The sequence below is a fragment of the Nonomuraea sp. NPDC047529 genome (genome assembly GCF_040642995.1).
Lineage (GTDB): Bacteria > Actinomycetota > Actinomycetes > Streptosporangiales > Streptosporangiaceae > Nonomuraea.
On record NZ_JBEYTJ010000053.1, the window covers coordinates 16,346 to 61,855 of the forward strand.

At 70.5% G+C, this 45,510-nt stretch carries 46 protein-coding genes and 3 pseudogenes; 24 read left to right on the plus strand and 25 right to left on the minus strand.

The window, feature by feature from the left end; translation table 11 throughout:
- Positions 1 to 88 (minus strand): NAD-binding protein (locus tag ABZ815_RS46910; RefSeq protein ID WP_357708422.1); only part of this gene is annotated, 88 nt, incomplete at its 3' end.
- A gap of 58 nt (positions 89 to 146) precedes the next feature.
- Between ABZ815_RS46910 and ABZ815_RS46915 the strand changes: the two genes are divergently transcribed.
- On the plus strand, positions 147 to 2,768 hold the full coding sequence (locus ABZ815_RS46915) for a S8 family serine peptidase (RefSeq protein WP_357708361.1): 2,622 nt from the start codon (positions 147 to 149) through the stop codon (positions 2,766 to 2,768).
- A 96-nt stretch (positions 2,769 to 2,864) separates the two neighbouring features.
- On the opposite strand, the gene ABZ815_RS46920 is transcribed toward ABZ815_RS46915, so the two are convergent.
- Both ABZ815_RS46920 and ABZ815_RS46925 read right to left on the minus strand, forming a co-directional pair.
- A complete protein-coding gene (locus ABZ815_RS46920; protein ID WP_357708363.1) occupies positions 2,865 to 3,020 on the minus strand; it encodes a hypothetical protein in 156 nt (51 codons plus the stop codon).
- Between the two features lie 188 nt (positions 3,021 to 3,208).
- Positions 3,209 to 3,526 carry a serine hydrolase domain-containing protein gene (locus ABZ815_RS46925; protein ID WP_357708364.1) on the minus strand — a complete coding sequence of 106 codons (318 nt, stop codon included), beginning with the start codon at positions 3,524 to 3,526 and terminating at the stop codon, positions 3,209 to 3,211.
- 321 nt (positions 3,527 to 3,847) lie between these two features.
- Here ABZ815_RS46925 and ABZ815_RS46930 point away from each other — a divergent pair, with 321 nt between their 5' ends.
- Both ABZ815_RS46930 and ABZ815_RS46935 read left to right on the plus strand, forming a co-directional pair.
- Entirely contained in the window at positions 3,848 to 4,507 is a 660-nt protein-coding gene (locus ABZ815_RS46930; RefSeq protein ID WP_357708365.1) for a hypothetical protein, read from the plus strand.
- A 313-nt stretch (positions 4,508 to 4,820) separates the two neighbouring features.
- Complete coding sequence (locus ABZ815_RS46935; RefSeq protein ID WP_357708366.1) at positions 4,821 to 5,648, plus strand: hypothetical protein; 828 nt, start codon at positions 4,821 to 4,823, stop codon at positions 5,646 to 5,648.
- 56 nt (positions 5,649 to 5,704) lie between these two features.
- Here the strand turns inward: ABZ815_RS46935 and ABZ815_RS46940 are convergent, their stop codons facing one another.
- Positions 5,705 to 7,033: a serine/threonine-protein kinase gene (locus ABZ815_RS46940; RefSeq protein WP_357708368.1), complete on the minus strand. Its 1,329-nt coding sequence runs from the start codon at positions 7,031 to 7,033 to the stop codon at positions 5,705 to 5,707.
- Between the two features lie 172 nt (positions 7,034 to 7,205).
- Between ABZ815_RS46940 and ABZ815_RS46945 the strand changes: the two genes are divergently transcribed.
- The 4 genes from ABZ815_RS46945 (at position 7,206) to ABZ815_RS46960 (ending at position 10,242) form a co-directional block, all read left to right on the plus strand.
- A complete protein-coding gene (locus ABZ815_RS46945; protein ID WP_357708370.1) occupies positions 7,206 to 7,625 on the plus strand; it encodes a DUF1330 domain-containing protein in 420 nt (139 codons plus the stop codon).
- 78 nt (positions 7,626 to 7,703) lie between these two features.
- The gene (locus tag ABZ815_RS46950) at positions 7,704 to 8,204 is read left to right on the plus strand and encodes a WGR domain-containing protein (RefSeq protein WP_357708371.1); all 501 of its coding nucleotides are present in this window, start codon (positions 7,704 to 7,706) and stop codon (positions 8,202 to 8,204) included.
- Positions 8,197 to 8,721, plus strand: coding sequence for a phage minor capsid protein (locus ABZ815_RS46955; protein ID WP_357708373.1), 525 nt, complete (start codon positions 8,197 to 8,199; stop codon positions 8,719 to 8,721). Before ABZ815_RS46950 ends, ABZ815_RS46955 begins: the two co-directional genes overlap by 8 nt.
- A 912-nt stretch (positions 8,722 to 9,633) precedes the next feature.
- Positions 9,634 to 10,242, plus strand: a complete 609-nt coding sequence (locus tag ABZ815_RS46960) for an FAD-dependent monooxygenase (protein WP_357708375.1) — start codon at positions 9,634 to 9,636, stop codon at positions 10,240 to 10,242.
- A 74-nt stretch (positions 10,243 to 10,316) separates the two neighbouring features.
- Here the strand turns inward: ABZ815_RS46960 and ABZ815_RS46965 are convergent, their stop codons facing one another.
- Positions 10,317 to 10,664 (minus strand): hypothetical protein, encoded by a 348-nt coding sequence (locus ABZ815_RS46965; protein ID WP_357708376.1) that lies wholly within the window; start codon positions 10,662 to 10,664, stop codon positions 10,317 to 10,319.
- A gap of 191 nt (positions 10,665 to 10,855) precedes the next feature.
- The gene (locus ABZ815_RS46970; protein WP_357708377.1) at positions 10,856 to 11,260 is read right to left on the minus strand and encodes a hypothetical protein; all 405 of its coding nucleotides are present in this window, start codon (positions 11,258 to 11,260) and stop codon (positions 10,856 to 10,858) included.
- Between ABZ815_RS46970 and ABZ815_RS46975 the strand changes: the two genes are divergently transcribed.
- Positions 11,247 to 11,489, plus strand: coding sequence for a hypothetical protein (locus tag ABZ815_RS46975; protein WP_357708378.1), 243 nt, complete (start codon positions 11,247 to 11,249; stop codon positions 11,487 to 11,489). The two genes, ABZ815_RS46970 and ABZ815_RS46975, sit on opposite strands and share 14 nt — an antisense overlap.
- Positions 11,490 to 11,621: 132 nt before the next feature.
- Here the strand turns inward: ABZ815_RS46975 and ABZ815_RS46980 are convergent, their stop codons facing one another.
- Positions 11,622 to 12,524: a LysR family transcriptional regulator gene (locus ABZ815_RS46980; protein ID WP_357708379.1), complete on the minus strand. Its 903-nt coding sequence runs from the start codon at positions 12,522 to 12,524 to the stop codon at positions 11,622 to 11,624.
- 188 nt (positions 12,525 to 12,712) lie between these two features.
- Between ABZ815_RS46980 and ABZ815_RS46985 the strand changes: the two genes are divergently transcribed.
- Complete coding sequence (locus ABZ815_RS46985; RefSeq protein ID WP_357708380.1) at positions 12,713 to 13,018, plus strand: DUF1330 domain-containing protein; 306 nt, start codon at positions 12,713 to 12,715, stop codon at positions 13,016 to 13,018.
- Between the two features lie 133 nt (positions 13,019 to 13,151).
- Here the strand turns inward: ABZ815_RS46985 and ABZ815_RS46990 are convergent, their stop codons facing one another.
- Entirely contained in the window at positions 13,152 to 17,111 is a 3,960-nt protein-coding gene (locus ABZ815_RS46990) for a S8 family serine peptidase (RefSeq protein WP_357708381.1), read from the minus strand.
- A gap of 176 nt (positions 17,112 to 17,287) precedes the next feature.
- Between ABZ815_RS46990 and ABZ815_RS46995 the strand changes: the two genes are divergently transcribed.
- On the plus strand, positions 17,288 to 18,262 hold the full coding sequence (locus ABZ815_RS46995) for a helix-turn-helix domain-containing protein (RefSeq protein WP_357708382.1): 975 nt from the start codon (positions 17,288 to 17,290) through the stop codon (positions 18,260 to 18,262).
- A gap of 69 nt (positions 18,263 to 18,331) precedes the next feature.
- Here ABZ815_RS46995 and ABZ815_RS47000 read toward each other — a convergent pair.
- From ABZ815_RS47000 to ABZ815_RS47010, 3 genes and pseudogenes are all read right to left on the minus strand, one after another.
- A pseudogene (locus ABZ815_RS47000) lies at positions 18,332 to 18,475 on the minus strand (IMP dehydrogenase); the annotation flags it as partial.
- 246 nt (positions 18,476 to 18,721) lie between these two features.
- Positions 18,722 to 19,027: a hypothetical protein gene (locus ABZ815_RS47005; RefSeq protein ID WP_357708383.1), complete on the minus strand. Its 306-nt coding sequence runs from the start codon at positions 19,025 to 19,027 to the stop codon at positions 18,722 to 18,724.
- Positions 18,955 to 19,476 (minus strand): hypothetical protein, encoded by a 522-nt coding sequence (locus tag ABZ815_RS47010; RefSeq protein ID WP_357708384.1) that lies wholly within the window; start codon positions 19,474 to 19,476, stop codon positions 18,955 to 18,957. The genes ABZ815_RS47005 and ABZ815_RS47010 overlap by 73 nt, the downstream gene beginning before the upstream one ends.
- 380 nt (positions 19,477 to 19,856) lie before the next feature.
- Between ABZ815_RS47010 and ABZ815_RS47015 the strand changes: the two genes are divergently transcribed.
- On the plus strand, positions 19,857 to 20,303 hold the full coding sequence (locus ABZ815_RS47015) for a hypothetical protein (RefSeq protein ID WP_357708386.1): 447 nt from the start codon (positions 19,857 to 19,859) through the stop codon (positions 20,301 to 20,303).
- 190 nt (positions 20,304 to 20,493) lie between these two features.
- Here ABZ815_RS47015 and ABZ815_RS47020 read toward each other — a convergent pair.
- Positions 20,494 to 20,658, minus strand: a pseudogene (locus ABZ815_RS47020) (helix-turn-helix domain-containing protein); the annotation flags it as partial.
- 76 nt (positions 20,659 to 20,734) lie between these two features.
- Between ABZ815_RS47020 and ABZ815_RS47025 the strand changes: the two are divergent.
- On the plus strand, positions 20,735 to 21,442 hold the full coding sequence (locus ABZ815_RS47025; protein WP_357708387.1) for an MBL fold metallo-hydrolase: 708 nt from the start codon (positions 20,735 to 20,737) through the stop codon (positions 21,440 to 21,442).
- Positions 21,439 to 22,440: a zinc-binding dehydrogenase gene (locus tag ABZ815_RS47030; RefSeq protein ID WP_357708388.1), complete on the plus strand. Its 1,002-nt coding sequence runs from the start codon at positions 21,439 to 21,441 to the stop codon at positions 22,438 to 22,440. Before ABZ815_RS47025 ends, ABZ815_RS47030 begins: the two co-directional genes overlap by 4 nt.
- 326 nt (positions 22,441 to 22,766) lie before the next feature.
- Here ABZ815_RS47030 and ABZ815_RS47035 read toward each other — a convergent pair whose 3' ends face one another.
- Positions 22,767 to 22,928 (minus strand): hypothetical protein, encoded by a 162-nt coding sequence (locus tag ABZ815_RS47035; RefSeq protein ID WP_357708389.1) that lies wholly within the window; start codon positions 22,926 to 22,928, stop codon positions 22,767 to 22,769.
- Positions 22,929 to 22,964: 36 nt separating this feature from the next.
- Here ABZ815_RS47035 and ABZ815_RS47040 point away from each other — a divergent pair, with 36 nt between their 5' ends.
- Positions 22,965 to 23,501, plus strand: a complete 537-nt coding sequence (locus ABZ815_RS47040; RefSeq protein WP_357708390.1) for a TetR/AcrR family transcriptional regulator — start codon at positions 22,965 to 22,967, stop codon at positions 23,499 to 23,501.
- Positions 23,502 to 23,560: 59 nt separating this feature from the next.
- On the opposite strand, the gene ABZ815_RS47045 is transcribed toward ABZ815_RS47040, so the two are convergent.
- The 3 genes from ABZ815_RS47045 to ABZ815_RS47055 all read right to left on the minus strand — a co-directional run bounded on the left by ABZ815_RS47045 (position 23,561) and on the right by ABZ815_RS47055 (position 25,735).
- Positions 23,561 to 23,983 carry a DUF4267 domain-containing protein gene (locus tag ABZ815_RS47045; RefSeq protein WP_357708391.1) on the minus strand — a complete coding sequence of 141 codons (423 nt, stop codon included), beginning with the start codon at positions 23,981 to 23,983 and terminating at the stop codon, positions 23,561 to 23,563.
- Positions 23,984 to 24,011: 28 nt separating this feature from the next.
- Complete coding sequence (locus tag ABZ815_RS47050; protein ID WP_357708392.1) at positions 24,012 to 24,494, minus strand: cupin domain-containing protein; 483 nt, start codon at positions 24,492 to 24,494, stop codon at positions 24,012 to 24,014.
- Positions 24,495 to 24,565: 71 nt separating this feature from the next.
- Positions 24,566 to 25,735 (minus strand): FAD-dependent monooxygenase, encoded by a 1,170-nt coding sequence (locus ABZ815_RS47055; RefSeq protein WP_357708394.1) that lies wholly within the window; start codon positions 25,733 to 25,735, stop codon positions 24,566 to 24,568.
- Between the two features lie 59 nt (positions 25,736 to 25,794).
- Between ABZ815_RS47055 and ABZ815_RS47060 the strand changes: the two genes are divergently transcribed.
- Positions 25,795 to 26,337, plus strand: a complete 543-nt coding sequence (locus tag ABZ815_RS47060; RefSeq protein WP_357708395.1) for a TetR/AcrR family transcriptional regulator — start codon at positions 25,795 to 25,797, stop codon at positions 26,335 to 26,337.
- A 311-nt stretch (positions 26,338 to 26,648) separates the two neighbouring features.
- On the opposite strand, the gene ABZ815_RS47065 is transcribed toward ABZ815_RS47060, so the two are convergent.
- Complete coding sequence (locus tag ABZ815_RS47065) at positions 26,649 to 27,332, minus strand: GNAT family N-acetyltransferase (RefSeq protein ID WP_357708397.1); 684 nt, start codon at positions 27,330 to 27,332, stop codon at positions 26,649 to 26,651.
- Between the two features lie 97 nt (positions 27,333 to 27,429).
- Here ABZ815_RS47065 and ABZ815_RS47070 point away from each other — a divergent pair, with 97 nt between their 5' ends.
- On the plus strand, positions 27,430 to 28,164 hold the full coding sequence (locus ABZ815_RS47070) for a TetR/AcrR family transcriptional regulator (protein ID WP_357708398.1): 735 nt from the start codon (positions 27,430 to 27,432) through the stop codon (positions 28,162 to 28,164).
- A gap of 59 nt (positions 28,165 to 28,223) precedes the next feature.
- Here ABZ815_RS47070 and ABZ815_RS47075 read toward each other — a convergent pair whose 3' ends face one another.
- Together ABZ815_RS47075 and ABZ815_RS47080 are read right to left on the minus strand one after the other, a co-directional pair.
- On the minus strand, positions 28,224 to 29,279 hold the full coding sequence (locus ABZ815_RS47075; protein WP_357708399.1) for an LLM class flavin-dependent oxidoreductase: 1,056 nt from the start codon (positions 29,277 to 29,279) through the stop codon (positions 28,224 to 28,226).
- A gap of 93 nt (positions 29,280 to 29,372) precedes the next feature.
- Positions 29,373 to 29,978: an XRE family transcriptional regulator gene (locus tag ABZ815_RS47080; RefSeq protein ID WP_357708401.1), complete on the minus strand. Its 606-nt coding sequence runs from the start codon at positions 29,976 to 29,978 to the stop codon at positions 29,373 to 29,375.
- A 115-nt stretch (positions 29,979 to 30,093) separates the two neighbouring features.
- Here ABZ815_RS47080 and ABZ815_RS47085 point away from each other — a divergent pair, with 115 nt between their 5' ends.
- Positions 30,094 to 30,912 (plus strand): MBL fold metallo-hydrolase, encoded by an 819-nt coding sequence (locus tag ABZ815_RS47085; RefSeq protein WP_357708402.1) that lies wholly within the window; start codon positions 30,094 to 30,096, stop codon positions 30,910 to 30,912.
- Between the two features lie 751 nt (positions 30,913 to 31,663).
- Here ABZ815_RS47085 and ABZ815_RS47090 read toward each other — a convergent pair.
- From ABZ815_RS47090 to ABZ815_RS47105, 4 genes and pseudogenes are all read right to left on the minus strand, one after another.
- Positions 31,664 to 32,890: a hypothetical protein gene (locus ABZ815_RS47090; protein WP_357708403.1), complete on the minus strand. Its 1,227-nt coding sequence runs from the start codon at positions 32,888 to 32,890 to the stop codon at positions 31,664 to 31,666.
- 7 nt (positions 32,891 to 32,897) lie between these two features.
- Positions 32,898 to 33,194 (minus strand): hypothetical protein, encoded by a 297-nt coding sequence (locus tag ABZ815_RS47095; protein WP_357708424.1) that lies wholly within the window; start codon positions 33,192 to 33,194, stop codon positions 32,898 to 32,900.
- 343 nt (positions 33,195 to 33,537) lie between these two features.
- Positions 33,538 to 34,005, minus strand: a pseudogene (locus tag ABZ815_RS47100) (M23 family metallopeptidase); the annotation flags it as partial.
- A 260-nt stretch (positions 34,006 to 34,265) separates the two neighbouring features.
- Positions 34,266 to 34,643, minus strand: a complete 378-nt coding sequence (locus ABZ815_RS47105) for a peptidase inhibitor family I36 protein (protein ID WP_357708405.1) — start codon at positions 34,641 to 34,643, stop codon at positions 34,266 to 34,268.
- 142 nt (positions 34,644 to 34,785) lie between these two features.
- Between ABZ815_RS47105 and ABZ815_RS47110 the strand changes: the two genes are divergently transcribed.
- The 6 genes from ABZ815_RS47110 to ABZ815_RS47135 all read left to right on the plus strand — a co-directional run bounded on the left by ABZ815_RS47110 (position 34,786) and on the right by ABZ815_RS47135 (position 41,596).
- On the plus strand, positions 34,786 to 35,937 hold the full coding sequence (locus tag ABZ815_RS47110) for a sensor histidine kinase (protein WP_357708406.1): 1,152 nt from the start codon (positions 34,786 to 34,788) through the stop codon (positions 35,935 to 35,937).
- Positions 35,934 to 36,590, plus strand: a complete 657-nt coding sequence (locus tag ABZ815_RS47115; protein ID WP_357708407.1) for a response regulator transcription factor — start codon at positions 35,934 to 35,936, stop codon at positions 36,588 to 36,590. Before ABZ815_RS47110 ends, ABZ815_RS47115 begins: the two co-directional genes overlap by 4 nt.
- Before the next feature lie 269 nt (positions 36,591 to 36,859).
- Positions 36,860 to 37,474 (plus strand): TetR/AcrR family transcriptional regulator, encoded by a 615-nt coding sequence (locus ABZ815_RS47120; RefSeq protein WP_357708409.1) that lies wholly within the window; start codon positions 36,860 to 36,862, stop codon positions 37,472 to 37,474.
- 160 nt (positions 37,475 to 37,634) lie between these two features.
- Complete coding sequence (locus tag ABZ815_RS47125; RefSeq protein WP_357708410.1) at positions 37,635 to 38,498, plus strand: alpha/beta hydrolase; 864 nt, start codon at positions 37,635 to 37,637, stop codon at positions 38,496 to 38,498.
- A gap of 430 nt (positions 38,499 to 38,928) precedes the next feature.
- On the plus strand, positions 38,929 to 40,686 hold the full coding sequence (locus ABZ815_RS47130) for a hypothetical protein (RefSeq protein ID WP_357708412.1): 1,758 nt from the start codon (positions 38,929 to 38,931) through the stop codon (positions 40,684 to 40,686).
- 151 nt (positions 40,687 to 40,837) lie between these two features.
- Positions 40,838 to 41,596, plus strand: coding sequence for a hypothetical protein (locus ABZ815_RS47135; RefSeq protein WP_357708414.1), 759 nt, complete (start codon positions 40,838 to 40,840; stop codon positions 41,594 to 41,596).
- 41 nt (positions 41,597 to 41,637) lie between these two features.
- Here the strand turns inward: ABZ815_RS47135 and ABZ815_RS47140 are convergent, their stop codons facing one another.
- Positions 41,638 to 42,723: a DUF5937 family protein gene (locus ABZ815_RS47140; RefSeq protein ID WP_357708416.1), complete on the minus strand. Its 1,086-nt coding sequence runs from the start codon at positions 42,721 to 42,723 to the stop codon at positions 41,638 to 41,640.
- A gap of 100 nt (positions 42,724 to 42,823) precedes the next feature.
- Here ABZ815_RS47140 and ABZ815_RS47145 point away from each other — a divergent pair, with 100 nt between their 5' ends.
- Positions 42,824 to 44,092, plus strand: a complete 1,269-nt coding sequence (locus ABZ815_RS47145) for an MFS transporter (RefSeq protein WP_357708418.1) — start codon at positions 42,824 to 42,826, stop codon at positions 44,090 to 44,092.
- On the opposite strand, the gene ABZ815_RS47150 is transcribed toward ABZ815_RS47145, so the two are convergent.
- Positions 43,998 to 45,510, minus strand: a 1,513-nt coding sequence (locus tag ABZ815_RS47150; RefSeq protein ID WP_357708419.1) for a LuxR C-terminal-related transcriptional regulator, incomplete at its 5' end; no start/stop codon positions are given. The genes ABZ815_RS47145 and ABZ815_RS47150 overlap by 95 nt on opposite strands.

Consider the following 45,510-nt stretch of genomic DNA (forward strand, 5'->3'; position numbering starts at 1 on the left):
GGCTCATCTCGACGATGTGCGTCCGCAGACCGAGCGTCCGCAGCGCGTCGGCCGCCGCCAGGCCGAGCAGGCCGCCGCCGAGCACCACGCCCTCGGCCGCGGCGGCGGCCGCCGCGCCGGCTGATCCGCGTCCGCTGGGCGGGGAGGTGCTCGCGGCCTACGCCGCCAAGGACCGCACCGACCTGTGGGTGCTGCTGTCCGACAAGGCCGACACCAAGAGCGCCGAGCGGGCCAGGACCCGCACCGCGCGCGGCGAGCAGGTCGTGCGCGCCCTGCGCGACACGGCCGACCGCTCGCAGGCCCCGCTGCGCAAGCTGCTGAAGGCCGAGGGCCGCAAGAGCGAGACGTTCTGGGCGGCCAACGCCGTGTACGTCCGCGATGTGCCCCTGAAGCTGGCCGAAAAGCTGGCGAAGATGGACGGGGTGAGCGAGGTCCGGGCGCCCAGAACCTACCCGGTGGCCCTGCCGGTGGAGACCAAGGGCGCCGCCGCGACGGCCGCCGCCGTGGAGTGGGGCATCGCCAACATCAAGGCCGACCAGGTGTGGCAGCAGTACGGCGTGCGCGGCGAGGACATCGTCGTGGCCAACGTCGACACCGGCGTGGAGTACACCCACCCGGCGCTGATCGGCTCCTACCGGGGCAACAACGGCGACGGCACCTTCACCCACGACTACAACTGGTACGACGCGGCCGGGAACTGCGACGAGCCCGGCCCGTGCGACGGCCACAACCACGGCTCGCACACCATGGGCACCATGGTGGGCGACGACGGCAAGGGCAACCAGATCGGCGTCGCGCCCAAGGCCAAGTGGATCGCCGCCAGCGGCTGCCAGGCCGGCGGCTGCAGCGACCTGGACCTGATGCGGGCCAGCCAGTGGATGCTGGCGCCCACCGACGCGGCCGGGCAGAACCCCGACCCGGCCAAGCGCCCGCACATCGTCAACAACTCCTGGGGCAGCGACCTGCCCTCCAACGAGCCGATGTTCGAGGAGATCCAGGAGGCCTGGGCGGCGTCCGGCATCTTCGGCATGTGGGCCAACGGCAACGAAGGGGCCGAGTGCCGGACCTCGGGCACCCCGGGCAGCCGCACGATCAACTACTCCGTGGGTGCCTACGACAGGAACAACAAGATCGCCGACTTCTCCAGCCGGGGAGACGGCCAGGACGGGCAGATCAAGCCCGACATCTCGGCTCCCGGCGTGGACGTCCGCTCCTCCGTCAAGGGCGGAGGCTACCTCTTGATGTCGGGCACCTCGATGGCCACGCCGCACGCGTCGGGCGCGGTGGCCCTGCTCTGGTCGGCCAACCCGTCGCTGGCCCGCGACATCGAGGGCACCCGCACGCTGCTGGACCTGACCGCCATCGACACCGCCGACCCGCAGTGCGGCGGCGACGCGGCCAACAACAACGTCTACGGCGAGGGCCGCCTGGACGCGCTGGCGCTGGTGCAGGCGGGTGCCCAGGGCCTGGGCACGCTTTCGGGCACCGTCACCGACGCCGCCACCGGCGAGCCGCTCAAGGACGCCACCGTGTCGCTGAACGGGCAGCTCAACCGCCAGTCCGCCTCCGGCGAGGACGGCACGTACACCTTCAAGCTGCTGGCCGGTGACTACCAGCTCAAGGTGAGCGCCTACGGCTACCAGGACGCCACCGTGGCGATCAAGGTGACCAAGGACGGCTCGATCAAGCAGGACGTCCCGCTCACCCCGACCCAGCGCAAGACCCTGTCCGGCACGCTCACCGACGGCTCCGGCCACGGCTGGCCGCTGGGCGCCAAGGTGACCGCCGACGACGGCAAGGGCCACACGTGGGACGCCACCGCCGACGCGATCACCGGCCACTACTCCCTGTCCCTGCTGCCCGCCACCGACTACACGCTGCGCATCACCCCGGGCGCACCCGGCTACGACCCGGTCAGCAGGAAGGTCAGTCTGGGGGCGGAGAACCAGACCGTGGACGCCGCCCTGCCCGCCGCCCTCGCGTGCGTGGCCCCCGGCTACCTGGCGAGCAGGGCGGGCACGCCCGAGCCGTTCAGCTCGGGCAAGCCCACCGGGTGGCAGGTCACCAATGTCGATCCCGGCTTCCCCGGGTTCGACCACCAGCCGGGCTGGGTCTTCGACAATCCCGGCGCCCGGGAGAACCGGACCGGCGGGAGCGGCAGGTTCGCCATCGTCGACTCCGACCACTCCGGCAAGGGGCATGTCCAGGACACCTACCTGACCAGCCCGGTGCTGAACCTGGCCAAGCACACCAGCCCGGTGCTGGAGTTCGCGGGCGACCTCAAGCCCGGCGTGAACGCCATCGCCTGGGCCGACCTCAGCCTGGACGGCGGGCGTACCTGGACGACGGTGTGGACCCGTAAGGGCTTCCCCGGCGCTTCCGGCCCGGCCGCGCAGGTGGTGGCGATGCCGCAGGCGGCGGGCAAGACCAAGGCCCAGGTCCGCTTCCACTACCGGGGCAACCGCTCGGGCTGGTGGGCGATCGACGACGTCTACGTCGGTGACCGCACCTGCCAGAAGGTCCAGGGCGGCCTGGTGACCGGCACGGTCACCGATGCCGCCACCGGCAAGCCCGTGCAGGGGGCGGCGGTCGCCTCCGACGGGCGCACGGCCACCACCGACGCCTCCGGCGCCTACTGGCTGTTCTCCGCCCAGACCGGTGATCAGGAGGTGACGGTCACCAAGAGCGGCTACGCCGCCACGACCGCCACCGCCGCCGTCGCCGTCGACCGGATCACCGGGCTCGATGTGAAGCTCGCGTCATCCTGATCCCCGCGCCCCCGGCAGCCCTCTGCCGGGGGCGCGGCACGTCTGCGCCGCCCGTTCCAAGGGTCTCCGTGCTGGGGGCCTACCCGGCGTCGTCCGTCAGCCAGCCGCGGCGGCGACGCGGTCGATGGCCGAGGCGTAGGCGCGGTGGCTGTCGGGGTTGACCGTGCGCGGCGTGGCGAGAAAGGCGTCGGCGGCTACGGCGAGGCTGACGCCTTCACCGCGCAGGGCGGTGATCTTCGGCGCGGCGCTCATGCCGGCCGCCGCGCGACCTCGGCGACGATGTACCGGATAACGTGCCGGAGTCGCGCACCGTCCCGGCGGACGGTTCTCCTGGTCGCCGCGCGGACGTGATCGCTCATGTACGTGAAATCAGGCCAGTATCACGTAGATGATTACGAGTTGAACGCCGGTGGTCGAGATCATGTCACCGGCGCCGGCCGTCATGGAGGGGTTCTGGCGGGCGACGTCGACCACCTTCCACTGGCCGGCGTCCTGGTAGCGGTAGGAGCCGTGGGCGTGCGGGTGGGGGAGATCCGTGGATCCGGCACCACGGTGCCTCGCAGCTTGAGCGGCCGCAGGATCCGTCGCTTCATCTCCTCGGCGAGCGAGTGGCCGGTGACCTTCTCGATCAGCAGCTGGGCCAGTGTGTAGTTGGTGTTGGAGTAGCTCCAGCCCTTTCCCGGCTCGAACCGCGCCGGCCTGGACATCGCGAAGCGCACCAGCTCCTCCGGCTGGTAGGTCTTGAACCGGTTGTCCACCCACTCCTTGCCCGCTGCGGGGATCCCCGGCTCGACCGAACCGTACCGAAGCCGAGCCGCGTCGCCCCGGACTTGTTCGCCAGTAGCGCGAACGCGCGATTCGTACCAGAGCGCCTTGGTGGCGGCTGTGTCGATGTTTCTCGGCTCCGGTCGAGAGGACGGCACTCATAATCGGCATATCGGAAAATTCCTCTTTGCTCATAATTGCGTCCGCCCATTCTCGTCGGCCTTTCTTGGCCATTGCCTAACGTGTCCGCGTGTGATGAGATTATGATTCGATTTACCCATTCCGGCCGGGATGTAAGGCGGCAGAATTGCGACATGGATAGACATGTCCTTTTCGGCGGCCACAGGATCGATATTTCGAACAATCGACGGAGGAAGATCGCCATGTTCAAAAAACTGCTGCGTTTCCTTCCCGCCGGCCTCGCGGTCGGCTCGCTGCTGGCCACCGTGGCCCTGCCCGCTCCGGCATCGGCGTCAGCCTCCCTGACCGGAATGCGACAGAATGTCGTCACCGTACTCGGCTACAACAGCACCGACTGGAAATACCTCCAGGTGCCGCCCGGGACCAATGCCCCGCGTTTCTACGATCCGAACTTCGATGACAGTGACTGGGCGAGCGGACAAGAAGGCTTCGGCACCACCAACGGCACCTGCGCCTGGAACAACTCCACCAACGTCAAGACGTCCTGGGCGGTGAACACCGACATCCTGGTACGCCATTGGGTGCACATCCCGCGCGACGCACAGCAGGTCCGCATCCAAGGAACGATCGACAACGACGCGCGGGTCTACTTCAACGGCCGCCTCGTTCAGACCGTCAGGAGCGGCGGCTGCGCCGCGGGCGCGATCAACGTCGTCATACCCGTCAGACACCTGGAGCGCTGCAACCTCCTGGCCATCCGCGGCCATGACTACGGCGTCGCGACCTACCTGAACGTCGAGGTCAGCTACGTGAAGCAGACCCCCACCGCCTGAACAGGCACCCCCGCGAGCCCCCGGTCCCCATGAACTGTGAGAGGGCCGGGGGCTCTCTCCGCGCGGCGCTCTCTCGCCAGGACGGGAGATCCCTGGATGCCCGCGGACGTGGGCTCCATGTGTGGACGGATGACCGCCATGACCGAGCGGTGACCGAGTTTGGGTGGCACCCCGACGCTGCCTGGCAGAATCGACCCAAAAATTTTCGACCGGGGTTGTCGTATCTGGGCCGCGGCGTTCGTAGCCAAGGTGAACGGCCGCCCACAAGGGCGCTGTCACGACCAGCCGTCACGACGAAGAGAGATGCCGACCGATGCAGCAGCACCCACAGGCCAAGATCCGCCACATGGCCGAGCTCGTCGAGCCGATCGCCACCGCGACCTTCTCCGAGGTGGCGAACGAGGCGTTCCTGGCCGTCGGCATGCGCAACTACTGGGACGGATACTTCGCGGGCCGGGCCGCACCCCTGGGGACGGCACCGTCCGAGGTCGTGCACGCGGTCTTCTACAACTTCGCCGACGGCGAGGTGGCACGCCACATCCCGTGGGTGTGGGGAAAGATCACCCCGCAGGAGGCGATCACCGTGCGCGAACGGGGCAGCGCCGCCGCCCTACGGCAGATGATCGGGGAGCTGGCCGATTCGCCGGGTCTGGTGCGGGCCACCGACCTCGCCATCCGAGCGGCGTTCAGCGCGCCGACCGAGGGCCGGCCACTGTACGCCGGGCTGCGCGCGCTCGACGTGCCCGAAGAGCCGGTGGCCAGGCTCTGGCACGTGGCGACGCTGCTGCGGGAACACCGAGGGGACGGCCACAACGCCGCCCTTCTCGCCCACGGCATCGGCGGCACCGAGGCCCACGTCCTCATGGCCCTCTCCCTCGGAATGAGGGCGGAGGAGTTCGGCCGCGTCCACCACCTGCCCAAGGCTCAGCTGGCCGCCGTGGTCGACGGGCTGCGCGACCGCGGCCTCGTGGACGCCGCCGGCGGATTCGCCCCCGCCGGCCGGGAGACCAAGCAGCGGATCGAGGCGCTCACCGACGACCTGGCCGCCCCCGCGTACGACGTGCTCAGCGCGGACGAGCTCGACGAGCTGGCCGCGGGGCTCCAGCCGATCGCCGCCGCGGCATGGGCCTTCGACAACTGAGCGAGTGCCCATGCGGGCGAGTGGCGCGACGGCGTGACGTACGGCAGTGCGGGCGATCAGGATCGTGTTCGACCTCTGATCCCTCCGCGTCGATCGGTGCGATGCGAGGTCCAGGCCGCCCCCGCAGCGACGAGGACGACGATGCTGATCAGGGCCAGCGACACCGTCGCGGCATCTCGTCCGGGCAACTGCATCATGTTCCGGAGGGTTTCGCCGGCGCCGTGGAAGGCGAAAGCGGTCGCGCCACAGCCGAAGACGAGCCCGGCGGCACCGGCGACAGCGGTCACGGTCCTGCCGGCGTTCTTCGGCAGGAACCGCGCGAGACTGGCGCACAGCAAGCCGGTGATGACGACATCGGCAACGGCGACGATCAGTGCGGTGTCGTCCCTGAAGCGCTCGAAGTGCTCCCACGTGCCTCCGGCATCGGGGAGTCCTGCGACGCCGAGCGCCGTCAGGCCCACCACCGCTGTCATGGCCACGATCAGCGCGGCGACGCCTGAGCGTCCCCCCTCCTTCGTCCGGACTGGGAGGATCTTGGTGTCGCGCCGCACGCGGACCGTGGTCGCGGACTGTGCACCTGCCATGGCCAGCGCCTCGTCGACCGTCGGCCTGCGGCCCGGGTCCTTGTCCAGCAGCCGGGTGATGAGCCGCGTGAGCGGTCCGGTGCGTTGCGGTGCCGGGGCCTCGTCCAGCAGTACCGCGGCCAAAGTCGCTTCCTGGGTGTCGCGGCGGAACGGTGAGACGCCCTCCACCGCCTGGTAGAGGGTCACACCGAGGGAGAACAGATCCCCGGCGGGAAGGTCGTCACTGCCGCGCAACCGCTCGGGCGCCATGTACTCCGCCGAACCGATGAACATCCCGGTGGCGGTCAGTGCGGAATCGGTGTGGTGGATCGCCGTCCCGAAGTCCGTGAGCAGGACTTTTCCGTTCTTGGCGAGCATCACGTTGGCCGGTTTGATGTCGCGGTGCACGACGCCTTCCCGGTGTGCTGCTCCGATCGACGTCAGCAGTGCCCCGGCGACTTCGACGGCCCTGTCCATCGGAAGAGGTCCGTGCTCCTCGACGTACTCGCTCAGCGAGCAACCCTCGATCAGTTCCATGACGATCCAGGGAAGGCCGTCCTCGATGACGACGTCGTGGATCGCGACGATGCCGTCGTGCTGGCGCAACCGGGCGGCGTTGCGTGCCTCGCGTGTGGCGCGCGCCAGCCGCTCGGCCCGTTCGGTTTCCGGCATCCACGGCGGCAGCCGCAGTTCCTTGATCGCGACGTCCACGTCGAGGGTCTCGTCGCGAGCCCGCCAGACCCGCCCGAAACCACCGGACCCCAGTTCGTCCGCAAGCCGGTAGCGCCCGCCGACCACGTAACCGGCCGGCCTCGAAGTCATGCCCCGTCTCCTGCCATCGCCCTGGCGCGAACAGATGATCAGCGTACAAGCCACCGCCATCGGTGCATGCCCGTTTGCTTCACCTGATCGCCTACCTGTCAGGTAATCGCCCTGCCTACGAGATGCGTGTCAGGATCGGCAGCACCGAACACGGCTGCACCAGGAGGACGCCATGCCCGCCTACGTCATCGCCCATCTGCAGGAGGCGGCCCCGCATCCGGAGATCGCCGAGTACATGGAACGGCTCCCCACCACCTTCGAGCCGTACGGCGGCCGCTACCTCGTCCATGCCACCCAGCACGAGGTGAAGGAAGGCACCTGGCCCGGCCATGTCGTGATGCTCGGGTTCCCGGGCATCGCCGAGGCACGGGCATGGTGGGACTCTCCCGCGTACCGGGAGATCGCGCCGCTGCGCTCGCGGCACATCGAGGGCGACATCATCATGGTCGACGGTCTGCCCGACGACTACCTCCCCACGGCGGCCGTCACCGCCATACGGGAGACGGCGGCCCTGCCCGAACAGGTCGTCGGGAACGACCATGGCCTGCGTGCCGAGCGCGAGACCACCGCCGCCGAGAGCCTCCCCGTCTGATCTTCCGCGCGACTTTGTCGGTCGTTCTCGCCATACTCGCCGCTGTCGATCAAGAGCAGGCAGGGTGGAGGTATCGGCATGAGCATGGAGCGCACGCTGGCGTTCGTCGGCGGGGGTTCGGCCAAGTTCTGGGAGGTGCGCCAGGACGGCGCGGAGCTGCACATCCGGTATGGACGGATGGGCGCGGCCGGTCAGACGCAGGTCAAGTCGTTCGGCTCGGCCGCCGCCACGGCTGCCGCGGACAAGCTGGTGGCGGAGAAGTTACGCAAGGGCTACACGGAGGACGAAACGGCCCCCTTACCGCAGGAGGCTTCGCCCGCGGCCGCCGGCGGCGTCGAGGACGAGGACCGGCTGACGTTGCCGCCCACCTGGTTGCGCGCTCTCCACCCCCGGCGGGGCGGAGCGAAGGTCTCGGTGAGGCGGCCGGATGCGAGCGCGCCGGAGAAGCTGACCGCCGAGCTGGACAAACGCGGGAAGATGCTCGCCGACATGGTGGCGAAGTGCCCGGATCCGGCGCTCGCCTTGGCGGGGGCGGCGGCGTCGCTGCCCCCGGGCCGGTCGGCTGGAACGCTTGTCTGAACGGCTGGTGACGAAGGTGGCCCGCCGGGGCATCACCGGGTTCACCGACTCCTCCGGCCGCGTCTGGTCGGTGACCGCGTACGCCGAAGCGGCGGTGCGGGCCGCGATGGCGCAGGCCGCGACGGACGGCCACCTGGCCACGCTCGCCGAGAACGGCATCGACCTCGTGATCGTGTCTCGGCTGCCGTTCACGTGCCCGCGGTGCGCCCTCTGGGAGGGGAAGATCCTGTCGCAGGACGGGCCGATCGGCTTCCGGCAGGTTGAGTCCGCCGTGTCCGACGACATGATGGACGTGCTCGTGGAGGGCACCGTCGCCCAGGCCCGCGCCGCCGGTCTGCTGCATCCCGGCTGCGGGCACACGCTCAGCGGCTACCTGCCGAAACGGCAGGCGGTGGTAGCGCTCGACACGGAGCACCGGCGCAAGGCCGGTGCTCGTGTTGCCGCTCTGGAAAATCGGCTGACTCAGCTCAGCCACGACGCTGGCATGCCTCGGAGAGGTGATCGCGAGCGGATCTAGCGATCATGTGCGGGCGCTGGCCCTGCACCCATGCCGTGATCACGGAGAAGCCGACCACTCTGCCGCATCTGCGTGGTAAAGGCATTCGTTCTCGTAGTGGAACGAACCCTCGTTCTTCCAGAGCCACCCGCTGTCGGCCCAGAACGCCCAGGAACAGTGTGTGATCAGCCGGACATGCCCGGCTGCTCCACTGCAATTGAGCATTCCTCGTCTGCCGCCGTCTACTCCGGCCGTACACCAGGGAAGCTCCCCGGCCAAGGCTGGAGTTGGGGCGACGAGCGCGATGGGGGCGGCGATAGTTGCTGCCGCGAGGGCGAGCTTGAGCGCTCGCGTTGGTATGCGCACGCTGGCCTGCCTTTCCAAGAGAAAGTTGCTGACAGTTCTTCATTAAACGAGGAAGTCCCCGTGTGTGTCAGTCCCCGAATACACCACACCCGATCAGTGAATTCTCCAGGTGTGTCCCGAACCAATGTCCCCATAAACGGCGACTTGACATTATGGACAAGCAAGCGACCAGGGTTGATGTGCTGTTCGACCTGGCGATTTACGCGGCTTGCTGCCAATTGGCCTCGCCTGCTTGATGCGGCGCTGTGTCATGCCACCTCTAGCAGGATCGAATTATTCCGGTCCGCCTGGCGCGGCCCCTTTCTCATGTCCGGCTCCGGGAGGGCCTGCGATGTTCGATCACTCGATGTTGCCGACGACGCCTGGCGCGATCACCGGCTACCGCAAGAACGGCCAGCCGATCCGGCTCATCGCCGGAGGAGCGCCCGAGGGAGAGGGGAGGGGCGAAGGTCAGCCGCAGGGCGAGCCCGCAACAGGGCGGCGCTCCCGACTCGGCCGAGGCCACGCAGCCCGACCAGCAGCCCTCTGGTAGTACTGCTCCAGCAATGGCAGATAGTTGTTGCCGTGATGCGCCGAGATCGTCTCATGGGCCCCGGTCAGCGCCTCCACGCCGCCGGCCCGCTCCAGCGTCTTCAGCACCAGGTGCCCGGCCCGTTCGGCGACCTCGAGCGTCAGCAGAAGTTCTGGGCGAGCAGGTTCCGCGACGCGGGCTGGCAGACCGAGCGCTTCATCGACGACATGCGGACGAGCCCGTTCTTCTACTCCCAGGAGATCGTCCAGGTCCGGACCGGCACCTGGTCCGAGGGCCGCGTGGTCCTGGCCGGCGACGCCGCCCACTGCGTCTCCCCTTACAGCGGCATGGGCGTCTCCGGTGGTCTGGTGAGCGCCTATGTCCTGGCCGGCGAGATCAACCGGCATCCGGGCGACCTGCCGACCGCACTGGCGAACTACGACAGCGTGCTTCGGCCCTTCGTCGACGAGATCCAGGGCGAGGTGAATCCGCGTCTCCTGCGCCTGGGCATGCCGATGACCCAGCGTGCGATCGACGCCTTCCAGGCCGCCACCGCACTGGCCTGCTTCCTGCACCTTCCCGATCTCGTCGCACGCCCTTCGAAGGAGGACCGCGGCGGCAACTGGCGGCTCCCCGAGAACCCGGCGCCGATCAGCACCGTCTGAGCTGGGAGGAAGGTCAGCAGCCGCCGCAGAGGTCCTCACGGCTGATGCGGTCCATCACCATCGTCCCCCGGAGCTCACAGGGTGGCTGCGGCGCCCGCGCGGGCCTGCAGCGTGTCCAGCACGTCGACGTGCTCGGGCGGCACCGACACGTCCAGGGTCAGGCCGCCGTCGGCGATGGTCAGGGTGAAGGTGAAGAAGGAGCAGCAGCCGTTCTCGCGAGCCGTCAGTTCGGCGGTCCGGGCGGCGGAGCCCGGGCCGAAGACGAGATCGAGACGCAGCCGGGTGCTCTCCGGCCGCGTCAGGCCCTGCACCGCGTCGGCGAACAAGGCGTCGAACTCGGCCACGCGCAGCGGCTGCTCGGCGGTGGGCAGGGTGCAGGCGGAGGGAGCCCATCCCTGGTCAAGGGTGATGTCTTGCGTCATGCCTCGACGGTAAGCCTGTACCTGGGTACCGAATGCAAGCCTCTTTCGGCACGGCGCCACAACGACGCTCGCCTGCCCGCTGTTGTCCGGCACCGAACATGCGGCATCCGCCAAACGGCACCTGACCGCAGCGCACATCAAGAGGGTGGGCTTCGGCCGCCTGTCTTTGGGGCGGTGAGCGTTCCGACCGGTCAGCGCGCTGACGCGCACCGGCGGGTCCGGCCGTGGTCGATCGCGAACGCGATCACCGCGATGACCACGGAAACCGCGCCGATGACTGTGCCCAGGACCGCCATGGAGTTCAGCGCGTCGATCTCGGGGATCGCCGCGACCCCCGATTCCGCCTTGTTCTGAGCGACGTGGCTGAACACCGCACCGAGCCCGGCGATGCCCGTGGCCATGCCGATCTGCCGCAGGGTGCCGAACGTGGCACTGGACATGCCGGCGTTCTCCTGCGAGGCGAAGGTCAGCGATGCGGCCTGGTTGACTGCTGTGAGTGAGCCGAGCCCGACCCCATCGATGATCATGCCTGGCAGGAAACGGGTCCAGTTGTCGTCGTGGCCGAAGGTCCCGACGACGTACATGCCCGCCGTCACCAGCACCATGGTGGCCGGCAGCGAGACTCCGATCGGCACGCGCCTGGCGAACGTCGCGGTCACGGGCGCGTTCCGCCCGGTGGACCCGCAGGTCGCGGCCACGATCCTGTTCACCGTCCTGCACAGCGCCGCAGACGCGATCGCCACCGGAGAGCAGTCACAACGCTGGCTGGTGGTCGTCCACGACCTCACCCGCCACTGGCTCGCACCACCATCGAGGGAGCAGTGACACGGGCACTTCTCGTGGATCCGTGTTGATCGTTGCGGCCCGGAACCGAACACAACCGGCGGGTTCGCGCCGGTCCGGGCACCGCCGGCCTCGCCGGCGCAGGCGTCCGTCTCTCGCTTGACCTCTTGCGCGTCAGTCCGGCAGCCAGTGCAGCTCGTGCGCCAGGGTTTTGGCGACGGCACGGATGCGGCGGTGCAGCGGCGACGGCTCGCGTGGGAGGACCAGGTGGATCGTCAGGCTGGGCGCGCCCCGCAGCGGTCGCCAGGTGAGACCGGCCGGTTGTGTCATGACCGCGGCTTCTCCGGCCGGGGCGAGGGTGACCCCGTCGCGCAGGTCGCGCTGAGACATGTCGAAAGAGACTGCGGGCGTGTGGAATCGGGGGTGTGGCCGGGCGTCTCGGAACAGTGCGGACAGCTGATCGTGGATCACGGGGTTGGCCGCACGGTCCGGGAGTCGCAGCGGATACGCGGCCGCGTCGGCGATCTCGATCTCCGGGTGTTCGGCCAGCGGATGGTGCTGCGCCAGCTGGACCCCGACGCGCTGACGCCGCAGCAGGAACCGGCGCACGCCATGGCCCGGCTGTTCACCGCGGGTGATCCCGGCATCGATGCGGCCGTCGGCGACCGCGGGGGAGATCTCCGGTGTCGCCATCGGGACCGCGCCGACCGCGAGTCCGCTGTTGCCGCGCATCAGCCTGTCCACCAGGGCCGGTGCCGTCTCGGCCCCGGTGCTGAGGCTGTATCCGATGCGCAGCGTGCCCAGTTCACCGGCCGCCGCGCTCCGGGCGGTGTCCCATGCCCGGTCCAGCGCCGCCAGCGCGGGTGGCGCGGACTCCGCCAAAGCCGCACCGGCCCTGGTCAAGACGACGGTACGGGTGTTGCGGACCAGCAGGGCCGTACCGAGTTCCGCCTCCAATCGGCGCATCCGGGCACTGAGTGCGGGCTGTGCGATACCGATCCGTGCGGCCGCGCGGGTGAAGTTCAACTCCTGCGCCAGCACCAGGAAGTACCGCAGGCTCACCGTATCCGGCGCCACGTGCCCTCCCTGCCGATTGATAACGATCCGTTCTGAGTCTAGCCCGAACCGGTCTTTCCCTCGATCGCCTGTCGAGCCCTAACCTGCGCATATGACGATTCAGCCGACCGCATTACCCGTCGCCGGGATAGATCGATCTGAGTGTCAATTCGCAGTCGGACGTGTCCGGTCGAACATAGGAGGCTTCCATGGCCAAGGGCTACTGGGTCAGTGTCTACCCCGTCATTTCCGACCTTGAGCGGCTGGCTGCCTACGACAAGCTGGCCGGTCCCGCTGTCCAGGCCGGGGGCGGGCGCAACCTGGCCCTCCTCCCGTCCCTTGGCGGTCGAGTCGTCGCCCACGAGGCCGGGATCACGCAGCGCGTCGTTCTGATCGAGTTCGACAGTTTTGAACAGGCCGTCGCGGCATACGAGAGCGAGGCATACCAAAAGGCGCTGGTGGTCTTCCCCGACGGCGTCGAGCGCGACTTCCGCATCATCGAAGGCAACGACTGACCGGCGGGCCCAGCCGTCGCTGAGCATCCGTCACCTGATACGCACACCGTCAACGGCGTCCATGGCCGCCGCCATACCCTGAGCGCCTCCGGGCCGTAGCGGGGGCAGAGTGTTTCTGCCCCCGCTATCGCGGTTACTTCACGGAGTAGGCGTCGGCGAGGACCTGCTGGACGGAGTTGCCGTCCTTGTCCTTCGCCTCGACCTTGATCGAGATGCTGCCCGGCCCGCCGGGGTTCTGCACGAGCACCTTCTCGCCGGCCACCGCCGTGGCAGCCGTCCAGTGCGCGCCCTTGTCGGCGGAGATCCAGACTCCTCGCAGCGACGGCGACCTGCCGCCTTGCGGCTTGACGGTGAAGGTGAACGGCTTGCCCGCCTGGACGGTGTCGTTCTCCGGCAGCCCGAGCCCGTACGCGAGGTGGATCAGCGGCGCCTGGGCGCAGGGCTGCTTGTCACCCCACAGCACCGTGTCCAGGCAGGGCTGCGGGGCGCTGTCGCCCGTCGGACGGGCGGACCGGAACGTCCAGGTGGTCTCGACGCCGGTGCCGGAGTGCTTGCCGGCGAACCCGTCCTTCCACGAGTCCGTGAGCCGGTACGCGCCCGACCCGGCGGGGACGGTGTAGTAGGGCAGGCCCATGTCGTCGTACTGCGGCTTGACCTCGGTGGCGCCGCTGAACAGGTGGATCTCCTCGGTCCCCGGAGCGCCCTGGTACATGTGGCCCGGGTTGGAGGCGTCGGAGTAGTAGCCGTAACCGAGCGAGGTGAGCGCGCGCAGCCGCAGCCGGTCGCCCTGGCGGCAACCGTCGCAGTAGACGGCCGAGGTGACCCAGTCCGGCAGGTCGGGGCCGGTGGTGAACTGGGAGGGGACGATGGATTCGTTCCAGTCCTCCCGTTCCTTGGCGGCGCCGGCGAAGCCGCGCAGGGAGCTGGCGACGCGAGCCTCGCCCGAGGTGGTGAGGTCGAAGAAGGCGTAGTCACGCCCCCACAGCACGTCCCGGCCGGCCGCGTTGTAGTACTCGGTCCTGGTCGTGGGCCCGGTGAAACTGTGCGAGCCGCGGATGCTGAAGCGCTGCTCGGGGGAGTAGGTGTGGTCGGCCTCGATGAAGTTCGCGTCCGGCCCCCACGTGCCCGCCGGCGGCGGGAACTGCGCGTGGTAGGTGGTCGCGACCTCGGTGAGGTCGCGGGCCTTCGGGGCGAAGTTCAGGCGGCCCGCTGTGGTCCCCTTCATGTAATAGGCCAGTTTGTACTCGAACGGGGTGGTGGGCGTGACGTGCAGGCCGGCGCTCGGGTACGGCTTGCGAGCCAGGGCCTTGCCGAGCTGGTCGGCCTCGCCGCTGTCGATCCACAACAGCGGGATCCTGTTCTGCGCCGCGTAGGCGGGGTCATGGAGGATCCACGCGAACCGGTCGCTGGTGACCACGCCCGCGGCCCCCGCCTTAATGGCCAGGTCCAGGTCGGCCAGGAAGGGGTCGAGCGCGTCCCTGGCCGGGAGGAAGACGAGTTTGCCGCGCGCGTCCGCGCCGCCGCGCATGTCGTCGCCCGTGGTCAGGCTCAGCCGCCGGTCGGCGGCGAACTTCGGCACCAGCGCGTCGTGCTCGCTGATGTAGTGGGGGCTGAGCCGGAGCCCCGGCACGGCCAGCTCGACCTCGGGAGCGCGGCGGATCTGGTCGAAGAGCACCGTGGACGTGCCCACCGTGGGCGCCTTCCGCACCCGCGTGACCCAGTACTTGCCCCTGTTGAGCACCTGGTAGCTCAGCAGCGAGGCGCTCGCGTACATCTGCCCCGAGGCGGTCGTGCGGGCGGCCATCACGTTCGTGAACACCGGCTCTGACGGGCGCGGCGTGCTCACCTGGATGGGCTCGACGTCGGTCGCGTCGAGGGTCACCGTGGTGTCGCCGTCGAGCTTGATCTCGGGAGCGAGCAGCACGGAGTACTGCATCTGCCGGTCCGGCTTGGTGAACCACGAAGGCGTGGCGCTGAGGGAGTAGACGCCGCCGTGAGCGAGTTTGAGCTCGGTCTCCAGCGTGCCCGGCGTGTCGGTGGTCCGCCAGTCCAGAACGTCCGTGGTCATCGGCTCCCCTTCGAGGAGCGGGTCGGTGTCGCTGACGCGCACGGCGGACAGGACGTTCTGGAGCACCGTCCACTCCGGCCGGCCGACGAACCTGACGCGCACAGTGTCCGTCCTGGCGCCCTTGCGGAACGCGATCGGCGCCGTCAGGCGGGTCGTGCCCGCCGTGGCCGTCAGGCGCCCCTCGTACCAGCCCGGGTCGCCGAGCGTGGGCTCGATGGTGAGGTCCGCGCCCGCGGACCCGCCCGCGGGGACGGTCAGCGACGACGGGCTGAGCGTGGCCATCCCGGAGGGCGGCTGGGCGTCGCCGTGCTTCAGCGTCATGGACAGGTTCAGCGTGACCGGTTCCTTGCCGGTGTTGCGGAAGGTCACCTTCCTGGTCAGCGTCTGGCCGGTGTACGGGTCGCTGAAGCCGGCGTAGACCGTCGCCAGGTCGTCGAAGACCTGCTGGGTGACGGCCTGCCCGATGTCCAGCCGCCCGGAGCCCTGGTCGTAGAGCGGGTCGTCGCCCGGCTTCGCGGTGGCCGTCAGAGCGGTCTTGAGCTGCTCGGACGTCCAGTCGGGGTGCTGCGCGGCGAGGATGGCGGCGGCGGCCGCGACGTGCGGCGCGGCCATCGAGGTGCCGGACGCCGCGGTGTAGTTGTCGTCGATCGGGCCGCCGCCCGGGATGCTGCTGCCCGAGCCCAGCGAGGTGCCCGCCGCGCGCGCCGCGATGATGTTCACGCCGGGTGCGGTGATCTCCGGCTTGATCGCGAAGTCGTCGCTCAGGCGGGGACCGCGGCTGGAGAACGAGGCGACCTTGTCGGCCGGGTCCACCGCGCCGACGGTGAGCGCCGAGGTCGCCGCGCCGGGAGCGCCGACGGTGTACCGGCCGGGGCCCGAGTTGCCCGCCGCGACCACGAACAGCGTGCCGTACTGGGCGGTGAGCTCGTTGGCCGCCTGGCTCAGCGGGTCGGTGCCGTCGGTCGGGTTCGAGCTGCCCAGACTCATGTTGACCACCCGGACGTGCTCGCCGGCCGCCTGCCACTGCATCGCCGCGATGATCTCGGAGTCGTTGCCGCTCCCGTTGTCGCTCAGCGCCTTGGCGATGACCAGTTTGGCGCCGGGGGCGACGCCCTTGTACTTGCCGTTCGAGGCGGCGCCGCTGCCCGCGACGATGGAGGCCACGTGGGTGCCGTGGCCGAACCGGTCGGTGACCTCGTCAGGGTTGCCGCCGCCCGGGCTGCCTTCGGGGACGAAGTTGCGCGCCGCGGCGATCATGCCCTGCAGGTCGGGATGCGCGGTGTCGATCCCGGTGTCGATGATGCCCACCTTCGCGCCCGTGCCGTCGTAGCCGGCCGCCCAGGCGGTGGGTGCGCCTATCTGCGTGTTGCTGACGTCGTCGAACGCCTTGACCTTGCCGTCGAGCCACACCTTGCGCAGGCCGCCCGCCGCGGACCTGGCGCTGCCGAGGCCCTGGTCCCGTCCGAGGGACTGCCAGAACGTGGTGGCCTGCTTCTTGTCCACCTTGATCGCGGCGCCGTCGATGCTGTCCAGCACCATCGGCTCCGCGCCGCCCTTCAGCGACCTCGCCTTGCCCGCCAGGTCGCCGGCCTTGGTCTGCGGCGGGTACTGGACGATGAGGGGGATCTGTGCGGACTTGGCGTCCCCGTACCCGTTGGCCGCCAGGTAGTCGATGTTGAACAGTTCCTTGTCAAGGATTCCCTTGGTGACGTAAGGCCCGGCGTCAGCGGGGATCACGTAGTAGCCGTGATCGTCCTGCTGCGCCTGGAACGTCCGAGCCTCCCGGCCGTCGCCGGGCTCCAGTGTCGCCGACGCGCGGCCCTTGCCGTCCTTGGTGTAGGTGACGGTGTCCCCGGTGATCAGCGTGATCTTGACCGGTGGCGTGCCGGTCACCCGCGCGTCCGTCTTGGCGGCCAGGGGTGTCGCGGTCGTCGCGGTGGCCGCTTCCGGCACCGCGACGAGCGGCACGGCGAGTGCGGCTGCGAGTAAGGCCACGAGTCTGCGGCGCCGAGGGGTGGACAGCATGCGCACAACTCTCTCCAGACTGAAAGATCGTCCATCGTCGCCCATGCGCGATGGAGATCGTTTCCTCGCTGACCTAATCTGGGATTCAGTCAGGACACAAGAGCGCAGAACGGGCCAAAACCCGCCAGGTGGCGGTAACCCGCCGCCTCTGTCGCCGGGAGAAGAGGGAGCCGTCGATGCTCGAAGCGATCGGCCTCTCACCGGCCGAGAGCCGTCTGTACGCGACGCTCGTCGAGAACCCGCGATCGTCCGCCGACGAGCTCGCCACGCAGTGCGGGATCTCGCCGCTGCTCGCGGGCCGCACGCTGGCGGCCTTCGCGCGGCGCGGCCTCGCCAGCAGGCTGCCGGGCCGCCGCGCCCGTTATGTCGCCGTCGCTCCCGACATCGCCATCAGGCCGCTGCTCGCCCGTCACGAGGAGGAGCTTCACCAGGTACGTACGGCCATCAGTGAGCTGACCAGCTCGTTCAACCTGGCCTCCCGCTACGCGACGCATCCGGCCGAGCAGGTGGAGGTCATCACGGGGACCGACAACATCGTCAACAGGGCGTACGCGCTGCAGGACAGCGCCCAGGTCATGTTCCGCAACATCGACAAGCCCCCGTACGCCATGCGCGGTCACGGCGACAACGTCGCGCGCGAGCGGCACATGCTCAAGTCGGGCATCGACTACCGCACCGTGTACGACCGGGAGGCCCTGGAGGTCCCCGGCAAGTTACGCCTCATCCAGGAGTCCATCGCCCACGGGGAGAAGGCCCGCGTGGTGGCCGAGGCGGCGGCCAAGATCTGGATCGCCGACGACGCGCTCGCGCTGATCCCCATCCGCAACAGGTCCAACTCCATCGACGCGGCGTTCATCCTGCACCAGTCGGCCCTGCTCGACGCGCTGATCGCGCTGTTCGAACGGGAGTGGCAGCGGGCGTTGCCCTTACGCGCCGCCCCCCGACCCGCCGCGCACACCGATGAGCTCGACGAGCTGACCAGGGAACTGCTCGGGCTGCTCGCGGGCGGCCTGACGGACGAGGCCATCGCGCGGGCACTGGGGCTCGGGCTGCGTACCGTACAGCGCCGCATCCACGCCGTCATGCGCGACCTGAACGCCGTGACCCGCTTCCAGGCCGGCCTGGAAGCCCGGGAGCGCGGCTGGATCTAGCTGTCGACCGGGTCGGCGCGTGGGCTCCGGCCCTGCTGGGCGAGGACGGGGACCTCGCCAGGCGTTCGTGATCCCGCGGTAGGGCCACAGGTCCGAGCCGCACACGCACGCCGCGGTCACGCGGATGATCGCGTCGGTGGGTTGGACGATCGCCGGGTCCGTCCGCTCGTCGACACGGACGTCACCGGGGGCATGCAGGACTACGCCACGCATATGAATTTCCTTCGAAAGTCGTTGAAACCGGGCCAGGAGCGCGTCGAGCACCGGGCGGTCCCACTGATCCTGTTTCCGGACCTGGGCCCGACCAGCTCCGTCCTCGGAGAAGCCAGGGCATCCGCAGGGCCTTCCTTTGCCACGGCCCCTGCCCGAACTGCCGTCCAACCAGGGCGCCCCGTCCTGCCGGTCGGCCTGACCGAAGGGACGGAACGGGGATGGCCGGCGGCCGTCCCCGGCCCTTTGCTAGATCGCGGCCCTGTCCAGAAGGGCGGCCACCTCATCGGCCCTGAACACGAACCCCGCATGTGACGTGTCCAGGGTGTGCACGTCGTACGGGTTACCGGGTGTCAGGGCGTCCGCTTCGGCGATCAGCCTGTCCTGCATGGCCACCGGCAGTGAGCGGTCGCCGGTCAGGCGGATGTAGGCGCGGGCGATGGTGCCCCAGGTGCCGGCGTCGACGCGGGCGTCGGCCGTCATCACCGCGATGGACTCGTCCGGCTGCAGGATGTTGAGGAAGGCACGGAACTGCTCGTCGCTGACGTCCGCCATGGTGGCGGCCTTGAGCGCGTTGAGCAGTTCCGGGTTCGCGGTGCGGTGGTTGGCCGGCCGACGCCGAGCCGGGCGGGGTCGCCGACGTTGAACGCGGCCAGTGGGGCCATCAGGTTGCCGGCGAACTCGGGCTCCTGCATGTACTCGATCGGGTTGGCGCACCGCACGCACGACCAGGCGGAGATGTAGACGAGCCGATCCACCAGGTCGGGGATGACGTTGCCCGCACCGCTGATGGTCAGGCCGCCGAGGCCGGCCGCCACCAGCACCACGGGCCCGTGCTCCGCCACGCGCCGGACCACGTCGACGACCGCGTCCACGTTGTCTCGCAGGGTGACGTCGGCCAGCGTGGACGGCTCGGTCGCCCACGCGTCGAGGTCCTGGGGCCTGGTAGGCGAGCGTTTGCCGGGAACGGCGTGCGGCTGCCGGGTGAGAACGCGACAGGACAAGCCGTGGGACAAGGCCGGCGGTCGGCTGCGGGCGGAACCCATGTGGTGCGCGGCTTGTGCCACCGCACCTGTCCGCGGGGTCGCCTCAGATCGCGCCGGTCGTCGAACGACCGGCGGGCAGACCGCTTCAGCTACGGCGAAGACGGATGAACTTCTCGATCACGCCTGAGAGCGGAGTCGGCGCCGCGCATGCGTCTGGGATGAACTGACGCCGCTGTTTCGGCAGCACGTCCAGCCCTACGGCGAGGTACGGCTGGACGCGTTCGGAGCTCATGGCACGCGCCGTTCGCCGTGCCCGAACCTGGTTGGGCCGCTGAAAGTGCGTTGCAGGCGGTCTGCTCCTCAATGGTGGTCAAGTCCCCATACAAGAGGAGGATCCGATGAACCGCAGCTTGCGTACCCTGTTCGGCCTGACCGCCACCGCCGCGGCCATCGCCCTGGCCGTCCCGGCCATGAGCGTCGCCGCGAACGCGTCGCCGCCCTCGCCTTCCGACATCAACAACCCCAGCCACGCCCACGATCTCGCCCGGGCGCGCTCGTTCCTGTTCACCTACACCTTCAACGACCACCTCAAGGTCGCTGGCGGCAACTTCACCGTCGACCGCCGCGTCTTCGTGACCGTCAAGTTCAACAACGGCGTCACGAAGTTCTCCAGATGGGTGATCGCCCGCACGCACCCGGTCACGCCCGGCGGTGCCGTCTACGTGGAGACGACCATCGCCGCCCCCTGCGCCGGAGGCAAGAACGGCTACGCGCAGGCCTACGACGAGGCCACCCGTACCTGGTCGCCGCGACTGCCGGTGACGATCTGCCAGCGCATCGACTGACGGCCGTGGAACATCTTCGTCCCCCCGGTGGATGAGCCCCAGGTATCCGACCACCTTTCCGCCGCCCCGGGCGTGCTCCTTTCCGAATGCACCACCCGCCCGCCGAGCGCCCCTCAAGGGTTGGTGGGGAGGTGATCCAGTCCAGCGCCCAGCGGTTGAGGTCGAGCAGCACGGTGCCGAGCGCGGCGCCCTTCTCGGTCAGTCGGTAGTCGACCCGTACCGGGGTGGTGGCCTGCACGACCCGCTCGACGAGCCCGTCGGCCTCCAGATCCTTCAGGCGCTGCGACAGCAGCTTGTCGGTCATGCCGGGAACGGCCGCCGCGATGTCGCTGAACCGCGTGGCCCCGCCGAGCAGCGCGCGCAGCACCGTCGCGGCCCAGCGGCGACTCAGGGTGTCCATCGCCGCGGCGTAGTACGGGCAGTACGGCCGGATGTCGTCAGGATCCAGCTGGCGAGTCGAGCAGACCCGGCAGGTCGGCGACCGGGTCGAACGCTCCGGCAGGAATCTGACCCACATCTACATCACCCATGGTCATGGTGATCACTGGTTCGGCGCGTCGCTGCTGGCCGAGCGTTTTCCGGGAGCGGTGGTCGTCGCCACCGAGGGCACGATCCGGCTGATGCACGCCTCGATCAGCGGGCGGCGCCGGTCGTTCTGGGGCACGTTGTTCCCCGGGCAGCTTCCCGACCTGCGGGTGACCGCCCAGCCGGTGCCGGCCGGGGGACTCGTGCTCGAAGGGCACGAGCTGCGTCCGATCGAGGTCGGCCACAGTGACGGCGACGACTCCACCGTGCTGCACGTACCGGTGCTCGGCCTGGTCGTCGCCGGTGACGTCGCGTACAACAACGTGCACCAGTACCTCGCCGACGGCGGGTTCGACGGCGGCATCGACGCCCGGCTCCACGCCATCGAGACGGTCCGCGCCCTGCGGCCCGCAGCGGTGGTGGCCGGGCACAAGGATCCGGATCGCCCGGACGATCCACGCATCCTCGACGAGACCGCCGAATACCTGCGTACCGCTCGTGAGGTGGTCGCCGCCAAGCCCACCCCCCGGGAGTTCTTCGACGAGATGACCCAGCGCTACCCAGACCGCCTCAACCCGGGCACCGTCTGGCTCAACGCGCAGCGGCTGGCATGATGCGCGCCGTACGGTTCCACGAGTTCGGCGGCCTGGAGAACCTGCGGATCGACCAGGTGCCGCGACCGACGCCGGACGACGCCGAGGTGCTGATCCAGATCACCCGTGCCGGGGTGAGCCCACTCGACGACAAGGTCCGCAACGGTGTGCTGCCCCCGTCGATGCGCAAACCGCTGCCGCTGGTCCCCAGCGCCAGCGCCGTGGGCCGGGTGATCGACCCCGGCGCCTCCGGACCCGCGCCCGGGACGCGCGTCCTGCTGTGCGGCTGGGGCTACGGGACGAAACTCGACGGCACGTGGCGGGAAGAGGCGGCCGTCCCGTCCAGCCACCTCGTTCCCATCCCGGAGCAGGTCGGCGATGACGAGGCCGCGGCCCTGGCGGCCGGTGCGGGATATCTGACCGCCTGGTTGGCGCTCACCGAAGTCGCCCGCGTCCAGCCGGGGCAGGTCGTGCTGGCGCCCGGCATCTACGGCGCGGTGGCCTCGGCCGCGGCGCAGGTGGCCCCGCTCCTCGGCGCCTCCGGGGTCATCTCCACTGCCCGCGGCGCCGACCGTCTCGCGGCGCTCCCGCAGACCGACGGCCTCGACGTCATCGACCTCGAAACCGAAACACTGGCCTCCGGCGTCGCCCGGCTGACCGACGGCGCCGGCGTGGACGCGGTCCTCGACGGTCTCGGCGGCGACCTCATCGGTCAGGCGCTCGGTGCGTTGCGTCAGGGCGGGGTCGTGGTCAGCATCGGATACACGGCCGGCACCAAAGCGGCCATCGACGTCACCGACCTGATCTGGAAGACCGCCCGGCTCGAAGGATTCCTGTTCACCGCGTTCGCCCACCAGGAACTCGCCGACGCCTACGGCACCCTGCTCGGGCATCTGGCCGCAGGCGCCCTGCGACCGGCGATCGACCGGGTCTATCCGCTGGAGCAGGCCGCCGAGGCACAGCGCCGGGTCGTCGAGAACCGCCCGATCGGCAGAGTCTTCCTCGACCCCCAGGCATAGAAGGGCCTTCGAGGAGGCTGAGTGCCGGAAGTAGCGACCTGGGGCTTCTTCGCCTGTCCGCGATCCGTGACGTGATGGCCGTGACCTCCCACAGCTCCGGCCGGCCGGACGGCGCCAGGACCTCGGTGACCTTGGCGACCTCGTGGCGGGGTGCGGGTCGGTCCATGGAGCCAGGTGGTCGTCCGCAGAGGCTTCTCCCAGGAGCGGCGCAGGTCGAGGACGCGCTGACGGCGCGCCCCGCAACTGCGGCCGGTGGTGCGGTACGCGGCCCGCAAGGCCATTGAGGTGCAGCTCGCCCACGCGGGCGCCCTCCCGGATCTTCGATGTCAGCGGGGGTGCCGGTGAAGGCGGGTGTGGACGCGCAGGAGGCCGGGGACGATGGCGTACACCACGGCGGGGACCACGATTCCGGTGAGGACGAGGGTGCGCAGCGGAAGCGGCAGCGGTGCGAGGACGGGCCCCATCACCACCTGGACCAGCATGATCATCGAATAGACCGACAGCCAGGTGATCGCGGCGCGACGGTGAACGGAGGGAGCGGGAGTTCGCCGACCACGGCCCGGAGGCGGCCCGGCTGGATCGGGTGGCCGCCGCCGCGGGCGTCAACAAGGCGCATCTACCAGTACTTCGGCAACAAGGAGCAACTGTTCGCCGCCGTGCTGACCTGGGCGCTTAAACAGCTCGCCGAGGCCGTGCCGCTGGACGACGCCCTGGCCGGCGACCTGCCGGAGTACGCCGGCCGCGTGTACGACTACCACCGTGAGCATCCGCAGTTCATCCGTCTGCTGCACTGGGAGGGGCTGCACCGCGCCGCCGGCCCCATCGCGGCGGGGGAGGAGCGCGGCGCCCACTACGCCTCCAAGCTGGCAGCGCTCGCCGCCGCCCAGAAGGCGGGTGCCCTGAACGCGGACTTCGCGCCCAGCGAACTGCTCCACGCCGTGATCGCCCTGGCCGGATGGTGGTACGCCACGCCGCAGCTCGTTCACATGATCATGGGACAGGACGGTGCGGACAACGCTCGCGACACCCTCGTCCGCCTGGTCGCCAAGATCGTCGCATGACGCCACCCCACAGCCCGCCCCAAACGTGGGGGAACGCCAGGCGGGTGGGGGCCGGCCCGTCAAGCGACGGGTCGCGGTGCCCCCGTCCGGGAACCGCTGAGCAACAGGCCGCCGGCGAGGACGACCGCCGCGGCGGTGGCGCCGTGCACGCCGAAGGCGGTTGCGGGGTCTCCACCGGAGAGCAGCACGATGAACATGTCGCCGATCGGGGTGAGCGCCGCAGCCAGCACCACCCACCCCAGGACCCGGCGGTTGCCAGTCATCAGGACCGCGAGAATCACCAGGCCGGACGCCAGATCCCGGACGCCCTTGACGGCGAGGAATCCCGCACCCTCGCCATGAGGCCAGCTCGGCAGGCCGAAGTTGGGCGCCATGGATTGAGGGGCCAGCAGATAGCTCACCCCGACATAGCCGATGAACAGGGCGCCGACGAAAGCGAGAACAACACCGACAGTGGTACGAGATGGCACCTTTGCGGACATCAAGACATCTCCTTCAATGCTGATGGGGTCAGGACGCCTGGCGGTCGCGGGTCCAGGCGGGGCTGTCGAGGAAGTGGTGGTCGTAAAGGTCCTGGGAGGCCAGCAGTTCCTCAAGCGTGGCCTCGCCTTTGCGGAGGCGGTCGAGCAGGCGGAAGTACTCGAAGCGCTGGATGCCAGGGGCGACGATGACGAGAAGGTCGGCTGTGCAGCCGGGGGCCGCGGCGAAGGCATGGGGCGTCAACGGGGGCACGGACGCCACGTCGCCCGCCTCCAAGGTCACGATCTCCTCGCCTGCCAGGACGCGCGCCCTGCCGTCCAGGATGTAGAAGAGTTCGGTCGAGGTGGCGTGGTGGTGCGGCACGGCGCCGTCGGCGCCGTCGGCGAGCGTCATCCTGATGGTGCTCAGCGCGCCGCCGGTGTCGCTGGAGTCGAGCAGCAGTCGTCCGGTGGCGGTGGGCGAGATGATGGTCTCGGCGTCGATCTCGTGGACGACTGCCGTTTCTACGATCATTGACAAGTCAGGCTCACTTCGAGGGCAGGGGACACGAGTCGTTTCTGCGCAGGCTCGCGGGCCGCGAGGTGTCACCAGGTGGGCAGGTCGATGGCGGTGGCGGCGCGGTGGATGGGCTCGACGACCTTGGCCATGATCCGGTCCTTGCCGGGCAGCAGGCCGACCAGGCGCAGCATCAGCATCGACAGGCGCACCTGGGAACGGCTCGACAGGACCATCCGTTTGATGTTGGCGGTGCCCAGGGCCTGGTTGGCCTCGACGAAGGAGCGCATCCGCGCCTCGTACGCGGGGAAGGCGATGGTGTGGTCGCCGCCGGCCCGTTTGAGCTCGGCCGCCAGCACGTACGCGCCGACCAGCGCGAGGCTGGTGCCTTGGCCGGAGGCGGGCGAGGCGCAGTAGGCCGCGTCGCCGACCAGCGCGACCGGGCCGGCGTGCCAGGTGTCCATGCGCACCTGGCTCATGGAGTCGAAGTAGAAGTCGGGCGCGCCGGTCATGGCCTCCAGCAGGCGCGGCACCTCCCAGCCTGATCCGCGGTAGGCGTCGGCCAGGGCCTGCTGCTGCTCGGCGCGGTCGCCTGCCCTGCCGGTGGCGGCCCACAGGAACATGGCCTTCGCGCCGGTGTCCTGGCGGGTGCTGTAGAGCAGCGCCGTGCGGCCGGGGCCGACGTAGGTGAGTTCCTCGCGGTCGAGCCCGAGGTGGTTGGGCACGCTGAAGATCGAGACGTTGTAGCCCATGTCGTGGACGAAGCGCTCCTCGGGCCCGAAGGCCAGGGCGCGGGTGTTGGAGTGCAGTCCGTCGGCGCCGATGACGAGGTCGAAGTCGCGGACGAGCCCGCCGGCGAGGGTGACCCGGGTGCCGTCGATGGCGGCGATGGAGTCGCCGAAGACGTACTCGACGCCGTCAGTCGCCTCGTGGAGGAGCCGGACGAGGTCGCCGCGGTGCAGTTCGGCGTCCTGGTGGACGCGGCCGCCGAAGCTGTCGCCGTCCATGCTGGCCACCTTGCGGCCCTCGCCGTCGACGACCGAGCCGGTGCGGACGTCGGTGCGGAGGGCACGGATCTCCTCCAGCAGGCCCATCCTCTCGACGACGTCGAGGGCGGCGCCCCGGATGTCGACCTTGTAGCCGCCTTCGCGGACGTCGGTGGCGCGCTCGACGACAGTCGGGGTGAAGCCGTGCTCGCGAAGCCAGTAGGCCAGGGTCGTGCCCGCCATGCTGGCGCCGGAGATCAGGATGTTCTTCATGTCCCGAATAGTACGCACGTGTTAGACAAATGTGCAACACGGATGTGTAAGATGGCGTCATGGGAAATCGAGAGGATCTTCTGAACGGCGCCAAGCTCTGCCTCTACGAGAAGGGCTACTTCCACACGACCGCACGTGACATCGCCACCACGGCCGGGGTCAGCCTGGCGGCGATCGGCTACCACTACGGCACGAAGGACGCGCTGCTCAACGAGGCGGTGGTGGAGGCGATGCAGGAATGGGCCGACGACCTGGGCCGGGCCCTGGCCGAGCCGGGAGACTTCGAGACGACCTGGGCCAAGGTCATCGAGTCCTTCACCCGCGCCAGGCCGCTCTGGGTGATCCAGTTCGAGCTGGTCGCGCACATGGCGCGCACCCCCGAGTTGCGCGAGTCGTTCGCGGAGGCGGGACGGCAGGCCAGGCTGGGGCTGGCGGAGCTGTTCGGCTCCGACTCCGAGAAGGTGGGGGCGGTGATCCAGACGCTGGTGGGCGGCCTGGCGGCGCAGTGGCTGGTGGACCCGGACGGCGCGCCGGCTCCGGCGGACCTGCTGGAGGGCTTGCGGGTCCTGATGGGGCGCGCGCAGGTGCCGTCCGAGCGGTGAGGCCGCGCACCGGTGATCCGCTCCGAGCGACGAACGATCTCGGGGTTGAGCAAGGAGAGCCCCCGAGAGCCATGACGTCCGGGAACGCGCCCATGTCCGCGTGGTCACCCGTTCGGCGGTTCCCGCTTGACGTGCTGCGAAGTTCGGCCCCTCCGGTGATGGCCCGCCAAGACCAAGGCCTACGAGGAATCCCAGGACCCCGGCCTGGCGGCCGGCCCAGGGCATGCTGATCGTCACTGCTTTGGCTCGTCGTCGGTGGGCGCACGCCGGTCCCCGGATACGCCCGCCCCTACGGTCCGGTGCGGCCGGGACTATTGACGCTTTGTGGACCTCCACGCGCCGGCCTCGGCAGCGCGGCCGGCGCTCCAGATCATCGTCCGCTGGTGGACCCGCCGGCCGTCGTGCCGGAGGCCGGGCACCAGTGGTGCCGGGCCGTGCTCGGCGAAGCCCATGCGCTCGAAGAACCGCACCGCCCGGGTGTTCTCGACCAGGGTCTGCAGGTGGCAGCCGGGAGATCCGGCCTTCCTGAGCCGGTCGAGCCACCGGCTCATCAGCCCGTCGGCGGCACCTGTCCCTCGCGCTTCGGGTGCCACGTTGATGTGCAGGTGCGCGGGCCACCTGGCGTCGGCGAACTCGCCGACGCCGGGCTGCCTGCGGACCGCGGCCCACGCCAGATCGGCCAGGCTGCGCGCGAAGAAGGCCGCCGGCCTGGGACGGAAGACCAGCCGGTAGGTCCGCATCGCCTGCTCCATGCGCTCGCCCTCGCCGGGGAACCTCGCAGTGTCGAGGCATCCCGTCAGGTAGCCCACCAGGGCGCCCCCGGCGACGGCGACGAAGAGCGAGTCCGGCTCCAGCTCCATGTAGGGGTCCAGGTAGACGGCCGCCTCCGAGTCCACGTGCCCCCACAGCGACGCCGTGGGAGCGCCCTCGCCCACGCGCTCGAACAGCTCGCGCAGCTCGCCGCGGTCACTCGGCGCGAACGTACGGATCTCCATGCAGCCCCCCGTATTATGTACGCTCTACTCTGTACTGCATACACGATTATTAGACTATATGACGTACACAGATTCCGACCGCACGAGAGGATGTTCGATGGCCGAGCTGCCACCCGTCGTGGCGCGGATGTGGGGCCGCGAACCCACCACGCGCAGAGGCCCGAGGCCGCGCCTGGACCTGGCCACGATCACGACGGCCGCCATCGAGATCGCCGACACCGAGGGGCTGGCCGCCGTCTCCATGAGCAACGTCGCCGCCCAGGTGGGCGTCGCTCCGATGGCGCTCTACCGGTACGTCGGCAACAAGGACGAACTGCTGACCGTCATGGCGGACAGCGCCGTGCCCCCACCGCCCGAACGCGGGAACCTGTCCTGGCGCGACTACCTCGCCACGTGGACCCGGCTCACCCGCGACCTCCTGCTGTCCCGGCCCTGGCTGCTGGACCTGCGCCAGAGCACCCCGCCCATGGGCCCGCGGCGACTGCTCTGGCTCGACCGGGCCCTGGACGCGTTGTCCGACACCGGGCTGGACGACGGCCAGACGTTCAACGCCGCCACGGTGCTGAGCGGCTACGCCCTCACCGACGCCACACTCACGCACTCGCTCGGCGCCGGTGGCAAGGAGCTCGCGGCCAGGGCCAAGGGAGCCGCCGAGTACGGCGAGATACTCACCGAGGTCCTGGACCCCGCGACGTACCCGGCACTGTCGGCCATGATGCGTTCCGGCCTGCTCAGGGACTCCACCGGCTGGACGGAGGACGCCGACTTCCGGTTCGGCCTCAACCTCCTGCTGGACGGCATAGAGGCCCTGATCGCCCACCCAGCCCGTTAACCGGCCTTGGCCCCCCTCCGGGGCCGCCTTGGCGCATGTGCGGGACGAGGACGATCTGCTCAGGTGAGCAGGCCCACGAGCTGGGCCATCTCGGCGGGCGGGTCGATCACCGGCTGGATGAGCAGTTCGTCGATGCCGGCCCGTTCCAGGGTGGCGATGCGGGCGCGGAGGTCGTCGCGGGTGCCGACCAGGGTCAGGGTGTTCATCAGCGAGGGCAGGATCAGGTCCCGGTCCTGCGGCGCGATGCGTCCGAGGTAGTCGGGGTAGAGCTTGGTGTGCCGGTCGGGTGCGGTGGCGGTGGTGCCGCGCCGGTCGAGCAGTCGCCGCACCGCCTCGCGTTCCTCGGGGCCGAGTCGCTCGGCGAAGGCGCCTGTGTCGGCGCCTGTGTCGGCGGCGAAGGCCAGCAACGACAGGACGAGGTGGCCCGTCGCGTCCCTGGCCGCGTCGCCGTGGGGGTCCTCGTCCTCGTCGAGTACGTGCAGAGCGGTGACCACGTAGGAGTTCGTAGGGGAGCCGGGAACGCGGGCGGCGCGGCGGCGGGCGTCGTGCAGCGCGTGCCACGCGGTGGGGTCGAGCAGGCCGAAGGAGATCAGGCCGGTGCCGCGGCGGCCGGCGACGGCGGCGGCCTTCGGCCCGAGCTGCGCGGCCACGACGAACTCGATCGGGTCGGCCGTGTTCACGTGCGCCCCGGCGTGCAGGAACCGGACGTCGCGCACCCGGTCGCCCTCGCGGTACTCGATGCTTCGTCCGGCGCACAGGTCCTGAAGGGCGGCGGTGAAGTTCTCCATCGTCGCCGCCGTGGTCGGCCGCATGCCCAACGTGCGGCGGGCGGTGTTGCCGGTGCCGATCCCGCAGATGATCCGGCCCGGGGCCAGGGCGTTGAGGCTGGCGAACCCGCTCGCGGCGGCCGGGGCCGAGCGCAGCGCCGGTGAGGTCACGCCGATGCCCAGCCTGATGCGGCTGGTGGCCTTCGCGCACAGCCCCAGGGCGATGAAGGGGTCGCCGTGGACCATCGGGGTGTCGTTGACCCAGAAACTGTGCAGGCCCAGCTCCTCGGCCCGCACGGCGAGGTCCTCCACACCGGGGTGTGCCGTGACCACGACGCCCGCCCGCATCAGACCTCCAAGGCGCAAGGGACCGACCTGAACGTACCCAGCCTGACATCAGACGGTGGATCGAGCACGTCCAGGCCGGGAAGCCGCGGCCGATCAGGTTCTGCGCGAGATGAACATGATGTACTCGCAGCGGGTGTTCGTGCGGTTGGCGAAGCCGTGGTCGGCGTCGGCCTGGAGGAACAGGGAGTCGCCCGCGTTCAGGGTCTCGACGATCCCGCCGATCGCGACGGTGAGGGTGCCGTCCAGCACCACGAGCTGCTTCTCCGCGCCCGGCGGATACGCGGGCAGCAGCCCGGTGGAGACCTGCGCGGGCAGGTGGTGGATGATCATCTCGGCGCCTCCCGCGCCCGGGGCCGCCGACACCATGTGCCGCTCGAAGCCGGTCTCCGGGTCACGGAAGATCGGGCGATCGTCCTTGCGCATGACGATGGCCACCCCGGACGCGGCGGCCGGCGCGCCGATCAGGTCCGAGAGCGACGCGTCGAGCGCGTGGGCGATCCTGGACGCGACGCCGATCGTCGGGCTCTTCTCACCGCGTTCGACCTTGGACAACATCGCCCGGCTGACCGACGACTGCGCGGACAGCTGCTCCAGCGTCAGGCCCGCCTCCTCGCGGCGTCGCCGCACGTTGCCGCCGAACGCGCCGGCCAGGTCGTCACCGTGCTCTGGTCCGGCCGCGTTGCCGTGTTGCTCGGTCACCGTGCTCCTCGATCGATGGGTACGTCGCTGTGCACAGTGTAGGGTTTCTTCTAAAGAAGATAGAGTCTTCTATTGAAGACGGGCGCCCTGTGCGCCCAGCACGACGGAGGTTTCCATGCGTTTGATGTCGAGTGGCCGGCTCCATGCCACGTTCGAATTCGGCGATCTACAGGTGGTCTCGTTGCGGGACGGGTACATCGACATGCCGCCGACACGGCTCCGCGACGAGGACGGGCGCACGCTCGACGAGCTGCCGGCCGCCGTCCCGCTGGCCGGGGACAACCTGCGCCTGGCGGTGAACGCCTTCTTCGTCACCGACGGCACGCGGTCGCTGCTCGTCGACACCGGCGCGTCCGACGTCTGGCACGACCCCACCATGGGGCTGATCTACGACGCGCTCGACGAAGCGGGGATCGACCGCGCGCAGGTCACCGACGTGGCCATCATCCACAACCACGAAGACCACGTGAGCGGCCTGATCACGCCGGAAGGTGCGGAGGCGTTCCCCGGACTCGAACGCGTGTGGATCGGCGCGGGCGACACCTCGGTGTTCAGGGGGCGGCTGGAGCCGATCCGCGACCGGGTCGTGCCGGTGTCGGAGAACATGGCGATCAACGACTGGGCCACCGCGATCCCGACACCGGGCCACACACCCGGTCACACCGTCTACGAGGTCAGGAGCGGCGCCGGCCGCCTTCTTGTCTGGGGCGACACCGTTCACGTGCCCACGCTCCAGTTCGACCGGCCGAAGGTGTCGTGGGAGTTCGACGGCGACCAGTCCCAGGCCCGTGCCGCACGAGCGGGCCTTCTGGAACAGCTGATCCGGCCGCAGCACTTCGTGGCGGGCGCCCACCTCGACTCACCCGGCATCGCCCGCGTGAGCTCGTCCGGCGAGGGTTATGCGCTGGAGTATCTGGCACCACCGATCGGCTGATCGAATCTGGCGCCGCGCCCGCGACGGCGGCCAAGACGGGCAGTGAGTTCGATGCCGCGGTGCCCGTCCTGGGGCCGCTTGATCGCTGGCGGACGTGGCGGTCGCCGGGTTGACTGCACTGGCGACCACTCTGCCCGTGCCCGCCGACCTGGCCCACCTGGTGGCGGGGAAGTGGTGCCGAGAGGGTTGCCGCATCCCGCCGTCGATCTGCTGGTCATGCCTGACGGAGCCGGCCGGCCGGTCCGGAGACACGCGTCCGGCGGGGACCCCTGCCCGGGGGCCGGCCCCCTGGTCGGAGTGCGGTTGCGACCGGGGACGGTAACCGGTCTGTTCGGCGTCGCGGCACGCGGTGGGCGCCGGCCGCGTTGCTGCCGGATGGCCGTTCTCTCCAAGCCGTGACCGGCCGAGGCCAAGCACGTGCTCACCGACCACCCGGTGTTCACGCCGACGGCGGCCGACGCGGCGTTCACGAGTCCCGGCGGCCGGGGCCCTGTCGATCGGCTGGGCATGCTGGTCCAGCTCCGCACGCTGCCTGGCCCGTGTCGTGGAGCGGCTGGGCGTGCCGCCCTCAGGCTCGTCTCGGTGCTGAAACCTGTCTCGCTCACCTCGGTCGCCGGCACGATCGCGGCCTGGCCGGCGACGGGAGAGATCGTGTCGTCGATGATGACCACCACGCCGCGCTCGCGGCCGGCCGGACATGGTGATCGCCCCGGACACCTGGGCGAAGCTCCTCCGCTGAGCCCCTCGCGCGCTACTCGAACTTGCCGACGGCGGGGACGTCGCCCTTGGTGCCGTCGCCGAACACGACCGGCGCGACGGTGTTGTCGGCTCTGCGGATGTGGAAGGTGCTGCTCTGCTGCCGGTAGACGGCGAGGTTGGTGTACGGGCCCGCTTGGAAGTGGGCGGGTGCCGGGCGGTCGCCGGGCGCGCCGAAGGCGATCCTCTCGATGCGCCCGTTGGCCCAGCGGATGTAGTAGGCGCCTTCCGACGGGCGGTAGAGGGCCAGGTTGTCGTAGTTGCTGAGCTCGTAGTGGCCGACGGCGGGCACGTCGCCGTCCTGGGCGCCGGGGAATGGCACTTTCAACACCGATTCGTTCGCACGCCGGATGTGGAAGGTCCGGTCCGACGGGCGGTAGACGGCGAGGTTGTCGTACTCGACGTTCTCGTAACGGCCGGTCGCGGGCAGGTCGCCGGCCTGGCCGAACGGGACGTTCTCGGTCTTGCCGTCGGCCCAGCGGATGACGAAGGCCCCCGCGGATGGCCGGTAGACGGCGAGGTTGTCGAAGTTGCCGCGCTCGTAGTGCCCGACCGCGGGCAGGTCGCCGGGGACGCCGAGGCTCACCCGGGTGAGCGGTGTGCCGTCCAGCTTGCGGATGTAGAACGTGTTGTCCGTGGGGCGGTAGACGGCGAGGTTGGAGGGTGATCGGTCCCATACCGCGCGGGCGACGAGGACGCCGTCGTGGGCCTCCGGCGCGTACCTGTCGGGGTAGGCGGAGCGCTGCACCTTCTGGCAGACCTCGCCGAAGGGGCGCGTCTGCCAGCTCCCGTCGGGGAACTCGCGCAGCATCGCGTTGAGGAAGGCGTTGGTGGCGGCGACCGGATCGTTCCTGTCGATGTTGCCGTAGGAGCCTTCGGTCTGCTGGAACAGGCCGACGCTCGTGCCGTCCCCGCCGTCGAGGTTGTCCATGGTCGCCTCGGTGATGATGGTCGTCACCGCGAGCTCGGCCGCGCGGATAGGCAGCCCGCGGTCCCTGACGACCTGGGTGACGACCCTCGCGCACGAGATGCGGTACGCCGACAGGCTGTCGTGCATCCGTCCGGTCAGCGCCGGGGAGAGCTGGCTCGCGTTCCAGGCGTCGGCGGCCGGCACGCCCTTGGGGTCGCAGGGTAAGGCCGTGAGCGCTGACGCGGGCGGCGGCGCCACCAGCGTGCCGGTCAGCAGGACGACGAGGGCCGGCAGGGCGGCGGTTGTCTTCATCAGGTCCTCACTGGAAGTGGCCGACGGCCGGGATGTCGCCCCTGGTGCCATCGCCGAACACGACCGGCGCGACGGTGTTGTCGGCTCTGCGGATGTGGAAGGTGCTGCTCTGCTGCCGGTAGACGGCGAGGTTGGTGAGGCGCCCGGTCTCGCAGTAGCCCGGCGCCGGGCGGTCGCCGGGGGCGCCGTAGGCGATCCTGCCGATCTGCTCGTCGGCCCAGCGGATGTAGTAGGCGCCTTCCGACGGACGGTAGAGGGCGAGGTTGTCGTAGTCGCCGGGCTGGTACCGGCCGATCGCCGGCACGTCCCCGCTCTGGGCGCCGGGGAAGGCGATGACCCTGCTCGGTCCCGTCGGCCCTGCGGATGTGGAAGGTGCCGTCCGAGGGGCGGTAGACGGCGAGGTTGTCGTACTCGACGCTCTGGTAGTGGCCGGTCGCGGGCAGGTCGCCGGCCTGACCGAAGCGCACCTCGCTCAGCAGGCCGCCCGTGTGCCTGCGGATGTAGAAGGTGCTGTTGGAGGTGCGGTAGACGGCGAGGTTGGACACGGCGGTGGTGAACGCGCAGTTGCCGCTGGTGTGCTGCCGGACCTGGCCGTCGGAGATCATCGCCACGCCGTCGATGACGATGGGCACCCGGACGCCGTCCGCGAGCTGCTCATAATGCAGGTGCGGGCCGGTCGCCTGGCCCGTCTCACCGACCTCCCCCAGTTTCTGGCCGCGTCCGACACTCTGGCCGACCGACACCGACAGCGCTCTCAGGTGCGCGACCCGGCTGCGCCAGCCGCCACTGTGGTCCAGCACGACCTCGTTGCCGTACCCGTTGTTCGGGCCCGCGGACACGACGGTGCCCGCGGCCGAGGCCAGGGCGGGGGTCCCCAGGTCCGAAGGGCCGGAGACGTTGTAGTCGATGGCGTTCGGCACCTCCTCGGCGTGGTGGAAGTAGTCCCGGACCTGGCCGCAGGGCCACGGCGCCTGGAAATCGGGCCGGGGGCCTGCCGCCTGCGCGGGCGCCGCCGTTGACGTGAGCAGGCCGCCGACTGCGACGGCCCCTAAGACCATTCGGACACGCATGGCATCACTCCAGCGATGTGAAGGACTCTTCGTCATCAAGATCATCGATTGCGCCGCGCCACACCTCGCCGCGGCCGCCACCAGGGTGGCGGCGGCCCCTCCGACCGGCGCGGCGCCGCAGAGATGGGTGGCGACCCTCCGACCGGCGCGGCGCCGCAGGGATGGGCGGCTTGGCCGGGCTGGGAGCCGGCCGGCCGGAGGTTCTGCCGGGTTCCGCACCGGTTTGGTGGGCTCGGACGATGCCGCCGAGGCCGGGTCCGGGAGAGATCTCCCGCTGACCCGTCCGCCGCCTGGACGCTCGCGCCTCAGCAGCGCCCGATGGCATCGGCCCGATCGTTCGTGCCGCCCGGCATGTTGGGCCTTGTCGCCCCGGGCCCGAGACGGTCGAGAGTGATCGAACTGCCGTTGTCGTACAGGCAGTAGGTGTAGCTCGTCTTGTTCGCCCAGCTGCTCACCCTGTCGTGGTCAGCGGCATCGACGTTGCGGAACACCGGGCTGCCGTACTGGCGCGGAATTCCGGGGAAGCCCGCGTCGACCCAGAGGCAGACGTTTCCCGACTTGCAGTCGCTCAGAGACTGTGGCTCCATGGTCGGCTCCGCGTGAGCCGACGTCGCCATCATGGCGCCGATCAGCGCCGCCGCGCCGCAGAGAGGCAGGACGATTCGGGTGAAGTTGCGTTTCATCGGTATTCCCCTGGTTCGTTGGCGAATGGGCCTTCATCGTGGACAGGACGCCGCAGCCGGGTCGTCACCCTGAACGCGGCTTTCCCGTGTACGCAAATCTGCGTACAGCGCGTGGCCCACGCCCGCGGCTAGGGTCGTGAGGGTGGACGGCGCCAGGAAACGAGCGCAGGGCTGGTGGGCGGACGGGTGGCCGTGCCTGCCGTTCCTGGCCGCCGGCCTGGTGGGCACCCAGCCCGCGGCCTTGTTCCAACCCGACTCGACCCGTCCGCTGGGGCCGCCCGCGTACGCACTGGTGGTGGTCGCGGCACTGGCGCTGGCCGGGCGGAGCAGGCCGGGCATGGTGCTGACGATCAACGGCGCGGCGGTGGCGGCCTACCTGGCGGCCGGATATCCGTTCGGACCGATCCTGCTGACGGTGCCCGCCGCCATGTACTACGTCGCGGCGGCGTGGCCGGTCGGTCGGGCGGTGGCGGTCGTGGCGGCGGACTTCGGGGTGCTGGTGGTGGCCCTGTACGCCAAGACCCTCGCAGAGGACGGGATCGGCTCCGTGAACGTGTTCGCCTGGGGCGCGATCGCCCTGGCCGCGCTGGCGTCCGGGATCACCGTACGGCTGCGGCGGGAGGCCGCCGCGGGCCTGCGCACCGAGCAGGCGAGGCGCATGGCCTCCGAGGAGCGGTTGCGCATGGCGCAGGATCTGCACGACACCATCGGCCACGGGCTGGCGGCCATCGCGATGCAGGCCGGAGTCGCCCTGCACATGCTCGACCGCGACGTGACCGAGGCCCGGCACGCCTTGGAGGCGGTGCGCGCCACCAGCCGCGAGGGGCTGGACAGCCTGCGCGCCGGGCTGGAGCGGCTGCGCGGCGACCAGCCCGCGCGGCGCGGGCCGGTGCCCGACAGGCCTGGGCTGGATCTACTGGACGAGCTGGCTGACCGAGTGCGGACGGCCGGGGTCGAGCTGGACGTGGACCTCCAGCCGGACCTTCATCTAGCCCGCCCGGTGGAGGAAGCGGTGTTCCGCATCGTGCGGGAGGCGCTGACGAACGTCCTGCGCCATGCCGGTGCCGTTCCCGCCCGGGTCGTGGTCCGCCGCGACGGGGACGACCTGCTGGTCGAGGTGACCGACACGGGCGCCAGGGCGGAAGCCGGCCCCGGCCCGGCGGCCCCGGGAGGACTCGGCATCCGCGGCATGCGCGCGCAGGCCGAGCGACTCGGCGGGAAGATGGAGGCTGGTCCGCTGCCCGGCGGGGGCTTTGCGGTACGGGCTCTTCTGCCGATGGAGGCCGGGACATGATCCGCGTGGTGACCGTGGACGACCAGGCACTGATCCGCGTCGGCGTCCGGACGTTGCTGCGCTCCGAGCCCGACACCGACTTGGTGGGTGAGGCCGCCGACGGCTGCGCCGGGCTGGCGCTGATCCGCCGCACCCGGCCGGACGTGGTGCTGATGGACATCAGGATGCCCGAGGTGGACGGCTTGACCGCGCTGCGGGAGATCACCGGCGATCCGGCGCTGGCATCGGTGCGGGTCGTCATGCTGACCACCTTCGGCCTGGACGAATACGTCTTCGAGGCGTTACGGGACGGCGCCAGCGGATTCGTGCTCAAGGACGCCGACCCGGCCGAGCTGTTACAGGCGGTGCGCGTGGTGGCCCGGGGTGAATCGCTCCTGTCCCCATCGATCACCCGTAGCGTGATCTCCCAGTTCGCGCGGCGCGCCCCCTCGGTGATCGCGCATCCAGGCATCAAGGGCCTGACCGAACGCGAGGGCGAGGTGACGGCCTGGGTCGCGGCCGGCCTCTCCAACGACGAGATCGCGGCGCGTCTGGCCATCAGCACGGAAACCGTGCGCACACACGTCAGCCGCGCGATGCTCAAACTCAAGGCCCGTGACCGTGCCCAGCTGGTGGTGTTCGCCATCCAGTCCGGCCTGGTCCCTCCGATGTGAGCGCGCAGGCGCTGTCTCCGCAGCCGGCCGCGCCCGCGACAGCACGCCTGGCTCACCTGGGGATGCGACTTCGAGGTGCTGGATCCGCCGGAGCTGGTCCCGGTGCTGCGCGAGGTCCGCGACCGCCTCGACCGGGCCGCGGCCTTGTCTGGTTGACGAGGGTTCTGGCGGCAACGGCGGAGCTGACGGGGTGCCCTCCACGGTGTGCCTGGCCAGCCTCCATCCAATATGTTAACCGTGGTTCCCGTTTCTTTCAGAGAGGTACGTACGTGGCCGAGTCCGACGAGCTGGAATCCCTCATCTCGCAGGGGCGCAAACACGGGGTGCGCAAGCGGGTCATCCTGCTGCAGGCGGCCCGGCTCTTCGTGGAACGCGGTTACGCCGACACCGGGATCGACGACATCGGGGCCGCGGTGGGCATCTCCGGCCCCGCGGTCTACCGGCACTTCCCCGGCAAGCAGGCCATCCTCCTCGCCCTGATCGAGTTGTCGCTGGAACGCCTTCAGGAGGGGACGCAAGCCGCGCTGGCCGACCGGGACCGGGACCCGCAGGAGGCGCTGATCGCCCTGGTGGACTGGTTCTCCCGGTCGTCCGTCGAGAACCGGAGTCTGACTCTGATCATGCAGGCCGAGCTGCTGTGGCTGCCGGAGCAGGATCGGCGGCGGCTCAACCGCCAGATGCGGCAGATACGTGAGGAGTGGGTCGGGCTGCTGATCGAGGTGCGGCCGGAGCTGTCGGACCTCGCGGCGCGGATCGCCGTCACCTCCGTCATGGGGATGGTGACGGCGGTGCTCGCCGCCCGGCTGAGCGACGACGTCCGGGCGCTGAGTGTGCACCTGCGGGCCCAGATGCTCGCCGTCCTGCATGTGCCGGCTGGGTTGTGACGGCTCTGGATCAAGCGAAAAGTTAATCTGTATATACTTTTTGCCATGGGAGGGCGCTGTGGGAGCGGACTCGGCGCACGGTCCGTGAGCGCTCGTCCTCTTACGGGACGTCGTAGCGCCAGTCGTCGCCACTGGTGCGAGCCAGAACGAGGGGCAGCACATGATGGAACGCACAGTCGAGGCCAACGGGATCCGTTTGTGGTGCGAGACGTTCGGTGATCCCGCCGACCCCGCGCTGCTGCTCGTGATGGGGCTCGGTGCCCGGGGCGCCACCTGGCCCGACGAGCTCTGCCGGCTTCTCCAGGTGGGAGGCCGGTACGTCATCCGCTACGACAACCGGGACACCGGGCTGTCCGGCCGCGTGGATTACGAGGCCAACCCGTACACCATGGTCGACCTCGCCCAGGACGCGGTCGGCCTGCTCGACGGCTTGGGCATCGCCACGGCGGACGTGGTCGGCGCGTCGATGGGCGGCATGATCGCCCAGGAGATCGCGCTCGAACACGCTGACCGGCTGCGCACCCTGACGGTCATCATGTCGAGCGCCGAGCCCCTCGACCCCGCGACCAACACCTTCCGGGGCACGGTACGCGATCCACGGCTGGCCGCCTGGGACGCCGAACAGATCGCCAATCCGCCCAGCACCCGGGAGGAGCACGTCGAGTCGCATCTCAAGCTGGCGCGCATTCTCGCCGGACGGCTGACGGCGTTCGACGAGGCGGCCACGCGCGCGATCATCGAGCGGGAGATCGAGAACGCCACCGATGCGGGCCACGCCTCGAAGAACCACATCCTCGCGGCCTTCGCCTCCCGCGACCGTTCCGGGCTTGTCGGCTCGATCACCGCTCCGACTCTGGTGATTCACGGCTCGGACGACCCCATGGCGCCCTTCGCCCACGGGAAGGCCCTGGCGGCGGCGATTCCCGGCAGCGAGTTCCTGCCCATCGAGGGAATGGGGCACGGGTTCCCGCCGCCGGTGATTCCTCGGATCTCCGCCGCGATCCTCCGGCACACCGGGCGATAGCCGACAACCGTCGATCGCGGGGAGCCGCCCGCGTACGGCAGGTCGTGCCTCCTCGACGTTCTACGCCCGCACTGCTCGATGCTGCGTTCCGCAGCTCGTGTTCGACGGGGAGACACGCCCGGTTCGCGGGACGGGCGTTAAGGCGTCGGGCGAAGCCGGGCACGGCTGATCGGACCGACCCGCCTTCGGGGAAGCATGAGAACCCGGCGGCCGAGCAGTGCGCTCGCCGGGGGGCGTTGACGTGTCACCAGATCACTCCCCGCAACTGGCCGGTGTCTGCCTCCCCCTGCCACGGGAATGGACAAAGGACCCATGACGGACGTGGTGGTGCGGCGGCCTGTCGTAGGAGAGGTGGCGGCCAGTCGGCGGAGAAACGGCTTCCTCCCTGAGCAGGAGGACCCGCAGATGAGTGCCGCTCATAGTTGACGGCATGTCACGAAGATTCTTACCTGGGCCACTGCCACGTGCGCTGGCAGGCGCGGCACTCTCCCTGGCCCTGGTCGCGACCTCCGGCTTCACACCCGCGCACGCCGCCCCCATCACCGATGTCCCGCTGCTCGACGACTACGACGCGGAATCGCTCGCGAACCTCCCCGCCGTCGGCGGCCTGGAGTACCTGAAGCATCGATATGCGCCGACCGACACCTGCCCGCCGGTCGGCACCGGACCGGGCGGGCCGCCGTTCTGGGGGGACGACAAGCCCGCCCAGTTCCGCCAGGGTGTCCCGCTGCCCGGACAGAGGGTCGTGAAGATCGTCATCAATGGCGACTCGTACATGTCGGGGGAGGGGGCGGGACTCTACTTCAACAAGCGCGGCTTCCTGCCCGAACCCATGCGCTTCCTTCCCGGTCCCAACGGCGGCCGCGTCCCGGCGGAGGGTCACACCGAGGCCGACTACGACGAGGACTTCCGTCACCGTTCGGCCGGCGCCGCGGTCCTGCAGGCCATCGACCTGCTGCGCCGCGCCAATCCCGAGGTCTTCTTCGACGTCCGTTTCAACGCCTCCTCCGGCGCGGCCACCGAGCACTTCTTCGTGGGCCAGAACGACCACGGCCGCGTCAACCCGCCGCAGAACGAGGGGCTGGACGCCGCCACCGACCTGGTGATCTCCGGCTTCGGCGGCAACGACGCCCGCTTCGGGCCCATGCTGACCGCCATACTCGCGAAGAACATCGGCCTCCGGAACAGCATCGTGGCGGAGGTCGCGCCGCTGCTCGACGTCACCCGCACCTCCGAGCAGGAATGGGCGGACTCGGAGCCGCCGCGTCCGCCGTTCGTCCGCCCGCTGACGCAGCCGACGACCCTCTCGGCGCGTCTGGTGCGACTGGTGCGGGCGATGAACGTCGCCACCAGCGGCAAGGCCAGGATCATGATGGTCAACTATCCCCAGCCCTTGGCGGAAGGTCTCACACCGGGAGGCCTGATGAGGTGGCTGGTGAGCTCGGGGGACCTGGAGCCTCTTCGCACTCTCGGACCTCGGCTGACCGCCTCCATCAAGAAGGCGCAGCAGGTCCTGGCCGACCACGGGATCGCCACCGACATGCTGGACCTCGCGAACGCCTTCGCCGGCCACGAGCTGGGGACCAAGACCCCTTACGTTCGCAGCCTCAGCTGGACCCCCGCCGAGGGAGGGGACGACTTCAACATGACACAGCAGACAGGGCATCCCAACCAGCAAGGGCAGAAGGCGCTGGCGGGTCACTACGCTCTGATGATCGCGGGTGAGCTGGGGCTGCGCCTCAAGGCGGCCGACGGAGCGCCCCCACCGGCCGGGGCGGCGGAGCCGTGCGACGCCGATCCCAGCGACCGCCACTATCTGCCCGCCACGGCCACCCAGAGCGGCGGATCGAGCGGCGGCACCGGTGGTGGCGGGGGAGGCGGCACCAGCACCCCCCACGTGGGCCCACGCTCGACCATGTGGTTCGTCAACATCGACCCGCCGCCCTTCCACCCGGGTCCCCAGCCCAGCTCACAGCCCAGCGCACAGCCCACCTCGGGAACGGGGACGCCGGAGCAGACGCCGCGGTGGACCATCTATCCGGTCGACACCGTCCGGCCGACCAACCCGCCCATCTCCTTCGACCTGACCCAGCCACTGCCCTACCTGTGGCCCGTGCCCACCAATGGAGGAAGCCCGTACCGTTTCGAGTTCGAGGTGAAGATCAACGCCGACCAGCTCCTGAGGTAAGGAGCAGGCCCACGGCTCACAAGCCGGGGTGGCGGGAAGCGAAGGCGACCCTCTCCTCGCGGGTCTCCGGTGTGCGCTGAGCTCAGGTTTAAGGTTGCTGAAAGGGCGGTGTCTAACGTTCTGCGCGGCAACGTCAACCGCAAGGAGTGACATGAGGACAATCGCCGCCATCGCCGCCACGCTGATGCTCGCCTCCTCCCCGGCCGCGGCCGAACCCGAGGACAGCGACCGGGAGATCCCCCTGGCGCACATCGAATACACGACCGGTCTCACCGTGAGCTTCTCCGACAGCCAGCCGTCCGACGAGGTGGGGATGTCCCAGGTCGGGATCATCGGCAGCGCGCCGCTCATCGCCTGGGACCGGAGCAACAGCTACCTGCAGACCTACCTGGAGATCACGCCGCCCGACGTGCCGGTGCCCCAGCGCCTCGTCGAGGACCACGGCGCCGACCTCCCCGCCGAGCTGCGGGGGCGGCGGATCACCAGCGAGCCGGTCACCGTACGCGGCCTGACCGCTCCGGCCGCGGCCGTGCTCTCCGCGTCGTGCACCGCCGAACACTGGGGGTCGCACCTCTGGCACGACAACGCCCAGGCCGGCCTGGCGCCGAAGTCGTACACCACCCTCGACTTCGGCGGCTTCAAGGAGCGTCGCGCGGAGAGCTTCATCTTCAACTGCCTGCCGGTGGGCTCGCCGAGCTCCCTGTGGGCACGGCACCGGCTGTACTACTGGAACGGCACCAGTTGGTGGAAGCAGGCGGACGAGAAGGTCGCCCCCGGGCACCAGGCGGAGGAGGTCAAGGGCAAGATCAAGCTCCACCGCAGGGTCAGCTACGACGACGGCTGGGGGTCCAGCCCCAACTGCCTCGGCGGAGCCTGCAAGTACACCCGTGAGGGACGTTTCACCAGCTGACAGGTGACCGGCCGCCTGCCGGACGACACAGGAGCCGGAGGTCAGCGCAGGACGGCCGCCAGCAGGTCCGTGCCCAGCGTCGTCATCTCGGGCAGGTTGAGCGTGTAGTGGACGTAGCGCCCGTGCCGCCGGGTCGTGAGCAGGCCCGCGCGGCGCAGGACGGCGAGGTGGCGGGAGACCTCCGGAGGCGACAGCTCCCAGGCGTGGGCCAGCTCGCCGGTGGTGTGCGGGCCGCGGGCCAGGGTGCGCAGCAGCCGCAGTCGTACCGGATGGGCGAGTGCCTCCAGCCGCAGGGTGACCGTCTCCAGCGACACCGGCTCGGACGGATCCGGCTCGGCCACGGGATACTGCACCACCGGCTGCCATCCGGGCGCGTGGACCACCACCAGGTGCGGGCGGCCGAAGTCACTGGGGATGAAGGTGACCCCGGCGCCGTGGGCGGCGGTCGCATTGTCCTGCAGTTTGTCCACGACGATGCGGTTGCCGTCCGGCGTCAGGGTGACCGCGCCGGAGACCGAGGCGAGAGCCGCCCCGATGCCCTGGCGCTTCAGCAGGTCGTTCTTCAGCCGCAGGTCGGTGGCCAGCCGCACGGCGACGCCCGTCCAGGCGGCGTCGAAGAACGCCTCGGCGCACTGTTCGAGGGTGTGGCGCACCCGCGCCCGCACCGCGGCCGGGTCGGCGAGCAGCCGTTCCGCGAACGCCTCCTGACGTTCGCCGCGCGCCTGGGCCAGGTCGAGGGCCCGCTCGCGCGCGGTCGCGTCGGCGAGCGGCGACGGCGCGGCGAAGTGCACCCGGTTGCTGCCGCACGTGGTGACGAGCGCAGCGGTCACATAGGTCTCGTCGTCGATCCGGTCGACATCGTCCAGCTCCTCGGCGAGGGTCTGGCGGGGCCGGGCCGGGACCAGGAAATCGGCTCGCGAGGAACGCCAGAGGAACTCCGCCTCTCGCAACCGCTCGGCCAGCTCCGGCGGCATCCCGGACCAGACGTCCCCGGCCCAGCCGGCCAGCCGCGGATGATGCCCGGGTTCGGCCAGGACGTGCAACATCGCGGTCAGCTCGGCCAGCGGGGAGGCGGCGAACCGCAGCCGCTCGGCCGGCAGGCCGGTGATGTCGATGCGCAGCGTCATCCCTCCATCATCCCTGGCCGGACGGCCGATGACGGCGTCGGTTGACGATCTCCGTCAACCGACGTGCCGCGTCCGGCGACCCGGCACGACCGTTGGCGCCATGGCACCCACCACCGGAGTCCAGCTCCGCGTCCTCCTCCGCGCCTCCGGAGGCCCCCGCTACGCCGTCGCCCTGGCCGTGGACGCGCTCGGCACCGGCCTGCTGCGGCCCTTTCTGCTGCTCTACGGGGTGACGGTGCTCGGACTGTCCGGGCCGGTCACCGGCGCCGCCATGACCGCCGGTGTCGTCGCGGGTCTCGGGTGCATGCCCGCGGTGGGCCGATGGCTGGACCGGGGCGCGCGCAGCACGGTCGTGGCGGCGTCGATGCTGGTGCGGGTGCTGGGCGTGGTGTTGCTGGCGGCCACCCCGGCGGGGAACGTCTGGTTGTTCGCGACGGCTGCGCTCTTCCTCGGCATCGGCAACCAGGCCTGGCCGGCCGCCCACGCCGCCCTCGTGGCCACGCTCTCCCACGGCCGGGAGCGCGACGCCGCCCTGGCGGGGGGCCGCGCGCTGCGCAACGCCGGCCTGGGCGCCGGTGCGCTCCTCGCCACCGCCTGCCTGGCGGGTGGCGCCGCCGCGTTGCAGGCGCTGGCGGCCGTCACCGGGCTCGCCTACCTCGTGGCGGCGGCTCTGGCGTGGTCGGTACGCGTGCACGCTCATCCGGCCGCCGCCGCGGCCACGGACGGGGACGGCGAGCCCGCACCCCGGATGCGCGGGCTGCTGGCCGCCAACGTGATCTACGTCTTCTGCCTCAACGTCCCCGAGATCGCGCTTCCGCTGGTCCTGGTGACGCAGATGCACGCGTCCCCGGTGTGGTCGGCGGCCATCTTCGTGGCCAACACGGTCCTGGTGGTCACGCTGCAGGTTCCGGTCACCGTCCTGATGTCCCGCTTCTCCCGCCGGTCCGTGCTGGCGTTCGCCGGGGTGGTGCTCAGCGCGTCCTACCTCGGCTTCCTCGCGGCCGCCTTCCTGGGACCCGGCTGGAGCGCCCCGGCCGTCGCGGCGGTGTCCGTGGTCTGCACCCTCGGCGAGATCATCTACGCGGGCAGCGCCACCGCGCTCGTCACCGCCCTCGCCCCGGCGCAGGTCCTGGGACGCACCCTCGCCCGCTTCCAGCTCTCCACCGGCTTCGGCCTCGCCGTCTCCCCGGCGGTCATCACCGCTCTCGCACCCCACGGCCCGGCCGCCCTCTGGGGCGGCCTCGCCACCGCGACGCTCCTGTCCGCCGGTGTCGTCAGGGGAGAACGAGCTCCGCGAGCTGGGCGCGGGCGGTCACGCCGAGTTTCGGGAAGGCCTTGTAGAGGTGCTGGCCGACGGTTCGCGGACTGAGGAACAGGTGCGCGGCGATGTCCTTGTTCGACAGCCCCTGGGCGGCCAGGTTGACGATCTGCCGTTCCTGCGGTGTGAGCTGGGCGAAGCGGTCGGCGCCGGTGTTGCGCTGGGTGCTCCAGCCGGTCGCGCCCAGCTCCGTGCGTGCCCGGTCGGCCCAGGGGCGCGCGCCGAGCCACTCGAACGTCTCCAGCGCGGCCCGCAGGTGCCCCTGCGCGTCGCCGGTCTGGCGGGCCCGGCGCAGCCATTCCCCGTACAGCAGCTCGGTGCGGGCGCGGTCGAAGGGGCGCTCGTGCGCGTCGAGCGCGGCGCGGAAGTGCGCGTCGGCTCCGGGGTCCGGGGCCATGGTGGTGGCCAGCAGGGCACGGCAGCGGGAGACCAGGGCGTCGGCCCACCGCTGGCGCAGCATCCCGGCCCAGGATTCCAGCCGGGCCAACGGCTCGGCCGCGCGGGCGCTCCTGCCGCTGCGCAGGGCCGCTTCGACCAGGTCGGGCACCAGGTGCATGGCGGGGGTTCTGTTGCGTGCCTTGCCGTACACCAGCGACTCCAGCCCGAGCAGCGCCTGCTCGGGACGGCCCTGGCCGAGGTCGAGGAGCGCGAGCGCGGCCGGGGTGGCGGTGGCGGGGTCCAGCGGCTCTCCCTGAACGGCGGCGAGCTGATCCAGCAACGCGGTGGCCAGGCGTGACCAGGCGGGTTGCCCGGTGTCCGCGGCGATGTTCACGGCCTCCTCGGCGAAGGCGCACGCGTCGGCGCAGCGGCCGCGGGCGTGTTCGACGTGGCCCATGAAGGTCAGCGCCTGGGGCAGCAGCCCGACGCGGCCCTCGGCGCGGATGGCGGCGGTGGCGGCCAGGGCGAGCTGGTGGGTGCGGGCGTCCTGGTCGGCCAGGCCGAGTCCGCCGATCAGCAGCAGCCCACGCCGGTCGGGTCCGGCCTGGGCGCGGGCGCGCTCCACCACCTCGGCCAGCGGCGGCAGCTCGGTGGTGGGGCGGCCGAGGGTGAGCGTGACGAACCACCGGCACAGCTGGTGGACCGGGACGACGTCGTCGCCGGGCGGCACCTCCAGCGCGTCGAGCTGCTCGGCCGTGCGGTGGGCCATGTCGCGGTCGCCGTCGAGCCAGATCATGGAGGCGGCGTCCAGCAGCAACCACGCGGCCGAGCCCGGGTCGGTGGCGGCCAGGTGGTCCACACCGGCCGACAACATCGCGTGCGCCCCTTGCAGGTGGCCCTCGCCGTAGTCGGAGCAGGCCCGCACGCGGATCAGCCGGGAGGTCAGCTCGGCGCCCGGGCTCCCGGCGCCGAGCGCCAGAGCCCTGGCCCGATCGAAGCGACCGCTGAACTCGGTGGCCTCGGCCGCCAAGGTGAGCCTGCGGGCACGTTCCCCGGCCGACGGGCTCTGCGCGGCGGCGCGCGCGTAGGCC

Bases quoted from the DNA above. Each gene is read 5' to 3' on its own strand.
- ABZ815_RS46920 (WP_357708363.1), bottom strand. From the start codon at position 3,020: ATGAGCGCCGCGCCGAAGATCACCGCCCTGCGCGGTGAAGGCGTCAGC.
- ABZ815_RS46930 (WP_357708365.1), top strand. From the start codon at position 3,848: ATGGATAGACATGTCCTTTTCGGCGGCCACAGGATCGATATTTCGAAC.
- ABZ815_RS46935 (WP_357708366.1), top strand. From the start codon at position 4,821: ATGCAGCAGCACCCACAGGCCAAGATCCGCCACATGGCCGAGCTCGTC.
- ABZ815_RS46940 (WP_357708368.1), bottom strand. From the start codon at position 7,033: ATGACTTCGAGGCCGGCCGGTTACGTGGTCGGCGGGCGCTACCGGCTT.
- ABZ815_RS46945 (WP_357708370.1), top strand. From the start codon at position 7,206: ATGCCCGCCTACGTCATCGCCCATCTGCAGGAGGCGGCCCCGCATCCG.
- ABZ815_RS46950 (WP_357708371.1), top strand. From the start codon at position 7,704: ATGAGCATGGAGCGCACGCTGGCGTTCGTCGGCGGGGGTTCGGCCAAG.
- ABZ815_RS46960 (WP_357708375.1), top strand. From the start codon at position 9,634: ATGCGCCGAGATCGTCTCATGGGCCCCGGTCAGCGCCTCCACGCCGCC.
- ABZ815_RS46965 (WP_357708376.1), bottom strand. From the start codon at position 10,664: ATGACGCAAGACATCACCCTTGACCAGGGATGGGCTCCCTCCGCCTGC.
- ABZ815_RS46975 (WP_357708378.1), top strand. From the start codon at position 11,247: ATGCCCGCCGTCACCAGCACCATGGTGGCCGGCAGCGAGACTCCGATC.
- ABZ815_RS46985 (WP_357708380.1), top strand. From the start codon at position 12,713: ATGGCCAAGGGCTACTGGGTCAGTGTCTACCCCGTCATTTCCGACCTT.
- ABZ815_RS46990 (WP_357708381.1), bottom strand. From the start codon at position 17,111: ATGCTGTCCACCCCTCGGCGCCGCAGACTCGTGGCCTTACTCGCAGCC.
- ABZ815_RS46995 (WP_357708382.1), top strand. From the start codon at position 17,288: ATGCTCGAAGCGATCGGCCTCTCACCGGCCGAGAGCCGTCTGTACGCG.
- ABZ815_RS47005 (WP_357708383.1), bottom strand. From the start codon at position 19,027: ATGGCGGACGTCAGCGACGAGCAGTTCCGTGCCTTCCTCAACATCCTG.
- ABZ815_RS47015 (WP_357708386.1), top strand. From the start codon at position 19,857: ATGAACCGCAGCTTGCGTACCCTGTTCGGCCTGACCGCCACCGCCGCG.
- ABZ815_RS47025 (WP_357708387.1), top strand. From the start codon at position 20,735: ATGTCGTCAGGATCCAGCTGGCGAGTCGAGCAGACCCGGCAGGTCGGC.
- ABZ815_RS47030 (WP_357708388.1), top strand. From the start codon at position 21,439: ATGATGCGCGCCGTACGGTTCCACGAGTTCGGCGGCCTGGAGAACCTG.
- ABZ815_RS47035 (WP_357708389.1), bottom strand. From the start codon at position 22,928: ATGATCATGCTGGTCCAGGTGGTGATGGGGCCCGTCCTCGCACCGCTG.
- ABZ815_RS47045 (WP_357708391.1), bottom strand. From the start codon at position 23,983: ATGTCCGCAAAGGTGCCATCTCGTACCACTGTCGGTGTTGTTCTCGCT.
- ABZ815_RS47050 (WP_357708392.1), bottom strand. From the start codon at position 24,494: ATGATCGTAGAAACGGCAGTCGTCCACGAGATCGACGCCGAGACCATC.
- ABZ815_RS47055 (WP_357708394.1), bottom strand. From the start codon at position 25,735: ATGAAGAACATCCTGATCTCCGGCGCCAGCATGGCGGGCACGACCCTG.
- ABZ815_RS47060 (WP_357708395.1), top strand. From the start codon at position 25,795: ATGGGAAATCGAGAGGATCTTCTGAACGGCGCCAAGCTCTGCCTCTAC.
- ABZ815_RS47065 (WP_357708397.1), bottom strand. From the start codon at position 27,332: ATGGAGATCCGTACGTTCGCGCCGAGTGACCGCGGCGAGCTGCGCGAG.
- ABZ815_RS47070 (WP_357708398.1), top strand. From the start codon at position 27,430: ATGGCCGAGCTGCCACCCGTCGTGGCGCGGATGTGGGGCCGCGAACCC.
- ABZ815_RS47075 (WP_357708399.1), bottom strand. From the start codon at position 29,279: ATGCGGGCGGGCGTCGTGGTCACGGCACACCCCGGTGTGGAGGACCTC.
- ABZ815_RS47085 (WP_357708402.1), top strand. From the start codon at position 30,094: ATGCGTTTGATGTCGAGTGGCCGGCTCCATGCCACGTTCGAATTCGGC.
- ABZ815_RS47090 (WP_357708403.1), bottom strand. From the start codon at position 32,890: ATGAAGACAACCGCCGCCCTGCCGGCCCTCGTCGTCCTGCTGACCGGC.
- ABZ815_RS47105 (WP_357708405.1), bottom strand. From the start codon at position 34,643: ATGAAACGCAACTTCACCCGAATCGTCCTGCCTCTCTGCGGCGCGGCG.
- ABZ815_RS47115 (WP_357708407.1), top strand. From the start codon at position 35,934: ATGATCCGCGTGGTGACCGTGGACGACCAGGCACTGATCCGCGTCGGC.
- ABZ815_RS47125 (WP_357708410.1), top strand. From the start codon at position 37,635: ATGATGGAACGCACAGTCGAGGCCAACGGGATCCGTTTGTGGTGCGAG.
- ABZ815_RS47130 (WP_357708412.1), top strand. From the start codon at position 38,929: ATGTCACGAAGATTCTTACCTGGGCCACTGCCACGTGCGCTGGCAGGC.
- ABZ815_RS47135 (WP_357708414.1), top strand. From the start codon at position 40,838: ATGAGGACAATCGCCGCCATCGCCGCCACGCTGATGCTCGCCTCCTCC.
- ABZ815_RS47140 (WP_357708416.1), bottom strand. From the start codon at position 42,723: ATGACGCTGCGCATCGACATCACCGGCCTGCCGGCCGAGCGGCTGCGG.
- ABZ815_RS47145 (WP_357708418.1), top strand. From the start codon at position 42,824: ATGGCACCCACCACCGGAGTCCAGCTCCGCGTCCTCCTCCGCGCCTCC.